The organism is Paenibacillus sp. J22TS3 (assembly GCF_018403205.1).
GTDB classification, from domain to species: domain Bacteria; phylum Bacillota; class Bacilli; order Paenibacillales; family Paenibacillaceae; genus Fontibacillus; species Fontibacillus tuaregi.
In genome coordinates this window covers 517390-575060 of sequence record NZ_BOSF01000003.1, presented here as the reverse complement: position 1 = coordinate 575060, position 57671 = coordinate 517390, and the positions used below count along the sequence as shown (strand labels likewise).

Genomic DNA, 57671 nt, shown 5'->3' with positions numbered 1-57671 from the left:
TGCAGGGATATCGAGGAGCTTGCGCCAGATGCCTGGCTGCTGAATTTTACGAATCCAGCGGGTATGGTGACTGAGGCTGTTCACAAGTATTCCTCGGTCAAAAGCATAGGCCTGTGCAACTCGCCGATCGGTTTTCAAAAGTGGCTCTCTGAGTTCTTCGGGCTTCCTACCGAGAAGATCTATTCGGAGTTTGTCGGCATTAACCATCTACACTGGGTATCCGATGTCGTGATTGACGGAGAGAGCAAGCTGCAGGAGCTTATTGACTACCCTCAGAGCTACAAGGCGAGCAATGTGCCGTTTGATTCCTGGGACCACCGGTTCCTGAATGGATTGAAATCGATCCCCTCCTATTACCTGAGCTATTACTATATGACGGACGCTATGCTGGAGGAACAGAAGGAAGCGGCGGCAACGACCGGCTCGCGTGCGGAAGTGGTGAAGCAGGTGGAGGAAGAGCTGTTCGAGCTGTACCGGGACGTGGAGCTGAAGGAGAAACCGAAGCAGCTGGAGCAGCGCGGCGGGGCGTATTACTCGGAGGCGGCGGTACTGCTGATGAGGTCCCTTTATAATGATTCCCGCGATATCCAGACGCTGAATGTACGCAACAACGGAATTATTGGCTTCCTGCCGGACGATGCTTCCATTGAGGTGAACTGTATAGTGACCAAGCAGGGCCCGCTGCCAATTCCGCTGCGGAAAATTCCAGAGTCCATTAAAGGTCTGCTTGCGGCGGTCAAGGTATACGAGAGCCTGACCATCGAGGCAGCCGTACACGGGGACCGGGACATTGCCCTGCAGGCATTGGTTCATCACCCGCTGGTGCCTTCGGTCACTGTAGCTGAACAGCTGCTGGATGAAATGCTGGAGAAAAACAAACCGTATCTGCCTATGTTTCACTAGAAGGCGCCAGAGGAGGAAACGTGGATGAAGGCGGCCGTTAAACCAAGTGTATGGAAGAAATTTACGAATCAGTTGGATTTACAGTCCATGGTCTGGCCGGGAATTATTTTTATCGCAATATTCAGTTACATTCCGATGTATGGCGTGGTTATGGCGTTTCAGCAGTACAACATTTTTAAAGGCGTGCTGGGAAGTGCTTGGGTTGGATGGATGAATTTCAAAATGTTCTTTGAGGCGCCTGAGTTCTGGACTGTAATGAGGAATACCCTTGTGATTAGTCTGCTGAAACTGATCATTGCCTTTCCTGCCCCGATTCTGCTTGCGCTGATGCTTAATGAAATCGGGAATATGGCCTTTAAACGATTTATCCAGACGGTCAGCTACCTGCCGTATTTCCTGTCCTGGGTCATTGTATCCGGCCTTGTATTCTCGGTGCTGTCGGTGGATAACGGAACAGTGAACTACTTGCTGGAGCAGCTGAACCTGACCCATGAGCCGATCAACTTTCTGGCGATACCGGAATACTTCTGGTCGATTCTTGTGAGCGTGAATGTGTGGAAGGAGATCGGGTTTGGCAGCATTGTCTATCTGGCTGCGATCGCGGGCGTTGATCCTTCTATGTATGAGGCCGCTTCTATAGACGGCGCAAGCCGGTTTAAGCAAATTTACACCATTACACTCCCCAGTATTTCCCCTGTAATTATTATCTTTATGATTCTTGCTATCGGCAATCTGCTCAGTGCGGGTTTTGAAGACATTTTGCTGCTGGCAACCAATCCAATTCTGCAGCCTTACTCCGATGTTATCGACACCTATGTGTATCGTGTTGGGATATTGAATGCCAGATTCTCTTATGCGACAGCGGTAGGGCTGTTCAAAGCGGTAATCAGTGTAATTCTGCTGGTGACCGCCAACAAAATTGCCCGCCGGGCAGATGTCAGTCTCTGGTAGACCTACAGCTTATAGGAGGGGTGAACAATGAGACTAAGCCTGGGCGATAAAATGATGCAGCGGACGATCTATCTCCTCTTGACACTGATGGCCGTAATCATGCTCTACCCGTTTTGGAACGCGCTTGTTATTTCCTTCAATCAAGGGAGTGATACGGCGCTCGGCGGTGTAACCCTATGGCCTAGAGTGTATACATTGGAGAACTATTACATTGTGTTTCAGGATCACCGCTTGTTGAACTCTTTCTTGATCACCGTTCTTAGAACTGTGATCGGTACGGTATTATCTGTCTTCTTCACGGCATTGTTAGCCTACGGAATGTCCAAGAAGACATTGCTGTTTCGCAAGCAGTATATGGTGTTCTTCATGATCACGATGTTCTTTAGCGGAGGGCTGATTCCCACTTATTTGCTGATCCGCTCGCTGGGTATGCTGGACACCTTCTGGGTTCTGATTATTCCTAGCATCATTAGCGTCTACAACATGATTGTCATCCGCACCTTCTTCTCCGCTCTGCCCGACGGGCTGGAGGAATCGGCCAAAATTGACGGCTGCAGCAACTACGGCATTTTCTTCCGGATCGTTATTCCCGTCTCAGGCCCAGTGCTTGCTACGATTGCTTTATTTACAGCCGTGGGTTACTGGAACGACTGGTTCACGGGAGCGATCTATATTACGAAGGACCACCTGCTTCCGATACAGACGCTGCTGCGGCAAATTATGAACTCTAATATTATGACTGAACTCGGCTCATCGAATGCCATCGCACTGGATCATATGAACCGGAATCGGACGGTTACAACGAAGTCATTGACCATGGCTACGATGATGATCGCCACCATTCCAATTATTCTGACGTACCCTTTCCTGCAAAAGTATTTTGTTAAAGGGGTATTGATCGGTTCATTGAAAGAATAGCGTCACTAGCAATCTCCATATCGTGTAGAAAGAAGGGGAAAGAATGCGTATGCGGTTGAAATGGGTATCGCTTCTGCTGGTCTGCCTGCTGCTTCTAGTCACGGCTTGCAGCGGAGGCGGGAAGCAGGAAGAAGGTCAGGGCAAAGGGAATACCGGGGCAGATGGCGGTACTACCTTCAGCTTCTTTGGAAATTACGACTGGCTTACAACAGCGCCTTGGGGGGAGAATGCGGCAACGAAATGGATTCAGGAGAACCGGAAGGTTACTGTGAAACCAGTGCAATCTGGAGGGGCGGCCGCGGAGAAGCTGAATACGATGATCGTCAGCGATGATCTGCCCGATGTGATCTTCACCGACCGGGGATCTACGGTGGAACGGCTGGTGCAGGCAGGGAAACTCGTGGCGCTGGATCAATACTATGAGAAATATCCAAACTTCAAGAAATATGTAAAGGAATCCACCCTGAACCTGCTCCGCTCTGAGGACGGGAAGATCTATCAAATCCCAAATTGGTACACCTCAGGGCAGTTCGGAAATGGGGGTTGGATGGTCAATAAAGAGATTTATAACGCGCTTGGCAGACCGAAGCTGGAAACCTTCGATGATCTGTACCAATATTTGCTCCAGGTGCGGGACAAATACCCGGATGTAGTGCCTCTTGAGGTTGGGGAGAAAGGGGCGGGCCTTGAAATTATGTATGGGGGATTCAAGGAGAATTCCACCAGTAAGTTCATTTCTCTCATGGGATATCCGGAAGGCAACAAGCTGCTCCCCATCTATGACGATCCTGCTTACAAGGAAATGATGCTGTATATCAATAAGCTGTTCCGTGAACGCCTGATTACTCAAGATGCCCTGCAGCAAGTTCAGGATGCGGTCAAGGAGAAGGTGAATACCGGGCGCGTAGCGGTCATGGTAGAGTCCAACATCACTACGTATGGAGCCGAGGGACACCGGGCATTGACTGCAAGCAAACCGGACAGCGGATATGAGATTATTTGGCCGATCCATAAAGCTGGACTAGACAAGAACAAGGTGTTTGTAAGCGGCTTTGAGACGCTGGGCTGGAACGTCAGTGTCATTACGACGAGTGCCAAGGATCCGGAGGCCATCTTCGCTTATTATGACTGGATCACAGGTCCGGAGGGACAGAAGGTTCTGTTCTTCGGTCCGAAAGGTTTATATTGGGATGAAGAGAATGCCGATGGCGCTCCGATTCCGAATAAGAAATACAAGACGACACCTGCTAATGAGCGTACGGAAACCATGCGGAAATTCGAAGATTTCAACTGGGCGGGAAATACGACCTTTATCGATAAGGCGAAAATGAGCCTCGAGGCCTCGCTTTCCGCGAACCAGAAATCGTGGGAGACGGTGGCACAGTCCACGGTGACCTGGAAAACCGCTCTGGACATTACACAATTTGTGAATACCGACCCGGTTCCCGATACAGAGATCGGCATCATCGCCCAAAATATTCAGAATATTCATACCCTTGCTTTCGCTCAGATGGTGCAAGCGAAGTCGGATGGAGAGGTGCTGTCGGCTCTGGAGACGGCTAAGAAGAACGCCCAAAATGCTGGGCTGGATAAGCTGCTTGAGTTCAAAACCCAAAGATGGCAGGAGAATCTCCGGAAAATTAACGCGGCGAAGTAATTCTTGTTAATAACATAAATTCAACTATTTTATGGAGGCGAGAATATGACATTTGCACGGAAAGCAAGGTCTATTGCAGTGTTAAGCTTGGCGTTGGTTGTCTCTTTATTGGGTTCCTCGTTTCCCGCTATGGCTCAGGAGGGGAGTAATCCCCCTTTTGAAACAGAGGTTATTGTACGAACAGTTAACCAGTTTAAGAACAAGGCGGATGTTCAGAACTTTATTACGCTGTCCAAACGCTACGGCGTTGATGTCATCAGTATGAACGTGAAGCAGGATGAAGATGACGAGGTCCCGTCCGGACGGGTGTTCTATCAGAGCGATATCGCTCCGATTGCACAAGGCTACGAGAATTTCGATGCTCTTCAGGAGGTCATTACAGCAGCCCACGCCGCAGGAATGAAAGTGCATGCCTGGATCCCGCAATTCCATGATCAGGAGGCCTTCCGGAAGCACAAGGAATGGCAGATGCAGGCGCTGGTGGGTGGGGTTCAGACTCCGTTTAAAGGTTCTAACGGCAACGAATACTTCGTCAATCCGATTCATCATGAAGTGCAGCAGTATGAACGCTCCATCATTCAGGAAGTAGTCGAGAATTATGCGGTTGACGGCGTTGTGCTGGACTGGATCCGTTTCGATAATTACAACATGGATGTAAGCGATTATACCGTGGCCAAATATAAGGCGCAATTCGGATACTCACCGCTCAGTATTAATTTCGATGTGGATTCCACTCAGCGGAAGCAGTGGAATGAATGGAGATCAGATCAAATCGGAAAGTATGTAGGCGATATCCGTCAGGATATTTCCCAGTCCTCAAACCCGGATGTGCAGCTTGGTGTCTACATTTTGCCGCCGGAATTTACAGAGGTGGGGCAGAATGTGGCCAAATTTAAAAATTCTATCGACTTTGTCGCCCCTATGGCGTACTTTGATGACTGGGAATTCAACAGTGACTGGGTGTACAGCAAGGCCTACGGTATCCTGAAGGATACGAACGACCGGATCAGTGGCAGCCAAGTAGAAATTGTAGCAACGCTGGATAATGACTGGACTGATGATGAATACCAGGAGATTTACAAGGGAATCCGCGAGAATTATCCTGGTGTGAAACGCCTGTCGTTCTTCTCCTATGGGGCCTGGCCTGAAGCTCAGCTGGCCAAGATCGATGAACGCACGACATGGCCGACACCGGACTGGACACCGCCGGGTGAACATGACTATCCGGCTCAGCTGCCTGCAGGCTGGAAGGCAAGAAATATCGGCTCCAAGCCCGGGAATGTTGTATATAATTCCTCCAATAAGCAATTTACCATGAGCAGTACATCCACGGATATTTGGGGAAGAGCGGATCAGCTGAACTTTGTATATCAGCCTGTGAAAGGGGATTCGGAGATCTTGGTTCAGCTGCGTTCAACAGAACGCATGAACGGCTGGGCCAAGGCTGGCATTATGATTCGGGAGTCGCTGGGGCATGATGCGAAGCACGCGGACATGATGATTACCCCTGAGAATGGGGCAACCTTCCAGTATCGTAAAGAGACCACGGGCAGTACGGTCGACCAGACAGCGGATGCCTCTGCTCCAAGCTGGCTTAAGCTGAGCCGAAAGGGAAATACCTTCACAGGCGCGGTCTCGTCTGACGGGAAACGCTGGAAGACGGTTGGAACCGTTCAGATCCCGATGAGCCGCCAGGTGTATATCGGCATGGCGCTCAGCAATCCGGGAGATGACGCGGGGAATAAGGCCGTATTTGGCAATGTGAAGATCACAAATTAACCTTAATGCGCATGAGGCCAACCCAAATGGATGGCCTCATGTTTGCATGTGCGGTACCAAACGCGTTTAGATAAGAAAACGATGTTGAACAAAGCGATAGGGCCGTTCCTCAAAAGGACGGTCCTTAAAGCTTGTAGTTAAATAGGCATTCTTTTCTCAGAACTCTCAGGGCTAAAATAGTGTTCCAGCTTTCGATATACAAGCGCAAGTATCATTGCTGGAATCGTACATCCAATCATACCAATAAAGGCGTATCTTGGCTCAATCTCGTATAAATAGCCTCCAAAAATGGTAAACACCGCAGTGCTCCAGCTAAGAGCTAGTGCTGAATAGACGCCTTGGGCCTTCGGAATCTGCGCAGGTGGAATGTTTCTTATTAAGTACTTCATGAAGGCATAATGCCCCATAGCAAATGAGCATGCATGCAGGGTTTGAGCAATACTGAACACAACGACATTAGGAAAGGCAAATACTAATATCCAACGTAAGGAAGAACCTAATGCTGCTATGGTGAGCAAGGTGCCTGTCGAGTACTTACCAAGCTTCCGATCTGCAATGGAGAACAGGATGATTTCTGCCACCACGGCAATGTTAATAATGGCGCCTATTAAATATTGGGGGACATGGATTTCCTGCAGATAGAGATAACCATAATTGTAATAAGAAGCATGCGCTGCTTGCAGTAAGATTACGATAATCAGTACCAAACCAAAGTGTTTGATACGGAATAATTTTAATACGCCCCCTTGCTGTACCTGATCTACAGGTGGCTTTGCAGCTAGAATATCAGGCGCACGCATGAAGCCAAGGCATACGAATACCACTATACCAATTAAGAACGCCCATAAAATCACTTGATCTCCAAACATCCCTGTAAAAATAGATAGAATCATGCCTGCCAAGATGAATCCAATCGATCCCCACTGCCGGCTTTTCCCGTAATGTCTTAATTGGTTGCTTTGGACGAGCAGGCCAGCAGCGCTATCCAAGGTAGGCATTAATACCGGGTAGAAGAAGTGAAATACTAATGTAACTACAAGCAAACTGGTAAAGGAGCTTGACGGAATATAAAACAGAATAGCAATCAGCGTGCCGATTCCAGCTCCACATAATAAAGCTTTGCTGCTAAACTTCCCCGATAGAGAGGGGAATGCAACTAATGTGGAAAGGCCTCTTGCAACCAGACCACAGCTCATAATCAGACTGGCCTCAGGAACCGAAATCCCTTTGGTATGAACCATCCATCCCGTCCAATAGGGCAGAAAAATCCCCCATGTGATAAAAAAGCAGAAAAATTGTATACTCATCCAGCGATGTGTGTTCATTTGACTTCCCTCCATGCTTTGCATGCTATCATGGAGATACGAGTATAAAATAGGAGATATCTCAGGTTTTGAGGTGGGAAGATGGAAATCTACAAGGGTGAGAAAAAACGATTGTTGATGGAGAAGAACTCCATTTCACATTTATTTTCTATTCCAGTTGAAGAGTGGGTGGAAGTGCATGAGTACCAACGTGATGAGTGGATTATCCGGGAAGGCACAAGGCCCAATTTTCTGTTCTACGTGATTGAAGGAAAAGCGAAAATCTATGTAACCCATCAAAATGGGAAGGTTTCCTTAATTAATTTTATCAACGCACATGATTACATCGGGGAAATGGAATTATTAAATGAGGTGTACTATACCAAAGGGATTCAAGCCTTAACCAAGACGCTTTGCTTCGCTCTTCCCACTCATCGCTGCCGGACACTATTGATGGAGGATACCAAATTCCTGCGTGAACTAACCAAGTTTTTAAGTATAAAAGCGACATTTATGGCTACAAAGTATTCACAGAGTCTTGCTTTTCCGCTTGAAAACCGGCTTGCAGATTTTATTCTGCAAACCGCGGATGAAGGGATTTATAAGGAGAAACACGTAACGGTGTGTGATTATTTAGGCGTGTCCTACCGTCACTTATTGTATGTGCTAACCCAATTTTGTGATAAAGGGTACTTACAGAAGGAGGGAAGGTATTATCAAATTAAACAATATCACTCCTTATATGAACTTGCAGAGGTGTTAGGAGTAAGTCATTAAGGCGAAGTATCCGGCATGTGGATACGATCTTGACAATCCAGCAGTATCCAAGTAATGTGAGATTAAATTAAAGGCCATGTAACCGAAAGGTTCAACCTCGCTGCAGTGGGGTTGGACCTTTTTTTATTGATTGAATGGAGGAGATCAGGGATGGCAAGGAAGGAACAGCTTCTTAGAAGACTTGATGAAATCGGAGGGTCGCTGGAGCAAAGAGGTGAGGCGCTGCTGTTATTAGGAGTTGGATCGGTCGGGGTAGAAATGGAGCGGATTGATGACTATTCGGATTTAGACTTTTTTGTGATTGTGAAGCCAGGGTATAAACAACAGTATATTGAGCGGCTGGATTGGCTGGAGGAGGTGTGCCCGCTAGCGTATACCTTCCGAAATACGGTGGACGGATACAAGATTCTGTTCGAGGACGGGATCTATGGGGAGTTTGCCGTGTTCGAGGAGGAGGAGATGGAACATATCGCATACTCGGAGGGAAGGATTGTGTGGATAGACCCGCATCTCGCAAATTCGAGGCTTGCAGAGATCGCTAAGGGTGGAAGGAGAACGGAGACACAGCGAAGGGAGGAGCTTGATTTTCCGCTGAACGAGGCTTTGACCAACTTGTACGTGGGACTATGCCGTTATGCTCGGGGAGAGAAGCTCTCCGCGGCCAGGTTCGTGCAGAGTTATGCCGTGGATAACATCCTGTCCGTTCTGCATTTGCTGGAGAAGGAGGAGGCGTACTTCCCGGATGTGTTTGGTGAAGAACGGCGGATGGAAAGAAGATACCCTTCCTTTGCAGCTCAGGTGGGCGATATGATCCTGGGATACGAGCGGACGCCAGAGTCGGCGCTGCATATTCTTCGTTATCTGGAAGAAGCGTATCCCGTTAATACCAGAATGAGCGTGGAAATAAGAAGATTGGCAGACCAGTTAAATCATTCACGCTAGAGGCAGCTTCTAAAGGGATCTTGCTGCTTGGCTTGGTGGAGGTTTTTGACGTAAAACGTCGAATGTATATAGGTGTTTGTTCATTATACAGGGGATTTAGCCTATAAGATGACCGGGGTAGCGCCAAGCTACGCCGGTTATTCCCTATCCTGAACTTCTGTACTTGCTCACTCCATTAAGACAAAAGGGGCAACCAACTATGGCGAGAATTTTGATTATAGAGGATGAAGAATCTATTAGAGAAGAGCTGGAAATTCTGCTGCGAAATGCGGGATACGATGTGATATGTACCGAAAATTTCTCGACTGTGGAATGGGATGTAAGGAACAACCCTGATTTGATATTGCTTGACATCAACCTTCAGGAATACAATGGATTCTCTATATGCACGGCTATCCGCAAGTCTTCGAAAGTTCCTATTATTTTTATAACGGGGAGAAGCAGTTCAATTGACGAGCTGCAGGCATTTACATCAGGGGGCGATGACTACATAACGAAGCCCTATCACCCTACTGTTCTTTTGGCTAGAATCTCTGCTGTATTGAAACGTACAAAAGGTGAGGATCGAGGCGGGGAGCAGACTCTTGTGCATAAGGGGCTTACGCTGGATCAACGCTCCTACAAGTTGGTGTACCGGGGCAATTCGCAGGAATTGTCCAAAAATGAGTTCAAGCTGCTGCATTACCTGTTCCAGCGGAAGGGCGAGGTCGTTCCAAGACTGGATATTATCGAATATCTGTGGGATAACGATGTGTTCATTGATGACAATACGCTCAGTGTGAATGTGACCAGGATCAGAAGCAAGCTGGAGCAGTTAGGGGTAACGGACTTTATCGGGACCAAAAGAGGGGTGGGTTATATAATATGACCTTGGGTGGATATCTGAAAGATAAAATCATCTTGATTCTCCTAAATGGAATAGGCGTATTACTTCTCTCCCTCTATCTGCTGGCAGTTCGGAACAACAGGACAACGGTGCTGCTCATTGCTATCACATGGTCCCTTGTCTATTTGATATGGGCCACGGCCGATTATTGGAGACGCAAGCTTTATTTTGGAAAGATCGATGCATTAATGAAAGAGCTTGATCAGCCCTATCTTGTTCATGAATGTATAGAAAATTCATGGCGTTTAGAAGACCAGCTTTACCGGGAAATCCTCAGGAAATCCAACAAAGCGGTTGTCGAGAGGATCTATCAGCTGGAACATGAGCAGAAGGAGTACCGTGAATTTATCGAAGGCTGGATTCACGAGGTTAAACTTCCTATCACCCAAATACGTCTGGCCTGTCATAATCAAGAGCATAATTACAGCAGGCGCATAGAGAGATATCTGACCGAACTGGATAACGATGTGGAGCAGGCGTTATTCTATGCCCGGTCCGATGAGGTCTATAAAGATTACATAATAAAAGAAACGAAGTTACAGGAAGTTGTATCCAACGTTCTTAAGAAAAATAAGTATCTAATGATACAGAATCAAATGAGTGTCGAAGTGGAGTGTAAGGATACAACCGTATTCTCTGATAGCAAATGGCTGGAGTTTATTCTTGGACAAATTCTGCTCAATGCCATGAAATATAAGAGGGAAGGCGGCGGATTGATTTCTATCTGCAGTATCACAATGAACAGCGGAATCAAACTGACGGTGAGGGATGATGGAATTGGGATACCCGAGGGGGAGAAGAACCGTATTTTTGATAAAGGATTCACTGGCTCCAACGGCCGCAGCAGAGGCAAGTCTACGGGGATTGGCCTATATCTTTGCAGGAAGCTTTGCCTTAAGCTAGGGCTTCAAATCAGCGCACAATCCAGATTGGGGGAATTTACAGAAATCACCTTACTCTTTCCCAAGAACTCGTTTCTTTCAAAACTGAAAGATGGATGAAAGATAACTACATACAATATAGGAATGCTAACAACTATATTTGTGTTATCCGTTGCGAAAGGAATGAGACCTATTGAGTGGATTCATAAGAATTTGTGATGTGGAGAAATATTACGGAACCAAAGCTAACATGACTAAGGTGCTGAATCGAGTTAGCTTCGAAATAAATTCCGGTGAATTTATGGGAATCATGGGCCCATCAGGTTCCGGAAAGACAACTCTGCTGAATATGCTGTCTACAATTGACACGGTGACCTCAGGTCATATTTATTTTGAGAATCAGGATATTACCACTTTGAACGAGGAGAAGCTTGCGCTATTTCGTAAGCATAATCTTGGTTTTGTGTTTCAGGACTTTAATCTTCTGGACACCCTGACGATCGAAGAAAACATCATTCTCGCAATGTCCCTGCAAGGTAAAGAGAAAAAGGAGATTAATGCAAGATCCAGGCAAACGATGGACCAGCTGGGTATTTATCCAATCAAAGATAAATTCCCTTACGAAGTGTCAGGAGGGCAGAAACAGCGCTGCGCCTGTGCCAGGGCGCTGGTAAATGAGCCGAAGCTGATTCTGGCCGATGAACCGACAGGTGCGCTTGATTCCAAATCAGCTACGACGCTGTTGGATACATTTACATCTATGAATGAAAATATGGGTGCAACAATTCTAATGGTTACACATGATGCATTCTCGGCTAGCTATTGCAAGCGTATTTTGTTCCTCAAGGATGGTGAAATATTTCACGAGTTAGTTAGAGGAAACGATACAAGGCGCGTATTTTTAAATAAGATCCTGGATGTTCTTTCCCTCACAGGGGGTGACGTTCCAGATGCTGAGTAGACTCACTCTTCGCAATGTGAAGCGATCCTCGAGAGATTATATCCTATACATCATGACCATGGCGGTGGTGTCTTCACTTATGTTTGCCTTCAATGGCATGATGTTCTCCACAGATATGAAGAATCTCTATCGGGAATTTACCATGTTCATTGCCTTTGTTGCCTTGGCATCATGTTTCATAATATGCATAGTCATTTGGCTCGTTCATTACATGGTTAATTTCATGATGGAGAAACGCAGCAAGGAGTTTGGGACCTATTTGCTACTGGGTATGAAGAAGAAACAAATTGCTTCCAGTTTCCGTAAGGAGAATATGATTCTTGGGTTTATTTCGTTGCTTGCGGGAATAATTCCGGGCATGTTTTTTCAGATTGCGTTTACCAACATCTTTTATTCCATTGTCGATGCAGAGTACTCTATTTCACCTGACTTCAGTCTATGGAATTTGCTGTTGACCTTCGGTTTGTTTCTATTCGCCTATATATTGGCCTTGTTTAGGGTAAAGCGTAAGTTCAAGAAGATGACCATTAACAGCTTGATCTACATGGATAAACAGAACGAGTTCATCAATAACGAGAAAAAAACGTGGAAACGAATATATCTGTTCATCTCTGTAACCTATATTATTATATTTAACGTGGTTGTACTAACCTCCAAATTGAGCAATGGATCGGTGTGGTTTTATATTGCCGGTTTGATTGTGGCCATTTATCTTTTATATATAGGGCTCTCTTCGTTCTTTATCAGCTATATTCAAAAACGGCACAAGGGGATATACAGGGAAGCCAATATTTTTGTTTTTCGGCAGTTGTCTTCAAAAATTAAGACCATGCGCTTCACGATGGGAACCCTGACGATTCTATTTACAACGGCGCTGCTTGCATGGATGGTTGTCATGATGGCCGCGGATTATCAGAATAAAGAATTGGATCGAAGCCTGCCATTTGATGTGCTGGTCTTCAGTGAAGATACAACATATAACTTTAATCATGAGCTAAGCATCATATCTGAGGGTGCCAAGATAGAAGATCAGCACACTTACCGTATCTATGAGAACGGTACAAATACCATTAATCAGGATCTATATGAACATGTAGATGGGGCATGGCAGGGGGCCAACGGCAGCTCCTATTATGGCTACGACACCTATATTGGCCTAAGCGACTATAATTATATCCGGTCCATGCTTGGCTATAAAACAGTAGAGATTGGCAATAACGGTTACTTGATTCAATGTATAGATAGAGTAAAGCCCTTCTTGGAACAGTTAGCCGCAAGCGGTTCTCTAACGGGTAACAACGCTCTGATGTACAAAGGGACGTATACCGACCCCCTTGGTCAAGGTGGAATGAACGGAGCGGATTATCTCATTGTGGTTCCTGATCAATATTTGAAATCCATGCACCCGTATTATTCCTTGTTGGCCGTAAGCTTAGAAGGAAAGGCACCCTCTGATTTGAGCGACCGTCTCCGATCCATTCAACCATTTTCTGATGATTTTGAACAACATAACTCGAAGATCCAACATGGATATGGGAGCAGCAAGCTGCTCAGGCATTCCGGAGTCGTCCAGGTTAGGGATACTGACATTGGGGAAGTAAAATTATCCTTAGTAACCATAGCATTTGTTCTGGCTTATATCGGTATTGTGTTTCTTTGTGCTGCGTTAACGATTCTTGCGGTCCAGCAGCTCAGTGACTCTTCTAAATATCGATTCCGTTATGCTATTCTCAAGCAGCTGGGACTGAGCAGGAAAGAAACGGATCGTGTTGTTCTAAAACAGCTGGCTGTATATTATCTATGTCCGTTCGTGATTTCGATTGTTCTCAGTATGTTCATCGGCATGTTCGCCAGCGAACGGTTTGTTTATTACACAGGCATTCAGGCAGGGATTGTCTCATATTATCTTCTGGCAGTACTGGTGTTTGCGGTGATCTATCTTGTTTATTTCATTGTGACTTATGTGGGTTTCTTGAGAAATATATATGGGGTCAAGGGGTCCGCTTGAAATCTGATGGTACTAAGGGTTCTTGGTGATATAGGAGGGACCAGATGAGATATAAGATGATTTTCAGCGATATCGACGGTACGTTATTAAATTCAAACCATAAAATAACTCCGGGAACCAAGGAGGCCGTTCATAGAAGGAGATGATCCATTGGACAAAATTAGCGAGGGTCGCACAGCCGAAGTATTTGCTCAAGGCCAGGATAAAATATTAAAGCTCTATAGGAACGGATTTCCCATGGAGGCGGTGAAATATGAGTATGAAGTCAATAGGATTGTGGCTTTGCTTGGAATTCCCGCTCCAAGAGCGTACGACTTAATGGACTTTGACCATAAGAAAGGAATTGTGTTTGAACGAATTGAGGGCTCAACCCTGCTTCGTAGGTGTGTTCAATCTCCTAACGAACTCCATCACTTGACCCGGGAGTTTGCCGATTTACATGATCGGATACATAAATATGAACTAGACCTGGAGCATATTGAAGGCTCTCCTGTCTTTCATCAAAAAGTGGTATTGGCCCAGAACATTCAGAACGCTCCCCATCTATCCGAAGAAGTGAAGGAAGCGATCATTGATTATTTGAAAAGCCTGCCGGATGGAAATCGGTTATGCCATGGTGATTTTCACCCGGAGAATGTTCTGATCGGTGAGCGCAACTGGGTAATAGATTGGATGACGGGGATGATTGGCAATCCCGCTGGCGATGTCGCCCGCACTTTGTTATTATTCCGTTTTGGTATGATGCCTGATGAAGCTCCGCATCGCGTTAAAGAGGCATTTGAACAGATGAGGGAAACAATAAGCGAGGTATACTTGGAACAATATCTTTCATCTTCCGGTCTGCAGCGTAATGACATTGATGAGTGGATGCTGCCGATAGCGGCTGCCAGACTGTCGGAATGGATTCCTGACGAAGAGAAGGATCATCTGTTAAACTTTATGGAGAAACGAATGAAGTGACGTTATACAACAGTTAGTTGAGCGAGTATATATGCAAGGGCCATCCACCAAAGGATGGCCTTGAAATTTGCCATTTTGACAGCGCAGATCAAATAGAAGCGGTTGACAGTCCAATATCATTGTGTATAATTAAATTGTGCACAATCATAAATGGAGGTTGACCTCACATGCTGCAACTAAACGAACACCTTTGCTTTTCATTATATGCTTGCTCCCGAGCCATTTCCCGGTTGTATCGACCGCTATTAGAGCAAATGGGAATTACCTATCCCCAGTATCTTGTGCTGTTATCCCTCTGGGAAGGTGATGAGCGAACGGTTAAGGAATTAGGGGAACAGTTAGACCTCGATTCAGGCACCTTGACGCCGCTGCTGAAGCGGATGGAAGCAAACGAACTGATTCGGAGAGTGCGATCGGCGGAAGATGAGAGGGTCGTCTTGGTCCTGCTCACAGAGAAAGGGTTGGCCCTTAAAGGAGAAGCCGATTGTATCCCATCCGCGCTCCTGTCAGCCAGTGGAATGTCTACCCAGGAAGTCTCGGAATTAAACAAAACCATCAAAGCGTTGGCGGACAAAGTCGTTCAGCTCAGCGGCAAATAATCCATTGGAGGTGTGACCATGCAGACAACGACTTTAACTTCAGCGTTAGAGAAGGTCACTTCAGCGAACCCGTTTGAAGTGCAGGCTATACACCAACGTGTCATCCAGCAGCTTCAAGAGGAAGGTAACGCGACAGGACTGTCGGTCGGGACGAAGGCCAAGGACTTTGAACTGCCAGATTCACTTGGAAACCCAATTAATTTAGCTGATGAATTGGCGAAAGGTCCCGTTGTCCTTACCTTTTACAGAGGAGGCTGGTGCCCTTACTGCAATCGGCAATTAAGAGCTTACCAGGAGATTCTCCCCGATATTCAGGCGCTAGGCGCTCAGCTTATCGCAATCAGTCCGCAATTGCCGGATTATACGCTGTCTGATCAAGAAAAAGATGAGCTGTCCTTTAAGGTTCTCAGCGATCCTAAGGGAATCGTTGCCGCTAAATATAAACTATTATATGAAGTGCCCGGCTATCTGAAAAGCTTATACTTAAGCCATAATATTGATCTTCACGAGTACAATGGGACGGATCATTGGCTGCTTCCGGTGACGGGAACTTTTATGATTGACGAACACTCCGTTATCCGTTCCGCATACGTGAATCCCGACTTTACCAAGAGGATGGAGCCGGAGGATATTCTCTGGGAGCTGCGCAAGTTGTAATCCTTTTTTTTGTCCATATTGGTTTTGCACAACTTAATTTTATACAATTAATCACATTAGAGGAGAATGAAAACCATGACCAAAAAAATTATTCTTGAACCCGCTGCACAACAATTCGTTGAGGCTACTGCGAATCCGCCCTACTTATTCCATCTTGGACCTGAGAAGGGAAGAGTTACGGTAGACGAAGTTCAATCGGGAGATGTCGAGAAACAGGATGTAGACATAGAAGAGCTCAGCATCCCAGGCGGACCAAGCGGTCAAGTGTCCGTTCGGATCCTGCGTCCGAAGAACACGGCGGGACAATTGCTCAAGACTGTTTTGTACATACACGGCGCAGGATGGGTGTTCGGCAATGCCCATACCCATGACCGGCTGATCCGCGAGCTGGCGGTTAGAAGCGGGTCCGCTATCGTATTTCCCAACTACAGCTTGTCTCCCGAAGCCAAGTATCCGACGGCCCTTGAAGAAATCTATGCTGTACTGCAATGGATCGCTTCCTCTGGCAGGGATCATGGCCTGAATTCAGACCATATCTCCATCGGGGGCGATAGCGTCGGCGGCAATATGACAGCGGCTATCACGTTGATGGCTAAGGAAAGAAAAGGCCCCGAGATCAAACGTCAGCTGCTGTTCTATCCGGTTACGGACGCCGGAATGGATACGGACTCGTACCATGAATTCGCCGAAGGATACTTCCTTCGCCGTGATGGGATGGCTTGGTTCTGGGAACAGTATATCAACAAACCGGAAGAGATGAATGAAATCTATACCTCTCCTCTGAGAGCTTCCGTCGACCAGCTTCGCGATCTCCCTCCGGCTCTCGTCATTACGGCTGAAGCCGACGTGCTTCGAGATGAAGGCGAGGCCTACGGGAATAAGCTGCGGGAGGCTGGTGTGGAAGTCACGACGGTGCGCTATCAAGGAATCATTCATGATTTCGTCATGCTGAATGCTTTGGCGGATACATTAGCCGCCCGCGGTGCGACGGCATTAGCTGGCGCTTGGCTGAAAGACGGATTTCAATAATACTCAAAAACCGGGATGCCTTAACTGGCGAATCCCGTTTTCGATTCAAACCCAATGGTTGGGGTTTCTTCCCTGAAATGATAAAATCAGATTATCAGCTAACGTTAACTTGTTTAATGTGGCAAAAGGTGATTGTATCAATGGAGAGGAGATCTTCAATGCGATCGATTGAACACGAGTACTAAGTCCTATCTCCTTATGCACGTGGCCCACCGGATTGGATCTGTAAATGAAGTAATATTCAGTTTGCAGATCACATTATTGGAGGGACTTATAGATGAGAAGAGAAGATAAACAATTTGAATATTTGATCGGGCAGGCGAGCCATCCGTTCTCAGGATGGGATTTTTCTTATATTGTGGAAACGGGGCGAATGAATAGCGACTGCTTGGCATGGTCTTACGGAAGTATGGCGATCCCGCTCATGCAGGAAGCCGGGTCCATGCTCGATATGGGAACCGGCGGTGGTGAGCTGTTATCGAGGTTGAGACCGTGGCCGAAATCCGTTTGCGCAACCGAGGGCTATCTGCCGAATTTGTCCGTTGCCAGGGAACGACTGGAGCCGCTGGGTGTGAATGTCCATCCTGTCCAGGATGACGAGCAGCTTCCTTTTGAGACCGGCCAGTTCGATCTGGTGCTGAACAAGCACGAATCATATTCGCCGCGGGAGGTTCGGCGGGTGCTCGCAGGTGGCGGCTACTTCCTTACTCAACAGTCGGGAGGCACGGATTGTCACGAGATCAACGAACGATTCGGCGTACCGTTAAACCGTGAATTTGCGGAGTGGAAGCTCGAGGCTGCCGTGAAGGGAGTGCGGGAGAATCAATTTGAAGTGGTGAAACAGTCTGAGCAGTTTGTTAGTCAACGATTCTATGATGTCGGCGCTTTGGTTTATTATTTGAATGCCATTCCGTGGCAGGTCCCGGAATTCGAAGTCGATAAATACAGAGATGAGCTGTACAGCATACATCAGCTTATTAAGCAGCAGGGTTATTTTGAAGTGACCCAGCACCGGTTCATCTTTCTGGCCAGAGCGTTGTGTTAGCGTATGGACTGAGTCGAGTCTCATTGTTGCAGATGCTCCTTCAGGGATCTTTTGTGTGCTGGAAAAACATAAAACTGCAAAAAGGCAATTGACAACGAGGCACAGGTGTTATAGCATGGCTTTAATATCCTAATACGTTGATAAGGAATAGTACGCTTTTCTAAGCGCTCAGAGAGCTGTTGGTTGGTGCGAAACAGCCGCGAGGAGAAACCGAACTCACCTTGGAGTTGCCCGCTGAACCCGAGAAGTAGGCGGAGCCGGAGTCCTGACCGTTATCTTCAGGAGGATATGAGGTTATCCGCAAGCCCGGGAACCCGTATCTGTAGAGTGCATGCCTATGGCATGAATTCGGAGTGGTACCGCGTAAGATGTCACAGTCTTTCGTCTCTGTTCATGGAGACGGAAGGCTTTTTTTGCGTTAAGCCTGCCTTGTAATGACCAATGTCAAAAATGATGGAAGGATGGATACCTATGAAAAACGTTGAGAAATACGCCAGAGGATATTTTATGCCACCGGAGGCAAGCTTGAACTGGACCCGCAAGGAATATATCACCGAAGCCCCGACCTGGTGCAGCGTCGACCTGCGTGATGGCAATCAGGCGTTGATCGTTCCGATGAATCTGGAGGAGAAGCTGGAATACTTCAAAATGCTGGTGGAAATCGGGTTCAAGGAGATTGAAGTCGGCTTCCCCGCCGCGTCGGAAACGGAATTCACCTTCCTGCGGACATTGATCGAGCAGAATTTGATCCCGGATGATGTGACGATTCAGGTGCTGACCCAATCGAGGGAGCATATTATCCGCAAAACCTTTGAATCGCTGAAGGGTGCGAAAAAAGCAGTTGTGCATTTGTACAACTCAACTTCTGTAGCCCAGCGGGATCAAGTATTCCGCAAATCGAAAGAGGAGATTATCGACATTGCGGTGAGCGGTGCCAAGCTGCTCAAGGAGTGCGCATCGGACACCGAAGGGAATTTCCAGTTCCAGTACTCGCCGGAGAGCTTTACAGGTACGGAGATTGATTTTGCGTTGGAGATTTGCAACCAGGTGCTCGGCATATGGCAGCCGACGGCGGAGAATCCGGTGATCATCAACCTGCCTGCAACGGTGTCCATGTCGATGCCTCACGTCTATGCCAGCCAGATTGAGTATATGAGTGAACACTTGAATTACCGGGAGCATGTTATTCTATCCCTGCATCCGCATAATGACCGGGGAACGGGCGTGGCGGACGCCGAGCTGGGGATGCTGGCCGGAGCCCAGCGGGTAGAAGGCACCTTGTTCGGAAACGGGGAACGGACGGGGAACGTGGACATTGTCACACTGGCCCTGAACATGTACTCGCATGGGGTAGACCCGAAGCTGAACTTCGAGAACATCCCGGCGATCCTCTCCGTGTATGAACGGCTGACCAAAATGAAAGTGAGCGAAAGACACCCTTATGGTGGCGAGCTTGTATTTACAGCTTTCTCCGGTTCGCACCAGGATGCGATTGCCAAGGGCATGAAGTGGCGCGAAGAGAAGGAGCCGCAGCATTGGTCGGTTCCATATCTGCTGATCGATCCGCTGGATATCGGCAGACAATACGAAGGCGATATTATCCGCATCAACAGCCAGTCAGGCAAGGGTGGAATCGGTTATATCCTGCAGCAAAAGTATGGTCTCGATCTTCCTCAGAAGATGCGCGAGCACTTCGGGTATTGTGTTAAAAACGTATCCGATCACCAGCAGAAAGAGCTGCTTCCGAATGAAATATACGACATTTTCATCAAGGAATATGTAAATATTAATTCGCCTATCGAGTTGGTTAGATACCGGATTAATGACGGAGACAACTTTGAGACGAATGTGGTACTGAAGACGGACGGCGGAGTTCAGGAGATTACAGGCACCGGAGACGGAAGACTGGATTCAGTCAGCAATGCGCTTCAAGCTTATCTCGGACTGCAGTATGGCGATCTGGTCTATACGGAGCACGCTTTGGAGATTGGTTCTAAGTCGCAAGCCGTCTCTTATATCGGAATTACGGCCTCAGACAGCAGTGTATACTGGGGCTGCGGCATTGACGTTGATATCATGACTTCGTCTTTAAAAGCTTTGTTCAGCGCGGTGAATCAAATGAGCCGGAATTCGAACAAGAACAATTAATTACACCTACGTTGTAACCTTTCATCCATCGAAATCGGTGAGGTCATCCCAAAAGGGATGGCCTTTCTATTTCGCGTTCGGGTTAATCCTCCTCCCCTTGTACCGTTCGATTTTCATTAAGCCGCTCTTTGTAAGATTCCCCCCATGCTTTCATGGAGGTTATGACCGGTTCCAAGGTCCTTCCGAAATCAGTAAGGGAGTATTCCACTCTTGGCGGAACCTCTTTAAATACTTCACGATGGATGATGCCATCACGCTCTAGCTCTCTTAATTGCAATGTTAGCATAAACTGCGTAATTCCCGGATTAAGGCGCCGGAATTCATTGAATCTTTTGGTTCCTTCCAAGAGCTGATAGAGAAGGATCCCCTTCCACTTACCCCCAATAACATCCAGCGTTGTTTCGACCGGACATGCTTGCATATCCGGATTTACTCCATATTTGTTTCTTCGGTCGCCCATCAGCTGATCCCCCCAATGGTTTGATTTTTCATACTATACCATAAAAATCTGCGTACTTACTTAAAGTAATTGAATTGATTAAAATGCAACTGTACAACAATACCTGTGTGAGAGGAAGATTACCTATGAATACACACCAAAAGATGAAAGCAGTCGGCGCTTACCGATACCTCCCAATATCCAATCCAGAAAGCCTTATTGATCTTCATCTGGATAAGCCAAACCCTACTGGCCGCGATTTGCTTGTCCGTGTAAAAGCAATCTCTGTCAACCCTGCAGACGTAGGCGTTCGCGAAAAACATAACTACGAAGCCGAATCACCGAAAATTCTTGGTTGGGATGCCGCTGGAATTGTAGAACAAGTTGGTCCAGACTGCCAATTGTTTAAACCTGGGGACAAGATCTTTTATGCGGGGAGTGTATCTCGGCCAGGCAGTAACAGTGAATTTCACTTGGTTGATGAACGAATTGCAGGAAATATGCCAAGCAGCTTGGATTTCGCTGCCGCCGCCGCATTACCTCTTACCTCGATTACTGCATGGGAGGGCCTATTTGATCGTTTAGGAATTAGCTTACACGCTAATGAAAACAAAAACATACTGATTATCGGTGCAGCTGGAGGAGTAGGATCGATCGCTATTCAACTTGCCAAATTAGCAGGATTGACTGTCATTGGTACGGCTTCTCGTTCAGAGTCCATTCAATGGGTCAAAAGCTTAGGTGCTGATTTTATCATAAATCACAATGAGCCTTTTCAACCCCAGCTCAAAGAGGTTGGTATGGATACTGTAGATTATATCTTTTGCTTGAATGATACAGTTCAACATCTTGAAAATATGGCAGAGGTTATTGTTCCACAAGGGAAAATTTGCTCTATCGTACCTACAAACAAGGAGACCTGGGCGGGGAGCTTGAAAATGGACTTGTTGTTTTCTAAAAGTGTAACGTTTGTATGGGAGTTCATGTTTACACGGTCCTTGTATCATACCAAAGATATGATCAAACAACACGAATTGCTGAATGAACTGGCAAACCTCATCGATGATGGAAAAATAAAAACTACACTAACTGAACGACTAGAACCCATCAATGCAGCAAACCTGCGTTTGGCGCATGAGAAGTTGGAAACGGGACAGACCATTGGAAAAATTGTTTTAGAAAACTTTTGATATTATGAAGATGAAGTAGGCGTGTTTGGTTCCCAAAAGGACTGCCTGGCTTCACAGCGAGGCCATCCGAAATGGATGGCCTTTTCTTTGATTAATTTTCTATAATTGAATGTCACATCGATCGAGAATATTCTCTGCTTTTGGAGGGATTTCATATAGACTAGATTATAACGATATCCTAAGGAGTGATAGAAATGGCGCGTGTTTTATTTATTAATGCAGGGTCAGAGGGACATATCAATCCAACGATTGGGGTAGTTCAGGAGCTGATTGCGCGTGGGGAAGAGGTTGTGTACTTCTGCATCGAAGCTTATCGGGAGAAGATTGAGAAGACAGGGGCCACGGTTCGGACGTTTGACGATCAGAAATTTATCAAGGCCTTTATCTCAGGCGGAAGAACATATTTACTCGAAAGAGTTAACGGTCTTCTCCTTACGGCTGATATCGTCATACCTAGCTTGCTTGAACAGATCAAGGACGAGCATTTTGATTACATTATCCATGACTCCATGTTTGGTTGTGGACGTTTGATTGCGGGGATTCTTAAGCTGCCGGCAGTTAATTCGTGCACTTCTTTTGCCCAGACCCAAGTGTCATTCGAGCAAATTGTGGAGCAGTCTTTTACAGGGGCTCCTTCAGAAGCAGTTGAATCCATACAAGATAAATATCAGAATCTTACCGCTATGGTGAAGGAGAACTATGGCATAGAGATTTATTCTCCTTACGAAGTGTTCTGTAATCCAGCCCCACTTAACCTCGTATATACAATAAAGGATTTCCAGCCAGACGGAGCAGCCTTCGACCAGAGTTATAAATTCGTAGGCCCGTCCATCTCCTCACGGTTAACTCAAGACAGCTTCGACTTTTCAGTAATCAAGGGGACCAGCCTCATTTACATCTCACTGGGTACGGTTTTTAATCAAGCCGTGGATTTCTATAAGCTTTGTTTTGAAGCACTTGGGAACACGGAACATACGGTTGTCATGTCGATTGGGAATCATGTCCAAATTTCAGATTTGGGGGAAGTCCCTAACAACTTTATTGTGAAAAACTACGTTCCGCAAACAGGTGTCCTGCAGCATGCTAAATTGTTTGTTACCCATGGCGGGATGAACAGTACCCATGAGGGTCTCTACAACGGGGTACCGCTCATTGTCCTTCCGCAGAGTGCGGACCAGCCGATGATTGCCGGGCAAGTGGCTCGCATTGGAGCGGGCATGACCTTACAAATGCACAGCTTAACTGCAAATGAGCTGCGCGATGCGGTGGATCATGTGTTAAGTCACCCATCTTTCAAGCAGGCCGCCGCAAACATGAGGGAATCTCTGCAGCAATCAGGCGGTTATAAGCAGGCTGTTGATGAGATTTTCGCGTTCAAAAGCCAATATCATATCTAGTTTCATTCCGCAGCTATTGGCCATAGACGTATTTACCTGCAGGCGCTACACTAGGGTAAGCAAGTAGAAATAGGCCTAATAGGAGCATGTACAACGTGACCATAACAGATCATATTCCATCTTGGAAAAAACTTAGTCTTTTTGCCGTTACCTGGCCAATCTTCATCGACTCCGTGCTTCGGATGATGCTGGGTACGGTGGACGTATTTATGTTAAGCCGCATATCCGACAAGACGACGGGGGCGGTAGGGCTGGCCAACGAAATTATTTTCTTCTGCATTCTGATGTTCGGATTTGTCGGAATCGGCACCAGCGTTGCGGTGTCCCAGTATATCGGTGCGGGGCGGGAGAAGGAAGCGAGCCGCATTTCGGCGCTGGCTATTACGATTAACTTGATCTTCGGGATTATTGTCAGCATTGTACTCGTCAGCTTTGGAGAGCCTCTTCTCAGGCTGATGAACCTAAGTCCTGAACAAATCGGAATCGCAAGTCATTATTTAAAAATTATTGGTGGGTTTATCTGGATCGAAGCGCTGTCCTACGCGGTTTCGTCTGTGATCCGGTCAAGTGGGCATACCAAAAGTGTCATGTTTGTGACTCTAGGTGTGAATGTGATCCACATGACAGGGAACTATCTGCTCATCTTCGGGAATTTGGGCTTTCCACAATGGGGCGTTACGGGGGCGGCCATATCAACGGTCGTAAGCCGGTTGCTTGGCATTGTCGTTCTGTTCGTGATCCTGTACCGCCGGATTCCTGCGCCGATTCGCCGTAAGGATTACGTGACCTGGAACGGTTCCTATGTGAAGCAGATTATGAGCGTTGGCCTGCCGGCTGCGGGCGAGCATCTCTCTTGGCAGTCGCAGTACCTCATGATTATGAGCTTTGTTAATATGATTGGCCTCACGGCGCTGAACACCCATGTCTACGTCATGAATGTATCGAACTATTTCATGGCGCTTGCGATGGCGATCGGTGCGGGTACGGAGATCATTGTTGGCCAAATGGTTGGTGCCGGGGAGATGAAGGCGGCATACCAGAGACTGATGAAGAGCGTCAGGATCAGCTTTGTGCTGACGCTGGTCATTGTCGGCACGGCTGCGATATTCCGGCATGAAATGATTGGCATGTTCACGAAGGACCCTGATATTATTGCCGCCGGGGCGGGGATTTTTCTGCTATCTATCGTGCTTGAGCCTGGCCGGACCTTCAACATTGTCATTATCAACTCACTGCGCGCCGCCGGGGATGCGCGTTTTCCTGTCTTGATGGGTGTGCTCTCGATGTGGGGTGTCTCCGTGCCGCTGGCTTATTTCCTGGGCGTTCATTTGGAGATCGGGCTGCTTGGCGTATGGATCGCTTTTGCAGTGGACGAATGGCTGCGCGGGGTCATTATGCTGCTTCGCTGGAGAAGCCGGGCCTGGGAGAAGAAGGCGCTCGTAAAACCGGTGTCTACTGTAGAAACCGCCATTGGGGCATAGGGTTAAAGGTTACACTTCGTAAAAGTTGATTTAAAGAGCACCCTTTCCTGTAAATCAGGCAGGGGTGCTCTTTTAATATTTTATCAGGGCCTTGAATTAATCTATCTCGGATGTTATATTGTGCATATACGATATACACAATTATGAGGAGGCCCTTTATGCTGGCACTAAACATTAAGAATTTAAATAAGAGCTACCCTACTTTTCAGTTGAAGGATGTATCGTTTCAATTGGAACAGGGTTATATTATGGGATTTATCGGTGCCAATGGCGCAGGGAAAACAACCACAATCAAGTCGATGCTGAATATGATTCAACCGGATAGCGGTGAGGTGCATATTTTGGGCAGGAACATTGCCGAGTACGAAACCGAATTGAAGCAGGAAATCGGATACGCACTTGGTGGCTTTGATTTCTACAGCCGAAGCAAGATAAAGAAGCTGACCAGTGTGGTTAAGGGGTTCTATACCAACTGGGATGATGAAACCTATTACAGCTATTTGAGAAGATTCAAACTGGATGAGAATAAGAAAATTACGGAGCTGTCAACGGGAATGAAAGTGAAGTATAACCTGGCTCTTGCCTTGTCTCATGGTTCGAAGCTAATCATCCTGGATGAACCGACAAGCGGGCTGGATCCGATTGCAAGGGATGAATTACTGGATATTTTCCAGAACCTCGTAGTCGATGGCGAGATCAGCATCCTGTTCTCTACGCATATTACGTCTGACTTGGAGAAGTGCGCGGATTTTATTACCTTTATCGATAACGGACAAATTATCAACAGCTGTGAGAAAGAGGAATTTGTTGAGTCATACCGGTTACTAAATGGTGCAGAAAGTCAGTTGAATCAGGTCAAGGAACAGTTGATTTCCTACAAAATAAATTCATTTGGCTTTACAGGGCTAATCCACTCTCAAGACTTTGATCCATCTTCAGATATTAAAGCGGCCACACCGAGCCTTGAGGAAATCATGATTTATTTTGCGAAAAAGGAGAATATCTAATGTATAATTTAGTGCTGAAGGATTTAAAATTAGGGGTAAGTCCTCTATTTTTTTTCATGCCTCTGCTGGGCGCGTTAATGCTTGTGCCTGGGTGGTTATATTTTATTGTCATTCTGTATTTTTGTTGGATAACCGTACCGAATATGTTTGGAGGCTTCAAAGCCCAGAACGATTTGCTCTTTACGGCCATGATGCCTGTAACCAAAAGGGATATTGTAAAAGCACGAGTGACCGTTGTTGTTATTCTGGAATTATTGCACATGGTGGTTGCCATGATTTTTGGCATGATAAGCCTGCGCTTGTATCCGGGTTTTAAATACATCTTTTTCGCGCCACATTTGGGATTCTGGGGACTTTGCTTTGTTATGCTGGGAATCTTTAATCTGATCTTTATACCGATGTATTACAAGACAGCGTATAAATTTGGCGGGGCGATGCTAGCATCTGTTACGGCTGCTATGCTTTTTGCCGGTATTGCGCAGTGGCTGGGGATCCAGAATTCTTACGTATACGACTTGTTTAATGGCGCGGGCGCTGAGAACATGGGACTTCAAGCATCCATCTTGATCGCAGGAGTCGTTATATTTACAATATTTACGATGATAGCTAACCATATTGCGCTTAAACGATTTCTTAAAGTGGAGATATAATGAACATAGCGATTTCGAGCACATCTGAAAAACCGATCTATCAGCAGCTCTTCGAGCAAATTAGTGCTCAGATTCTGAAAGGTGAGTTGGAAAGCGGTTATTGCCTGCCGCCAATCCGGCAAGCAGCCTTGGAGCTGCGTGTGAGCATCATCACCGTGAAGAAGGCCTGGGAGGAACTCGAACGCTGCGGTTTGATTCATACGATAACGGGAAAAGGGTGTTTTGTGGCCGAATTCTCATCAGAGGAGAAGCTGCGCCTGCGCAACGAAATGATTCTGAAGCAAATGGTTAACGACACTTCATACTACAAATCGTTTGGACTTACCTTGGATGAAGTTATTGAGCTGTTAAAAAAGATATATTGAGCCCAGCTGACGGCACCGGATATCTGGGACTCCAAACAAGCCAGCTAACGGGGGGCGGCGCTCCCCTCATATTCCCAAGCAACAACCGTTTTCGGTCTTTGAGCCGGTGGCGGTTGTTTTTTTATGTATAGGAAGCGCCCAGATTGCTTGGCATATGGGTTATTTAGGAATTTACGTTACTATGGCTTCGTTATGTTATTATGAAAGCTAGCAAATACATAAAAGAACCCAAGGGAGAGCATCTATACATGTCCAGTTTGCCAAATTGTCCAAAGTGTAATTCCGTTTATACCTATGAAGATGGAAATCAATTGATCTGTCCCGAATGTGCCCATGAGTGGAGACCGGACTTAGAAGAAGCTGAATATAGGGAGGAGAAACAGATTGTTAAAGATGCAAATGGAAATATTCTAAACGACGGTGATTCTGTAACCGTGGTAAAAGATCTCAAAGTTAAAGGAAGTTCCTCCGTCTTGAAAATCGGAACAAAAGTAAAAAATATAAGATTGGTTGAGGGAGATCATAACATTGATTGTAAAATTGATGGCTTTGGAGCCATGCAATTGAAATCGGAATATGTTAAGAAGGCATAAAGCTGGGGGCTTGATAAGTCTGAATTAAGGACTTTTTGAGCCCTTTTTTTATTTAAGAGTCTGGCGAACGGAATAGCAAAGAGCCGGTTCTCCAAACGGCGCACTTCATAAAACATCTGGCTAATTAAAAAATCTACTTGTACCTTACGTAACGTCATCTTTTATACTAAAGCTACCGGTAAACAGTTAGCGCTAACGAAGGAGTTCCTTATGAAACAACACTGGAAGGTGGGTGACCTTTCCAAATTGACAGGGCTCACCGTGCGGACTTTGCGATTCTACGATCAGATCGGCCTGTTCTCCCCATCCGGGCAGACGGAGGGCGGTCACAGGCTGTACAATGAATCCGATTTGTCGCGCCTGCAGCAGATATTATCGCTGAAGGAGCTGGGCTTAACCCTTGATGAGATTAAGTCTGTTCTGAATGGCGATCAGATCAGCCCGCTTGAGATCGTCAACCTGCAGATCGCCCGAATTAAGGAACAAATCCATCAGCAGCAAAAGCTCCTGGAACAACTTCAGTATGTATCCAAGTCGATGCAGGGACAAGATCAACTCACCGCTCAAGACTTCACTGAGCTCCTACAGGCGATGAGGAGGAGTCATGACAAGCTGGTTCTTGAGCGCCAGATGAGCTGGGAACGTCATCTGGGCGCACTGGGAGAATTTCTGATCAAGGCACAGGAAGAGTTGGAATTTAAGGAGGACGAAACGTGACTGAACGATTTGTTAAACACGCCACATTTGTAGTGGAGCGCACCTACGAGGCATCGCCTGCAGCAGTATACCAAGCCTGGGCCGATCCGGCTGCCAAAGCCAAGTGGTTCTCCAAGCCCGATATTCTTGACTTCCGGGTTGGAGGACGCGAATACAGCCGCGGGGGTCCACCTGAGGGACCGGTCTTTACCTTTGACGCTTGCTACCAGGAGATTGTGCCGGAGCAGCGCATCGTCTATAGCTATACCTTGGATTCGGATGAGACGCGAATCTCCGCTTCCCTTACAACCATTGAGCTAATCCCGGTCCAGAGCGGCACGAAGCTGGTTTTCACCGAGCAGGGGGCGTTCTTCGACGGGCACGATACGCCGGAAATACGCGAGCAGGGCACGAACGAGATGCTTGATGCATTAGGCAAAACACTCTAAGGGAGGTATCTTTAAATGGCGGCTATCATAGGTAACAATGAGCTCATCTCTACACGCGAGTTTGATTATCCACGTGAGCGGGTCTTTGAAGCCTGGACGGACCCTGACCAGCTGGCTCGTTGGTGGGGGCCGAACGGCTTCAGCAATACATTTCACGAGTTCGACTTGAGGCCGGGCGGCACGTGGCGACTTACGATGCACGGGCCTGATGGGACAGACTATGCGAACCATAATAGGTTTGAGGAGATCGTGCCGTCCGAGCGTATCGTGATCCGGCATTTACCCGGTCATGAATTTCAGCTGACGGCCATCTTCGAGGAGCTGGACAATGGCCGGACAAGAATGACGTTCCGTCAGCTATTTATGGACGCTGCCGATTTCGAGCAATCGAAGAAGATGTGCGCCGAAGCCAATGAGCAGAACCTTGACCGGCTGAACGCCGTGCTGGTGAATGAAGGATAACTCCATAGCACATAAATGAAAAGTAGAAACCCGGCACATGTGCCGGGTTTAGCTATAAGGCGGGGCGGGCAGTAGATCGGTATGTTAACCGCGTTGCTGCTGTCTTTTTGCGACAGGAAAGATAAAAATATTATACTTTTACCATTTACAAACCGATGGTCGGTATTTATAATGAAGCCATAGAATTTAATTCCAGCGAGCGAGGGGTGAAGAGGTTGAAACAAGAGGAGCGCAGGCAGCAGACGATTAGACGGCTGATGGATACAACCAAGGATTTAATAAAGGAAATGGGCTGCCATTCTATCCGGATGCAGGACATCGTGGACAGGTCCGGGCTGTCCAAGGGGGCAATTTTTCACTATGTTAAGAGTAAAAATGAGATTTTCGTTTGGGTGCTGCAGGAGCGCCTTGAAGAAACCAACGATAGCTTTATGAATGAGATTGATCAAGGACGCCGGACTTTCGACGCTCCGATGCAGAAGATTAAAGAGAGCATCATGGCTTACGAGAATCCGGATGACGTAACGAATCAAGTTCTGCTGTACCTGCTTGGCAAAGAAGAAGATCCTATGGTTGCGGAAGCACTCAAGCAGTATTATGAGCGGTCTGTATATTTGTCCAGGATGTGGATTGAATCGGGGCAGAAGCATGGAGTAATCCCTGAAACAGTCCAAGCGGAGAGAACGGCGGATATGTTCACGCTGATGACCCTTGGATTAAGAATCCGCTCAAGCATTCCGCAGGCCCGGGCCATTTTTAAAGCTCAGGATTTATCGGAGTTTATAAGCGGTATCCTGAATCAAGGCAGTGCAGGGAGAGGTGAAGGAATATGAATGTGTGGCTAACCTTGCACCTGATTGGGGTGTTATTGATGGCTGGAAATATCATTACCGCGGCATTCTGGAAAACCCGCGCTGATCTGACGGGGGAACCGCTGGTTATCCACTATGCGGCCAAGAATGTCATGATGGCTGATTATGCTTTTACCATTCCGGGTCTCGTGCTGATCATTGCCTCTGGCAGTGTAATGGCGGGTGAATCAGGTGTCTCTCTCATCGGAATCAACTGGCTTACCGTGTCCTTGATTTTACTCGCGGTGACCGGATTCATCTGGCTGGCCATTCTCATCCCGCTGCAGCGTAAAATGATCCGAATTAGTGCTGATTGTGTAGAGAAGGGCACGATTTCTCCAGTATACCGCCGTGCTTCCCGAAGCTGGGCTATTTACGGCACCGCCGCTACTTTACTGCCCATCGTGATCCTTTATTTGATGGTGATGAAGGGTTTCTAGATGGTGCATGCTCTCTAAAATCAAATCATAACGGAGGAGGTAACAAGACGAATGGAACCGTTAATTGTTCTTATCGGGATTACAGCAGCCCTTCTCATTGCGGGTGCTGCGGGGGTAAAACGTCTGAGGCCTTGGCCTGTGGCGCTTCGGGGCGGTGTAGCTGCCATGTTCATGTTGACGGGCACGGTTCATTTTGTGTGGATGCGCGAAGAGCTCATCAGCATGGTGCCGCCTTACCTGCCCTATCCCGGATTCCTTGTGACGCTTACCGGAGTGCTGGAGCTGGCGGGGGCTTTAGGTGTGCTGTGGCGGCCGACGGTGCCTTGGGCAGCCGGAGGACTCTCACTTCTGCTGATCATCATGTTCCCTGCAAATGTTCACTACGCCCTCTCCGGCCTCGCGGTGAAACCAGAAAGTGCTCTATTTCCCCGCACCCTGATGCAGATCGTCTTCTTGTCCGCGAGCCTAGCCATCCTAATCTACTACCTTCGTCATCGGCCTATGCGCCGGAATTCCAATGGGGTAGACACAAATACAGTGCGCCCGTAACCAGGGCTATCCCAATAATTTTCCCACCAGCCAAGGTTTGATCAAGGGGAGAACCGCTTCGGGCTGCATGGCCTTCGTGTGGTCCATTTCTCCCTTTAGAATTCTAATATCCCAGCCAAAGTGCTTTAATGCTTCCTTGTGCTTGTTCAATAACCCTGCGATGTCTACGGTGACCTTCCCGAAGTTCTCTCCATACACAATCGTATCCTTCTCCCCAGCGAACGCAAGCTTAGGGAAGACCAGCTTGTCCTGGACGAGGGTATCATCGAAGTCCATTAAGCTCTGATACAGGGTCAGGAATTGCTTAGTCTGATTGGGGTCCATTTGTACCTGCACGTTATTCCAATCCACTTCTTCGGTGTTAATACCAGTTACTTCTGGCTGGGACCCATTATAGATCTGACTTAATGCTTGCTTATGAGATTTGGTGGTTACGGTCAGCATTTCCTGATACGGTCCACGGTAGGGAGGGAACCCTCCCATAATTAGACTGTCCAGCCGGTTCGTACGGATAGCGAGCTGCAGGCCTGCTAGCGCCAACCAGGAGTAGCCGTAATAGCTGAATGTGTTAACGTTCATCGCATCTGCGATGTGTAAGAAATCCGATGCAACGTTCCCGGCGGTAAGCTGATCCGGCTTAGGGTGTTCGAACAGGTACCCCTCATAATCAAAAAACAAAACCTGAAATGTACTGGATAGTCCTTCGACAAAGTGTTTTCCCAGCTCAGGATCTACCCCCCACAATTTCAAATTCTCCGCTTCTTGGCCGAAAACAGACTTTTTGGCTATGGGCAGCATGATGACCTTGCCACCCGAATTTCCGGTTAAGCCAACCTCCAGGCTGGACCCGTCATTCAAAGTTACATTCTTCGTCACAGTCACTATTTATCACTCCTAAATTGTTATATTTCAAGCGTACAACATTCATGCAATATTCCGGTTTTTCGCAGGGGGAGCATCGGTGATACGATAGATTTGAGGTTTTTATATTAACGCAGCACTTTAAGGTTTCACTTTAATCATGGGATGTGGGAATATTGCCAGATACATACACACCTGCGCAAATTGCGAGACAATTGAACGTAAGCACTACCACGTTAAGACGATATGAGGAGCAGGGATTACTCCCTGATGTGACAAGATCGGAAGGCAACCATAGGCTTTATACTCCGGTGCATCTACAGGCTTTTATCACCATCCGGTCGTTATTAATGGGATACGAGATACCTGTGGTTTATGAGGTCATGAGGCGAATCAAGGAGGCGGATGTTTCCGGTGCACTCTGGCTCGTAAACCACCAGCTGTATCTGATCCAGAAAGAGAAAGAGCGGGTTGAGGAAATATTGAGCATGGTCAGAAATGCCGATTTCGGCCAATACCGCAATATAAAATTATCTAATTCGATGACTATCGGGAGGGTCGCTGAAATTGCCGGAGTGAACACATCTGCCATCCGGCATTGGGAGAGGGAGGGGCTTATTCATTCGGTACGGGACAAGCAGAATGGATACAGGACGTTTACGGTAACCGAGCTGCGGAAGGTTCTGGTGATTAGCAGTCTGCGGAAATCAATTTATTACATTGAAAGTTTGAAAGACCTTCTGCACGACTTGGAAACCCAGTCTTTTTCGAAAATAGACCAGTCCTTTCAGTATGCCATCCAGAGACTAAACGGCAGATTAGAGGAACAATTCAAGGGCATCGCGGAGCTGATGAAATATATTGAATTGCATCGAGAGGCGTACGTGGAATGAAACGACCCTTGTATATAGCGGGTATCTATATACGCTTGTAACAAAATGTATATTAATTGTATAGATGAAGTTGTTAGACTGATAAGATTAGTGCTGAGGGTTGTACTCATGCGCCATTTGATTTAATAGTGGAGGTCGAAAAGCTCAATTATGAACATGCAACCAGTTACGGACGAATTGGTCGTCAAAGCGATGGAGCGGAATCTGGCAATGATCCGTTTTGGCATTGACCGGAAGGTAGCCTATGTTAACGAGGTATTTGCCCGGACGATGGGATATTCCCCAGAGGATTTACTGAACATGAATCATCGGGATTTATGTTTTGATTCTTTTGTCAGCTCACCTGAGTATGAGCAGTTCTGGGAAGCCCTGTTGTCGGGACACAGCTTTCAGGATAAGGTTGAACGGAGAAATTCCCGTGGTGGGCGGGTGTGGCTTGAAGCCACTTACATGCCGGTATATGATGAGCAGGAATCCGAGGTTATCGGAGTTTCCAAAATTGCGGTTGATATTACCGGACGACATTTCAGTCTGACTGAAGTGGTAAAAGAACTGGAGACAACTTCCCGGTCCTTAACCCAGCGGGCAGAGCTGGGAATTAACCGGAGTCAGGAGCTGCTGACAAGTGTGGATCGGATTGCAGAGATTTCGGAGAGTAATACACTCACCCTTAAGGATCTGCAGGCCCAGACGAAGTCGATTCAGGGAATTGTACAGACCATCCGCGATATTGCATCACAGACCCAACTGCTCGCCTTGAATGCTGCCATTGAGGCAGCCCATGCGGGTCCGCATGGTGAAGGGTTTAACATAGTAGCTGCTGAGGTGCGCAAGCTGTCTAATGAAGTATCGGAATCAATCGGCAAAGTTCAGGGGACTATTAGCGGCATTACGAAGGAAATATCCGAGATTTCAGACGGTATTGTCCGTATTCAAGATTCCATCATGGAAGGCCAGCAGCAAATTCGTATAACTATGGAAGACTTCAGCAGCATCGGTCAATTTGCTCAGAAGCTGGATGATCAGGCACAAACCGTTACTGAAACGATTTAATTTTGCGCCCCGGATTAGGGGCTTTTTTTAGCTTCAAAGCCACCCTGGAGGTGGCCTTAAATTTGCTGTTTTGAACTGTATGATAGGAGATCGGGGGAGTGATTCTAGATTACAAATAGATCCTCTGGGCCTTCTCGTCGAAGAATTCAATGATATCTGGATACCCGGTAATATCGATATGGTTCTGTCTCAGGATCTTCTGAATGAAGATGGTATCCGCAAAAATTTTATTGAGGATGATTCTGCACCGGGATGGGGTGCTTTTGAAGTAATCAACCAAATCGTGAATCTCATCAAACTTAAAATAAAGAATATAGGTAACATAATTCTGCAGCAGGGTACTAAAGATGTGATCACGGTAAGGGTTAGAGTGAGGACTAGCGAGGAACTCTCCCATAATGCCGAATAATGCGGTTTTCTTCTCCGAATACATTTGGATCAAATCATCGACGTTATTAATCAGCCGCAGCATATCTTCTAGACCTTCTTCTGGAGGCATTACCAGTCTTACTGACTTGCCTTCGATTGTCCTTAACAGATCCATCGTGAGATTGCCGCAGTTCTGTATCTCATGTGGGGCTATACATAATTCACTTCTATATTTGTCATGATTCTGGCTGTAGTAATTGTGAAATGTAGTAAAGTAATGTTCGATATTTATGCCGGTTTTGGTATGAACCAATTCCTGCCCGCGAAATGAAAAAGAGTAGAGGGTCTCTTCATTAACCGGGTGGGCGTACAGATAGAAAAAGAAGAAAAAGTCTCTGAGCTGATGTTTCTGTTCCTCGCCCAGTCTGGTGGTGTCCGTCAATTGGGCTAACTGAAAGAAACAATAATGTTTCATAAAGTCATTCATGGCATTGTACGCATTGATCTTAACAACCGACGTTGTCGAGTTGATGGTAAATAACAGATAATATAATATCAGCTCATCGTATACATCCAGATGTTCAAAAACCTCCGACAGCACTGGCTTCCAGTCCGGATTTGGAGTGTAATTGGGATCCCTCGGCTGCAATTCATCTGCCCACTCTACGAACCATTCATTCTCATGCCCCACCAATAATAACTCTGCACCGCCTTCCTCTAGAGGGGCGTATTCGAAGCTGTCCGTTTGCATGGATGGCAGTCCTCTGTTGAATTTTTGATTCAGATATTCATTAAAAAGGAATTGAAAGTTCATCGGTTATATACCCTCTCGGATCGTTTATAATTCAAATCGACTGACGCACTGCTGGAAGAACTCTAATTTCCATCTAAAAAGTCTTCGACATAAGGTGAAGCATTCCTTCTAGTTCATGGGTAGGGAATGGCCCACTGATATTTAGTTCAAGCATTTCGGAGACAACAGCGGTTGTAAGAACACTCGGCATCGCAGCGTCCGAATATGCCAGCGAAGTCAATAGTCGTAATACTTCCACCCTGTTCGCACGGCCCCGAGGTATGTGATGATGGACACATCAGAAGTTCAAGTCACCCGACTTCGAACGTTCTAACCAACCTTCAGGCTATTGCGGTCCTTCCTTCTATTTCAATTTGGTGAATTAGGGCCGCGGCTTTCCTGAAGGATGTCTACAAGAGAGGAGGCATCCAGGCTATAATATTCCTTCCTTCTACACTCACTTCCAATGAAATTAGGGATATTGCTTTCCTGGAGTCTTTTATGATAATCAATACCATCTATTTGCGAAGAGCGAACAAAATTATTGTGAACCGGGAACAAGGTGCAGAGCGAATCCCGAAGACTTATTTGGCTGCAGCCTTGAAAAATATCGAACACCTGGGATATACGTTCTCCATGCCATTGCTAAGCGCAGTGCGAACCTTGCCCAGAGAGCAGTTCAAAGCGTTGTATCATCAGCTGGTTGCCGATCTTAAGGTGCTTGTAGGCGCCCATGTGGAATACAGACCGATGTATCAGGACTTCCCGCTGCAGGTGATGCAGGAAGACGATGCGGATCTGTATCTGAACGCAATTTATCACTATCTTACCCTGGAGCTGCCGGAGTCGAAGATGGCGGACAGACCTCCGCTGCTGGACACGGCAAGCCTTAAGGTGATCGATCTTGGAAATAAAGCGGAATTCAATATGATGATCCGCCAGCTCATTGAGGCCAAGGGTTCCATTTCCGAGACAGACAAACAAAATATCGATACTGCCATTGAGCTTGCGGATTTAGAAGAACTGGATGAGATTCTCCCTTCCGAAATTCCGTTCAAGGAGAATGTGGGATTCGTTGCAGGTTCTCTGTTGAAGCACGACAAGGCAAATGTGAAGCTGATCGGCCGGTACATCAAGACGGCAACCGATGTTCTCCGGCTGGCTGTGGCTTGGTCGCAGGGCGATGTGAGCCTGGCCGAGGCCACACGTTTCCGCAAGTTCAAACGCTCCGAGAGACGGCTGCTGCTTGGATTACTGGAGCAGTGCGGACAGATTACGGAGGATATGCTCCGCTATAAAGAGCGCTGGATTCGCCTAGGTGAAATTCTGCATCCTTCGGAATACAGGCACCGGTATAAGCGGACTGAGGAAGCCTTTGATATTTTACGGAACAACAAGCCCTTTACCACGTTTAACGGAAGCGTTGAACTGGCCTTTCAGTATCATAATGTCTGGGTTCTGATGGATTTATTGATGCAGCGCCCAGGTGAATTCGCAAGAAGATTGGATCATCTGCTGCGGGTTGCCGAAGACCCCGAGTATGTGGTGCTGGCTTTTGGTGAAGTCGCAGATCAAGTATCCACACCTGTCCTATTGCAGGTGAAGAACCATTTTGCCCGTCGTAATGTGCCTCAGGAGCTTAGAGTTTTTTTCCAAAAAGGGAATGTGGCCAAGGCATTTGCGATCCCAAATACGCTTCCGGCGATCAGCCAGGCGGCGTGCCAAGACATCATAGAACTATGCGAAAAGACGCTTATACAGCGGTTCTCCGCATTGCCCCCGCTGGGGAAGACCTATATTGACGGACGCTTGAAGTCCTACCATGTTCCGTTCTCTCAAAGATCGGCCAGCAAAGCTTTGCATACCATTGTCCGGGGAAGCCGCGTGTCTATGATGGAGGGGGACACTCTCCGTTTCTTCAGCTGGTGGAAAGAGGGGACGGTGGACGGTAAGCCGACGGGCCGCGTGGACATTGACCTGTCCGCTGTTATGTATGATCGCAACTGGCAGTATGTGGAGCATATTTCTTATACCAATCTGCGCTCTTCCAAGTACCGGGCCGTGCACAGCGGAGATATTGTGTCAGCGCCTCAGGGGGCGTGCGAATTCATTGATCTGCACATTCCTTCCATCGTTGATTATGGCGGACGTTATATTGTGGCAACCCTTCACTCGTTCACAACCCAGCCTTACTGCGATTTGCCGGAGTGCTTTGTGGGCTGGATGATGCGGAAGAAACCGGCTTCGGGGGAAATCTTCGAGCCTAGGACGGTTGCCAATAAAATCGATGTCACTGCCGATACACAGATCGCCATCCCAGTGATCCTGGATCTTGTAGAGCGCACCGTGATTTGGACCGATCTATCTCTGACAAGACATCCTTACTACTATAACAATGTGGAAGGGAACCAGAAAGGGATGGTCCTGATGGGCAAAGCGATGACAGCCCTTCGGAAGCCGGACCTGTACGATCTATTCATGCTCCATGCGCAGGCAAGAGGAGAGTTGGTAGATGCCAGGGACCAGGCAGGATCGGTATTCTCGGTGGATAAGGGGGTTACTCCATTTGATATCGAGCTAATTATGAGCGAATATCTTGTATAAGTGCTAGAAAAGTGGCCAGTCGCCGGAGCAATTCCGGAGGACTGGCTGTTTAACTTTATATATTGCCTTTGATAGTAACTATATGTTATTATCAATTCATAAATAGGAAAAGACTGGAAGTTTCGACAGTCTATAAGCTGGTGAAAGCTGAGGGGATGCAGGATGAAGAAATTTACGGGCAGATGGAATGCATTCGAATTAGCATGGCTGCTTTTATTTACCCTGGTCGCAGTCGGGTTCACGATAGCCTCCAAGGATTCTATATTCGGGTTTACCGTCTTTATTACAGGGGTGCTGTGCGTGGTACTTGCGGCTAAGGGAAGCCTGATGAGTTATGTATTCGGCATGTACAATACCGTAGGTTACGCTTATTTGGCTTATACGAATGGTTTGTTTGGAGAGGTCATGCTGAACGTATTTTTCTTCGTACCTATGAACGTCATCGGCTTCTACATGTGGAAAAATAACCGGCAGGACGGCAAGCTGTCCATGCGTCAGATGAAGCTTAAGGGACTGCTGCTTGTCTCGGCCGTCTGTGTGTTAAGCAGCCTGCTGCTCGGGCTGGGGCTATCGTTCATTCGCGGACAGAACTCGCCCTATATCGATGCCATTACAACAGTGCTGTCGATTGTGGCTACCTTTCTGATGGTCAGAAGATTCAAGGAACAATGGCTGGTCTATATTGTGCTCAATATGTTCACGGTAGTGCTCTGGGTAATTCGGATGCTGGAGGGCAGTGCAGACGGCCTGCTGATGATTGTGATGTGGAGCGCTTATTTGATCAACGCCGGTTATGGCTACTACAATTGGAATAAAGGAGCTAAAGGGGTGGCGGTATGAAGACACTCGGACTCACGCTCGGGAAGTTCGCCCCGCTGCATAAAGGCCACCAGTTCATGATTGAGACGGCGCTGCAGGAGGTCGATGAGCTGATTGTGGTGATCTACGAGACAACCGTCACCACGATTCCGCTTCATATCCGGGCGGGCTGGATTCGCAAGCTCTATCCGGCAGTCCGGGTGATTGAGGCCTGGGATGGGCCGGATGGCTACTCTAATGACCGGGAGCATGAGATCCGGGAGGAGCAGTATATCCTCGGTCTGCTGAAGGGTGAACAGGTGACCCATTTCTACTCCAGCGAGTTCTACGGCGAGCATATGAGCATTGCTTTGGGTGCGGTGGACCGGCGGGTTGATGAAGCCCGTAAACGGGTTCCGGTCTCGGCGACGATGGTGCGGTCCGAACCTTATAAACACCGGGAATTCGTGAGCGATTTCGTGTACCGCGATTTAATCACCAAGGTGGTGTTTGTGGGAGCGATGTCAACGGGCAAATCTACGATCACCGAAGCGTTGGCGCAGCGGTATGGGACTACATTTGCCAGCGAGTATGGGCGCGATTATTGGACCGAGCACCAGGTGGACCGCAGAATCAGCTTCGAGGCGTTCGACGAGATTGCAGCCGGGCATCTGGAGCGGGAGGAGAAGGCCCTGCTGGAAGCGAACCGTTACCTGTTCGTGGATACGAATGCGATTACCACGTACATGTTCGCCATGGATTATCATGGGCGGGCGCCGGAACGGTTAACGCGGATCGCGCTGGAGAACGCCCAGCGGTATGATTTGTTCTTCCTTTGCGACGATGATATTCCTTACGATGATACGTGGGACCGCAGCGGGGATCAGAAGCGGCATATATTTCACAAGCAGATTATTGCGGATTTGAAGCAGCGGCGGATTCCGTTTATTACGCTGCGGGGCAGCCTTGAGGAACGGATGCGCAAGGTAGACGAAGTCTTGGCGGAGTTCCGGCCTTACGATAATTATTTTGGCGGGCTGATCTGAGTAATTAAGATAAATAACCAAGGGGGTAAAGCTGGTGGACATAGTTGATCGCGATGGACTTACAGAACGGGAGTTTTTGGAACGATACCAGGTTGGGGATTACGAGCGGCCGTCGGTGGCAGCGGACATGGTGATTTTCACCGTAACCGATACGGAAGAAGATAACTATCGCAAGCTTCCGGACAAGGAGCTGCGCATTCTTCTCATTCGCCGGGGAGGGCACCCATTTCTGGGCAAATGGGCGCTGCCGGGAGGCTTCGTCCGGCCGGATGAGACGACGGAGCAGGCTGCGGCAAGGGAGCTGCGCGAGGAGACCGGCGTGGATAATGTTTATTTGGAGCAGCTGTATACGTTCAGCGATATTGGGCGTGACCCTCGCACCTGGGTGATGAGCTGCAGCTACATGGCGCTTATCAACAGCGACCAATTGAAGCTGAAGGCGGGAGACGATGCGGCTGAGGCCGCCTGGTTTAAAGTGACCTACCGGCTGCTTAGGGAGCGGAAGGACATGACCGAGGGAGGGCACATCAAGACATGGGAATATGAACTCAAGCTGAGTGCCGGAGAAGATGAGCTCACGGCGGTCGTGGAGCGAAAGGTGACAGTGAAGCGATCTTCAACGGAAACGGCTTATGCGATCGTGACCAATGAGGGGCTTGCTTTTGACCATGCCAAAATCATTGCCTACGCTATCGAACGTCTGCGCGGAAAGGTGAATTATACGGACCTCGCACTGCATCTGATGCCGGAGCTGTTCACCTTGACGGAGCTGCAGATGGTGTATGAGGTGATCCTGGATAAAGAGCTGCTGAAGGCTGCATTCCGCCGCAAGGTGACGGATCTGGTGGCCGAAACAGACCATTACACAGAGAATGCGGGGCACCGGCCATCCCGCTTGTATCGAAGAAATTGGGAGGAGACCTGATGATCTACAATATTGAGGAGTTAAGAAGGGCTTATAATGCGGGCGAAAAGTTCAAGTACGTGTTCTTCTGGGGGCATACTCCGCCAAAGGACGGAGGCGTAGACAAGAGCTGCTTCAGTCAGTGGTGGATGAGTCCGTTTGAGGTTGACGGCACGCTGTACTCCTGTGCCGAGCAGTTCATGATGGCGGAGAAAGCCCGGCTGTTCGGGGATGAGGAGATGCTGGAAGCGATTCTGAAGGCCAAACATCCCAAAGAGATGAAGGCTTATGGGCGTGCGGTCCGGAATTTTGACAAGGATATCTGGGATAAAGAATGCTACGGTATTGTCCTTAGAGGCAGTCTGGCCAAATTTTCACAGAATGAGGAGCTTGGGCGCTACCTAAGGTCAACGAAGAACCGCATTCTGGTTGAAGCCAGCCCACGGGACCGGATTTGGGGAATTGGGATGGGCCAGTCCAATCCGGACGCGGAGAATCCCGTGAAGTGGCGGGGGAGAAATCTGCTGGGCTTCGCGCTGAGCGAGGCCCGGGACGAGTTGATGAGGAAAGAAGGGACTGGAAATGAAGCGTAAAGGAATTGCCCAGGACACTCTGCGAATCCAGCAGATGGGCTTCTATGAATATGAGGGACGACGAGTTGAATTCGCCGCGGCGCAGAAGCATTCGGAGGAGAATAGCGAGCTGATCACTCCTGCACAGGGAGCGGAGCTCGTACGGAGCAGCGCTGAGCTGCCCCGGCTGCCGCAGACGGCCAGTTATTCCGTCGCCAATGAGGCAACGGTGAAGGCGGTCTTGGACTTTGCGACGGCAGGCAAGCCGCACGTTGGCGTGCTGAACTTCGCCAGTGCGAAGAACCCTGGAGGCGGGTTCCTGAACGGAGCCATGGCCCAGGAGGAGAGTATTGCCGCTTCCAGCGGGCTGTATGCAACTCAGCTGCGTAACGAGGGCTACTATAAAGCCAACCGGGCCTGCAAATCGATGATGTACACCGATCATGCCATCTATTCGCCGGACGTGGTATTTTTCCGTAATCCACGGTTTGACCTTATCGAGCAGCCTGTGACTGCCTCGGTCCTGACCCTGCCGGCTGTGAACTATGGGCAGGTTCTACTCAAAGGCGAGGACCCACAAGAGGCGGAATGTGTGATGAAGGACCGGATGCGGCTCGCCCTGGCGATATTTGCACATAAGGGCGATAAGAGTCTCATCCTGGGGGCTTATGGCTGCGGTGTATTCCGCAACGATCCGGTCAAGGTCGCCGGGTGGTGGCGCGAGCTGCTTGAGGATGAGGGCTTTGGGCTGCTGTTCTCCGAAATCCGGTTCGCGGTATTGGATAATTCCAGGGATGGTAAGACCATTCAGGCGTTTAAGGGGGCGTTTAATGACTGAGCATATTGGCAAAGGTCCAGGCAGATGCCATGTATAGAGAAGGAGAAATCGTGATGATTTCTCTTTTTTTTTCATATCGGGTAATTTATATAAAATGAACTTTAGAATATACCGATCTCAGCGGAGAGGACGAGTGATTCTGAAGAAGCGAAGCGTCCGCCTTTGTCTCCGAAATGCCCCTACTTGGATATTTATTTCAAGCATTTCGGAGACAACAGCGGCCTTAAAGAACACTCGGCATCGCAGCACCCGAGAAGTGTAACTTTCATAAGTTCATTTTATATGTCTTGCTTCAGGTTATTCATTCGCCATGCAGTATGATATGATAGCTTATATTCAAATCTTCAAATATTAGGGGAGAATACAATGATTCAGGAAGTCCCACAATTCAAATCTGAATTTTTCAAGGCCTTAGCACACCCATTAAGGATTCGAATACTTGAAATATTGTCGGAAAGCGACAAGACCGTGAATGAGATCCAGGCCATTCTGGGCAGTGAAGGTTCGGCGGTGTCGCAGCAGCTGGCCGTTCTCAGGAATAAGAACGTTGTTGTAGGGACCAAGTACGGAACATCGGTCATTTATTCATTAAGGGACCCCTTAATTAAGGACTTGTTAAAAGTAGCAAAGCAGATTTTTGATAATCATCTTATTGATACTATCACGTTGTTGGAGAACATCAAAAATGAATAACAAACCAGCTGTAATAAAGGGTTAATGGAGAGGTATTCGCCATGAAGCCCTTTTTTTCTTATACTCTGGGCGTTTATTAGGCAAAAGTGAAATTGACACCGTGTTACTTTGGATATATGATTCTACATATATTCAAATAATCAAATATTTATGAAGCGGTGAAGAAGAGCATGAGATTTAGCGGGAGATATGAAGGGTATAATGTAAAATCGTTGCAGAAGGACCTGATCTCAGGTTTGATTGTGGGAATTGTCGCCATTCCATTAGGAATGGCGTTTGCCATTGCATCTGGAGTCAAGCCGGAATATGGCTTATTTACGGTAATTGTAGCAGGTATATTAATTTCGCTGTTTGGCGGTTCCAAATTCCAAATTGGCGGACCGACCGGTGCGTTCATTCCGATTTTGTTCGGGATAGTAATGCAGTACGGTTATGATAACCTGCTTATTGCAGGATTCATGGCAGGAGTACTTATTTTCTTTATGGGAGTCTTTAAGCTTGGCGGAGTCATTAAATTTATTCCACGACCTGTTACGATTGGGTTCACAACCGGTATTGCGGTTACAATCTTCGCAGGGCAAATTGGGAATTTTCTTGGATTAACCGGCTTAAGCAAGCACGAGTCCTTTCTGGCTAATATGAAAGAGCTGGGCACTCATTTATATAGAACGAATATGTACAGTGTGTTAACCGCGGCCATCTGTTTAACAGCCCTTCTGCTTACACCGAGACTGCTTCCTAAGGTGCCTGGTTCACTTATGGGTTTACTTCTCTCCACCGTGGTGGCTTCCGTGTTCTTTCCCGATCAGGTGGCAACTATCGGTTCTACTTATGGGGCTATACCGAGGAGCCTGCCCAGTATCCACTTTCCCGCTATTACCCTTGAGAATATTCAGCATTTAATCAAACCTGCTTTTGTTATTGCCATGTTAGGTGGGATTGAATCCTTGCTGTCGGCTGTAGTCGCAGATGGAATGTCTGGAACGCGGCATAACAGCAACCGGGAGCTTATCGGTCAAGGGATAGCCAATATGATTACCCCGCTGTTTGGGGGAATTCCAGCCACAGGGGCTATTGCCAGAACCGCCACCAATATTAAGAGTGGTGCGGTATCACCCTTTTCCGGGATCATCCACGGTATTGTGGTGTTGATGGTGTTGTTCCTCTTTGCTCCATATGCCTCCCGTATCCCGCTTGCCAGTATGGCGCCTATCTTAATGATGGTAGCCTGGAATATGAGTGAACGCAAAGAGTTTGCCCACGTGCTAAGAACCAAGAGCGCTGAGTCGGCTGTTTTGGTTATCACCTTTGTTCTTACCGTCTTTACAGATTTAACTACGGCGGTTGAAGCCGGGTTGATCTTATCCGGGATCATCTTCGTAAAGCATATGAGTGAGCTTCTGACCACGGCCAAGGTTCTGCCTGATCCAAATAGCAGGAACGAAGAAGTGGCTGCCCATATGGTTCAGGAGCAGCATAATTGCCCCCAGATCAGTATATACACGGTTGAGGGGGCGTTGTTCTTCGGGGTGGCCAACATGTTTGAGAAGAGTATTATGGACGAGATTCATTACAAGCCTAAAGTGCTGATCCTCAAAATGAACAATGTGCCCTATATGGACAATACGGGTGAATCCAATTTGGCAAGCCTGGTGAAGCACTTTAAGAAGCACGGCGGCACATTGTTCATCTCCGAAATCCAGAATCAGCCGCGTCTGGTGCTAAGTAAGACAGGACTGGACGAATTGATCGGGCAGGAGCACTTTTTTGACAAAACAGGTGAGGCGATCAGCGCTGCCCTTACAAAAATTAACCACGGTCAATGCAGGGGGTGCAGGCATTTTGCATTCCATGAATGCCAGCAACTTGCCTCTTTAGATCCTAAGGAAAAGGCCAGATTAAATGGCTGGGCCCAGTTGAACAAATAGACCACTCCGGGGTTGGAGTGGTCTTCTCCTTTTTTTGGCAGTATTATATTTACTATATAAGATGAACTTTAGAACTTACCGATCACAGCGGAGAGGACGAGTGATTCTGAAGAAGCGGAGCGTCCGCCTTTGTCTCCGAAATGTCCCTACTTTGATATCTAATTCAAGGATTTCGGAGACAACAGCGGTCGTAAGAACACTCGGCATCGCAGCGCCCCAAAAGGGTAACCTTCATAAGTTCATTTTGTAAGGCCATTCTCAATCAAAGTGGTGATTATATTGAAACCTACATATCAGGAAATCGATGATGTACTGGAGAAGATGCAAGTAGCTTTGAAAATAGCAAGGGAGCAGGAGCCTGACTTCTACGCCAAGTATCCTATGGAGCTGCGAACTGAAGCTGAAGATGAGGATATACGTGTGGCCACCCGCGAGTGGAGCCTGCCGGAGGAATATTTGTACTTCTTGAAGCACTACGCCCCGAAATCGGTATCCTGGAGCACGGACGAATATATCAACCTGGACATTTACGGCGCCAAGGATCTGATCGGGGGACAGTCGGGCTACAATTATAATCATGTTACGGATGAACCTATCACAGATTGGCCGAAGGATTATCTCGTCATCGCCTCGGATGAAGGCGATCCGTATTGTATCGATCTCTCCCGGGGGGATACGGTTATTTATACGGCGGAGCATGGAGCGGGGACTTGGGATTTCTCCGTTGCTTATGATAATCTCACCGAGTTTCTTCATAGTGTCCTGCGGCCTCGTAGCATCGAGGACGAGGAGTGGGAAATGGACAAAGATGAGCAGTACAATTATTATAAAGTGTTTATCACGGGTCCAGGCACTGACAAGATCAAGACCCTGGTGTTCATCAAAAAAGTATTTTCCTGCGATTATGCCCAGGCCAAGGCTCATTTGGAGACAGTGCCTTTGCTCGTGTATAAGGGCATTGACCGGGGGGCTGCTAACATCGAAGTCCAGCTTAAAGGCATCGGGGCAGATTATGAATCCCGCCAAATTAGTTGGGATGAGTTTATAGGGGGATAGACAGAACCAGAAACTAGAGACTTATCTGCAAAAAAGAAGCGCCCTCGTTCACACGAGGGCGTTTTTCTGCAAATAGGCCTCTAAAGCCCAGGTTATTCCCACTCGAAAGTAGACCTTAATCCACTTAACATTAAGTTTAGTGTAGATGCTTATGTTTATTATAGAACCTCCACTGACTCCTGAATTTGTCTAGAAACCCCCGATGTTTCCTGTCCTGGTCTACCAGCCGCAAATATCTCATAAGCAGGCGGTACCTTTGTTCATCATCGTGGCTAAGCTTATGCATTTCGTTAAGAATATCGTCGGTCCGCAAGTCTTTCCACCTCCTTGAAGCCTTTTTATTCTAAACTACAAAACTCGACAAAATCTGAAAAAGCTGAACAAACATAGAAGAAACGCCCTTGTTCATACGAAGGGCGTTTCTTCAAGTATTAAATCTCTAGATATTCGGCTTAATGAGCCTCCATCTCTCTATTCTCCCAGAGACATTGACTTTGGATACTTCACTTCCGGGTATTCCTGATTCGGACCAGCAAGGAGCGTACTCTTCATTCCGCGTAAATGCTGGTTGAAGAATTCAAGCACATAGCGGTTTACGAGCGCCGCTCCCCTGGTGCCACTGATGCTTCCCGTCATGCCGATTTTACTAATAAGCGGCGAGTACAGCTGAAGATCGGTGAAGTTGTAATGTCCCGTTCCCTCGACATAAACGACTTTGCCGCCGCCCTGCTGGGTTGCCCGGTCGATCAGTTTGAGCTCCAGTTCCCGGTTCTTTAAGACTGTGTCGAACTGCTGACGCGTAAATTTGAGCGCCTTCAGCTCCTCATCTGTGATCGGGGTCTTGCGGAATTTCGCTTGCTCCGCGTTCACTTTAGCAAAATCCCCCGATTCCATGAACATAAACGGCTTTTTCATGTCGTCCCGGCCTTTTGTCTCGAATATCGTGCCATCCATATTGATGCCTGCTTTGATACGCGGGTTCGAATACACGGCTTCGAACGCGGTCGCCCCGCCGAAGGAATGACCCATCATGCCGATGTTATTCATATCCAGCCTCCCTTTGAATATGCTGGCAATGGCGCCCGTATTGAGCTTCTCCAATTGGTCCACGATGAATGAGATGTCCTTATTCCACACCTGAAGGATGGCGTGGCTGTCCTCATAAAACCTCTCTGAAGACTGATTCGTCAGAAAACCGGTTACCCGGCCGTCCGGGAAGGCAGTCGCAACTGTGCTGTAGGTATGGTCGACAGCGAATACAATATAGCCATGGCTGGCCAGGTTCTCGGCCTGGGACGTATGCAGAATCCTGCCAACCCCCATGCCATGAGACAGCAGCACTACCGGGTACGGCGTGCCCGCAGGACGTATCCCCGCACCCGTGTAGGCATTGGCCTTGAAGTATTTCCAGTAGTCAAAAGCAGCTGCGGGAAGCTTCATATAGCCGGAGTAACCCTGCGTATAAGCCTGGAACACCTTCGGGTCCTCCGGGAACACCGGGCGCGGTCCCGACCCACCGGATTCTGCAGCAGGGTACCATACTTGGACCATAAGCTCCCGCTTGTCCCCCTTCTGCTTAGTGAAGATCTCTTCCCGGCTGTTATCGACAAAGCGAAGAGTCTCCGTTCCTACCCTGAACTCACCGGTTGGCTTTGGCAGCTGAAAGACCGGCAGCAGCAGCGACAAGGCAACCGAGCCGCCGAGCAGCAATACGAATAGGGATGATACAGTGTAGCGAACCGTCTTGCCAGCCTTCCTTCGTTTGAATAAGGCGGCGATAACAAGCACAACGGCAACGGCATAAGCCGGAATCATCTGCCACCGGTAACCCTCAAACAACAGCTGAGCGGCCAACAATGCACCACAGGTGATACCGGTTATTATCCCGGCCATCCGGTTCGCTTCCTTGCGAAGCAGCAGCACGATCATTACTGCGGCGCAGGCTGTAACTAATAACATTTCAAATACTCGCATTCGTCACGCTCCCTTTACTCTCTGAATGTTACTTATCGTAACAATCCTGGGTTAAAATGAAGGAGGGATCTTGATTAAAATTGGTTTAATATGGGTGGGGGGTTCACATGCAGATTAGGAAATTCCAGGACTACGATATTGATCAAATTGTTACTCTATTCTATGAGACGGTACATACGGTGAATAAGAAAGATTACTCCCAGGAGCAGCTTGATGCTTGGGCTTCCAAGGCAGAGGAGCCGCAGCGGCGGGAGAGCTGGCGGAAGTCCTTGGGCAGCCATATTTCTTATGTGGCTGAGCGGGACGGGCGAATCGTGGGATTTACGGACATGACCACGGAGGGTTACCTCGACCGGCTGTTCGTACATAAAGACTACCAAGGGCAAGGCATTGCCGCGGCTCTGGTGGATACACTGGAGAGCGAGGCCGTGACATTGGGGCTAGCCGAAGTTGAGACAGAGGCAAGCGTTACTGCAAAGCCTTTTTTCGAAGCAAAAGGATACAAAGTGATGCAGCCCCAGATCGTGGAACGTAAGGGGATTTCTTTGCGGAATTACCGGATGAAGAAGCTTCTGAACACGCCCGACTAAGAGAGGGGTACGGAAGTCTGATAGAGGCTGGCCGCACGTAACGGATGTATTTGGGTTTGAATTCCAAAATCAGGTGTGTTACCATGGTGTTAATTTTAAGACAGGAGCTGAAGAGCATGTAATTATTCTTGCGAATCCCAATAAAACAGTCATAGCGGTGTTATCGCCCATGTTTTATTTGTGATGCAAGAAGATTACTCTCTCTAAGGCTCTGTCAATATATCCTTATCTAACCCTGTAGGGTTGGATTTGCTGTATTTATTTTGAGCTGCGGGAAGGTAACTTCTTGCGGCTTTTATTTTTTTATGTACAGGAGGATATAGACCATGGCCTTGATTCAAGTAAGCAACCTGACATTTGCCTATGAGGGCAGTTACGATAATATTTTTGAGGATGTCAGCTTTCAACTTGATACCGATTGGAAGCTGGGTTTCACCGGAAGGAACGGCAGAGGGAAGACCACTTTTATGAATCTGCTGTTGGGTAAATATGATTACAGCGGACATATCTCATCGAGTGTCAGCTTTGAGTATTTCCCATTCCATGTTGAGAATAAGGAAGAGAACACACTGGATGTAATCAGCGGTATTATTCCAGACTTTGCGCACTGGGAGCTTCTGCGCGAGCTGAGCTGGCTGAAGGTATCCGAGGATGTGCTGTACCGTCCATTTCAGACCTTGTCGAATGGCGAACAGACCAAGGTGCTGCTGGCTGCCCTGTTTCTGAAAGAGAATAGCTTCCTGCTTATTGATGAGCCCACCAACCATCTGGATATGCATTCCCGTAAGCTGGTCAGCGACTATCTGAATACGAAGAACGGCTTTATTCTGGTATCCCATGACCGTGCGTTTCTGGACAATTGTGTAGACCACATTCTGTCGATTAACAAGACCCATATCGATATCCAGAAAGGCAACTTCACCGATTGGTGGGAGAACAAGATGAGGCAGGATCAGTATGAGCTTGCCGAGAATGAGAAGCTGAAGAAGGATATCCATCGTCTGTCGGAAGCAGCGAAAAGAACGGGCGGCTGGTCTCACGAGGTGGAGAAAACCAAGAATGGAACGAGAAATTCCGGTTCCAAGGTAGATAAGGGATATGTTGGACATAAGGCTGCGAAGATGATGAAGCGCTCTAAGTCTATGGAGAACAGGCAGCAGTCGGCTATAGAGGAGAAGTCCAAGCTGCTGAAAAATATCGAAAGCTCCGAGAGCTTGAAGATCTCCCAGCTGGTCTATCCCAAGAAGCAGCTGGCCGAGCTTAAGCAGGTTGCCGTTTATTATGGGGATCGGCAGGCGAGCCCGGAGATCAGCTTTGCGATTGAGCAGGGGGACCGGATTGCCCTGTCAGGCCGGAACGGCACCGGGAAGTCCAGCATTCTGAAGCTGATCTGCGGCGAGCCTATTAGCTATACCGGGCAGCTCAGCGTTGGGAGCCAGCTCAAGATTTCCTATGTGTCTCAGGATACCTCGCATTTGCAGGGCAATCTGACCGATTATGCAAGAGAGCACGGAATTGAGGAGAGCCTGTTTAAGGCGATCCTTAGAAAGCTGGATTTCTCAAGATTGCAGTTTGAGAAGGACATGTCGTCCTTCAGCGGCGGGCAGAAGAAGAAGGTGCTGATCGCCAAGAGTCTGTGCGAGCAGGCCCATCTGCACATCTGGGATGAGCCGCTGAATTTCATTGATGTCATCTCCCGGATGCAGATTGAGGAGCTGCTGTTGGAGCACGCGCCAACCCTGCTCTTTGTGGAGCATGACCGTGAGTTCTGTACGAATATCGCCACCAAGGTGATTGAACTCTAGCTTGATCTGAACTAAATAGTGAACTAAGGGGGGCTTGAGATTCAGGAGAAGCCCCTTTAGTTTTTTTCTCGGTTCAAAGAGAAATGGGGGCAGCGGTATAAAGAATTGCCGAATCGCGCGGCTTACAGCAAGGACCTGAGCTCGCGTTGATATTTGCTGAATTGCGCTGAGGTGACGATAAGCGGCTTGGCAGAACGAATCCCGCCGATTCGGATATTTCGGACCACATGATAAGGAGCGCATAAAAGCGCATACAAGAGGCGGGCATCTGAAGCGCTTAATTGGCGGTGTCTCTGATAATAGTCAATCGAGCGAAGCATCCTGACCCCGTTCCAGCCGCAATTTCGGTGAAGCAGATGGGACAAGTCTTTCATTCTTGTATGAAGAGAAGTATTATCGAAGTCAATTAAATGCAGCTTCCCCCTAGGGCTTTTAATTAAATTCGGATAATTGTAATCACCATGGATAAAGGCGGAGGTTTCTTGTTCCGCCCGGATGGCTTCCAGAGACTGAGGCTGCTGTAAGAAATCCGCCACTTCCTCACAACGGCTTGCTAAATGCCGGGTCTCTTTGTATTGGCTGAGCAGTTGCTGATAATCCGAAATTTCGCTGCCCAGTCCCCAGTACCGGATTCTTGACTCGGGAGCTTCCGTAATGGGAAACCCGTTAGCCATGGAATGGAATTTGGCCAGGGTTCGAAGCCCGTTCCTGAAGTCCCTTCTTTTTGTGAAAATCGGCCTTTGTCCAACAACCCAATTCGTTAAGGTGTACAGGTTTCCCTCATAAGTCATGTAGAGGGACTGTTCTACCGTAGGGTATACTTTTTGCCCGCGTGTAAATCCCTTCTCTGCCATGAAAGTGAACATCCGGGTAATGAATCGGACTTCTTCCTCGGGGAAGGCGTATCCTTTTAAACAATAGACCTTATCCGAAGTCCGAAGCTTATACACGTCTTTGACTTGCTGGATATCCTTAATTTTTAGCCCATATTGTTGTTCTACCCGTAACTTGAGGGACATCCTTTAGTTCACTTCCCTTTATTAATTTGACCAATCTGCAAGCAGCTTCATGGCATCCAACCGGAGAGGCCAAGTTTGTTCCAGGATGCGCAGCATTTCCTGACTTCGCTTGCCTTTGGAGGATCGGATAGCCTGCCAAGCCTCCCGGGGCAATCCATATAAGCAATAAATCAATTTGCGCTGAGCCCGCTCTAAGGGGTTAACCTCTTCATACCCTTTCAACAGCGCCAGAATGAAATCGGGATTGAACTGGGTCGTGTTCATAAGAGCTTTGGCGATATCCACATAAGGTGAACCTACCTTGATATGGTCCCAATCGATGATAAAAAGCTGATTTTCCCCCGAAATAATGACGTTAGGGGAGGTAATATCGTTGTGGATCAGTGCCGGACGGCTCCGCTCTCTTTTCAGAAGACCAACAAGCTCTGGACTTTTTAAAATAGCCCATGCCCGATCCGAGAGACGCGTACAGGTCTTTCCGTATTTCTTGAGCCATCGGCGGTTCCGGCCACCCGGCTGTAATGCTTGGGCCATTCGTTTTCGGAAGAGTTGGTCCTTCACCTGCCATAACCGAATCTGCTCAAGTGTGGGAGAACCTTTCGTGCGGAGGCCAAGGCCGGGAGTCAGATGGAGCGTCGCAAGGGCCCGGCCTAATTGCTCGAAATCCTCAGGTTTCTCCATACCTCTGCCCGAAATCCATGTGGTCATATAGAAGGGTCTGCCATGGCTTAAAGTCCACAGTTTCCCGGAACGGGTGGTGAGCCATTTAGGCATGTGGCTGAAGCCGCTGTCTGCCAGAAGCTTTACATATTTGGCGGTTGTTCCTATTTGGTGAACCGCACTTGAGCCGAGGGACGGCTGGCGGAGAAAGGGCTTAACTGCATAGGTTCCACTTTGCGTGTGTATCTTGAACACTGCGTTCCTCCGGTATAAGGAAGAGACCGGCTCCGAGCGGAGTGGGATCAGGCCGTAGCGGCCGGTAATTTCGCGGATTTGGCGTTTAGTGTAGGAATCCTTCATAGGCAACCTCGATTCATTGAAGAAGTTTAAGGATGAACAATCACGAGAGCGGGGGCTTTTGGTTAGGTTATTCACTTAGGGCCATACATGTATGGTCTAACGTCATATGAGGGATTTATTTTGACAGTTCGTAAACGCAAAAAGGCTTCGCAGATGGAATCCCTCTGCAAAGCCATTTTTTCTGGAAGGGGAGGCTCTATGTCACTTGCCCGGTCGGTTAATAGGCCTTAGGAGGATTGAAGCTGCCTATTCCTTTTAATTTATAGTCAAAAAACTTCAAGATCAGCGCATTCTCCGTTTCAATGCAGAAATACTTATCGATCTTTGCGCTTCCACGTTGAAGTTGATTGGCAAGGAATGGTGAGAACAAAGGCAAGTCCGTAAGACTTAAATGCTTGGCCCCTTGAAAATGAACGGTATACATCTCTGCGGTGTTCTGATCCGCGGCTTGGTTGGCCGCATAGATGGTGTTTCTGCCCAGCTGCTTCCACACATCGTCGGAATAGATATTGAGAAGTGGTGTGGTGTAACGTCTGCCGCTTGCCGCGAAGTCATCCGCTGCTTTATTGTAGACAAGCTCACTGAACATCGGCGCATCAATATTGACCACTGCGCTGATATCTGAACGCTCTCTCCCAAGCCACATACTCGCCGTGCCGCCCATGGAGTGGCCAAACACCCCGATTTTACTTGTATTGATCAGCTTATAGAGGCTGTCCGTGTCACTGCTGGTTTTTTCAAGTATAGTATCGATTACAAAATCCATATCATCCGCACGCAGCTTCATCCATTTTTGGAATAATCCATAAACCTCTTTGTTTGTATAAACTCCATCGGTATTGGCATTTTGGAATTCCTGCAAGAATCCCTTATCCGCAAGCGTCACCTTCCCATCGTCGGATACGGTATAGAAGGAATGATAAGGATGGTCGATAGAGACTACAACATAACCGTGGCTGGCCAGCTCGGTATATGTTGAGCTGTTGCTGGACTTAATCCCGAACGCTCCGTGTGAGAATACTAGAAGTGGATAGGTTCCGTTAGCGTTCTTAGGGTACCAGAACTCCACGTTGACGAACCGGTTCCCCGCGTGGGTGAAGGGGTCCACCCGCTTTTTGTCCGTATAAGTGTAGGATGCGGTTGCAACTTCGTACGGTCCTGTGACTTTAGGTGATTTATATTGTGGGAAGATAAGTACGGGTGCAAAAGCGAGTGTCAGCACCAAAATCATCAGGACGGTTTTAACCACAGTTCGGGAGGCTTGGTATGTCCGTTCAAGAGCCGATTTGCGAAGGAGCGAGACCACAGCGGGTATGGCAAGTACCAGCAGCAGAACCGCGGGCAGAACCCAGCGGAAGCTCCAGACAATGATTGCAGATAGGATAAGCAGACCAAAGATTAAAAATTCGGCGACTCTGAGCCAGCCTTTAAACCTTTTATGATTTTGTTTTGTGATGATACACCATGCGGCAAGAGCAATCTCAATGATTAGCGCAGCAAAAAATAATAACGTTCCCATGATGGCGACTCCCTTTCTTCTCATATGGTTCTTAGTGATGAAGTCATCATATAAAACATGGAGAAAGGAAGTATATAGAATAACGATAAGCTGTAGCTACAGGCCAGTAAGTTGCAAAAATCGGATTATTCAGGGAGATTTTTCTTGAAACTTTCCAGTTTCTCGTTGATCGATTTGGCGGTTTGTTTGTCATTTTCCCAGGAGAGGATATGCACCACGCCATAAACAAAAGCAATCTCCAGCGCAAGAATGATCAAGCTTTGTAGATTGTCTACAATCCCCATAATGCTTGCAAGGGTAATTAATATCGTCTCCAGCGCGCAGAAATGAACGGCTATTCTAATCCGTATGCTCCTCTCGCTGATATTCCGCGGAGTATACATAATAAGTCCGATTAAAGCGCCGGCGAGCGCAAATGCCATAATGATATATATGGACTTCAAATCAAAGGCCAGGCTGGGGTAATATATTTGCCGAAGTACCGTAATGATGATGATGATTGATGCGAAGATCACCAGGAAATCACGAACCAGTTTTTTGATGAAATTAGATAATGCCATCTTTGCTTCCCCCTCTCACAGTCCAAGCTTATTCTTAAGCACTGGGACATACTGTCTGGATATGACGACCCGTTCCCCATTATCCAGCACCGCCTCGAACCGGCCGCTTAGAGAAGGATGAACATATGAAATTTTAGCTATGTTCAGAATCGTGGATTTGGATGCACGGAAAAAGTTCATCCGGTGGGACAGCTCCTCCAGCTCGTAAAGCCGCTGTTTGACCTCAAAGACCCTGTCCTTGCAGTAAATAAATACCTTTCCATCTACCGCCTCAAAGTAATAGATCTCGCTAAGCTTAATCCGGTGGACATGTTCGCCAAGGTACCCGAGCATAATCGGATTGTCCATCTTCAGCTTATTCACGATTTCTTGCACTTCCTCATTTACCTCATAGCACCTGATAAGGATTTCTTCATCCTCGTCCCGGCTTATCTCTACGATAGAAACTTTCATAGCCTTACCTGCCTTATCAAGTGATTGATGCTTACGCTGCAAACTTCAGTTCTCTATACCAAATGAACTTATGAAGGTTCGCTGAGATCGGTTAATTCTAAAGTTCATTTTATATAGTCTATTATGCTAGAGAACCCTGGATGGAGAAAAGGTGCAAAATCAAAGAAGGAGAACAGTGAACTCTGTTCTCCTTCTTTGTCATGGCGCGGAGGTTATCTCCGGCTCGAAGATGATCCATGTTTATCTTTTTGGCCCGACTGGTTATCATTGTCGCCCATGCCTTCACCAGCTTTGTTGCCAAGTGCAGCTCCGGCAACTCCACCCACTATTGTACCTACTGGGCCTAGAATTGAACCTACGGCAGCGCCTGCTGCGGCACCGCCCACGGTTCCTACAGCTTCACTGGTATCGAAATCATTTTTGCCACCACGATCACGTTGCTGTTTATTGTTATTCTCGGACATGTTGTTTCCCTCCTTGTACGTGGTATGGAATCGCAGCTGTTTGGATCAGCGCGGGTCCCGAACCTAGTTTGCCCGCCCTTGGGAAAACCCATCCATGGATCTCGCGAGCCAGTTCAGAACAAATATCAGGTATTTTTAACCATTTAAAAAAAGGGATTGATATTTTTGTAAGGTGTAGTTATAATACAAAACATAACAAATAAAAAAACGCTTTCATCAAGGGGAGGTGAAGCATTAAACCTGGCTGGAATGAACAATACGTGAAAGCCGGAGGATTATTTTACGAAACTGTCTGAGCTGTGTCATTTCCATTTGATTGATGGAGACGGCTCGTCTGATGCGCATCTTGCTTTAGATGACGGGGGACTGAATTGGAGAGAATATAACGACCCTTCAAAGCCACGGTTATAACGGAGCTTGCACCTTAGAGATTATGGGATCTGGTTAATGCCAGAGTCTGCATGAAGCACTTAAGAAATCAGTCAGGAAAATATGGGATATGAAAGTCTTATCATCTTGATTTGGAGGAACTCGCTATGAGTAATGGGACACTTACACGAAAACTGGGTTTCTGGTCGGCCCTGGCTATCGCAGTTGGAACTACGATAGGCTCCGGAATATTTGTCTCATCTGGGGATGTGGCAAAAGCGGCGGGTCTTCCCTCGATTTCCATACTGGCTTGGATTATTGGTGGGATCATCGCAATTCCGCAAGTTATGGTGCTGGCCGAATTGTCAACGGCTTACCCGCAAAATGGAAGCGGTTACGTATACTTGAATAAAGCGGGCTGGAGGCCCTTGGCCTTCCTGTACGGGTGGGCGACATTCTGGGCGCTCGATCCACCGTCCATCTCAATTATGGCCTTGGCCATCGTGGCCTACTTGGCCAGCTTCTTCCCGTTCTTCGCCGGGTTCGCCGGCAAGCTGCTCGGGGTGGCAATCATTCTGATCATTACGTCCATCCATTACCGGAGCGTTAAGGGTGGCGGAAGCTTTCAGGTCATTATTACCGCTATCAAAATCATTCCCTTCCTGATTGTTATTGTGCTCGGTCTGATGTACATGAATTTTGACAACTTTGCTTACACCCCGGCGCCTGGAGCCGGAAGCTCAAGTCTGATCGGGGGCGTATCCGCTACGACCTGGGCGTACACAGGAATGGCAGCCATTTGTTTTATGGCTGGAGAGTTCAAAAATCCAGGGAAAGTTCTCCCTAAGGCATTAATCAGCTCGGTAATGATTGTACTGGGTCTGTATACCCTGCTAGCGGTATGTGTCACCGGCTTGATGCCGTTTGACAAACTGATGGGTTCCAGTGCTGCTGTATCCGATGCCGTGAAATACATTCCGGGATTATCCGGGATCGCCTCATCCTTTGTGGCTGTTACGGCAATCATTGTTATTCTGGGTTCCTTAAGCTCGTGTATTATGTTTCAGCCGCGCCTGGAGTATGCCATGGCGAAGGACGGATTGTTCTTCCAGCGCTTTGGGAAAGTCCATCCGAAATTCGAAACACCCAGCTTCTCGATTATCGCTCAGGTTACATTTGCCTGTATTCTTGTGTTCTTCAGCAATCTAACCGAATTGCTGGGTTACTTCACACTCATTCAGCTGGTTATTAACATCCTGGACTTTGCCGCTGTCTACAAATGCCGGAAGAGAGAAGATTACAACCCGATTTACCGGATGCCAATGTGGAGAGTGACCACGATTCTGGCGATCGCCGGGGCGGCGTGGCTGGCTTGGGGAACCTTTACTTGGGCTCCGATTCAAGGTATGATTGCCGCCGCAATTGTTATCGCCACAGGCCTGCCCGTGTACTACTATTGGGAGAAGAAATATGGGTCCAAAAGGTCCGGAGACAGCCAAATCGTTGCCTAGTCAAAAGCATTGTTTAAATTGTAATGTTAAATTATAATACAAAACACAATAAATAAAATTGGATCATATTGGAATTTGGCTCCAATATGGGGAGGGAACGAACATGTTGAACTTTGATGAACAGTTATTCCTTAAGCTAGTGGAACAAGAGGGCCTTGCTTTTAGAGGACAGATTGAAAAGATTGTGGACGGGATTTGCAAGAAAGGGTACAGCAACATCTTTATGATTGGTGCAGGCGGCACAATCGCGATGATGTATCCTTATGAATATATTTTGAAGTCGAATTCAACCATTGACGTTCATGCGGAGATCGCCGCTGAGTTCATGGTGATGAACAACCGCCATTTCAGCAAAGATTCCGTATGTATCTTCACTTCGGTATCCGGAACCACTCAAGAGACTGTGGCTGCAGCTGAGTTCTGTAAGGAACGCGGCGCAACAACAATTGCTCTCGTAGCTGAACCGGACACACCGCTGACGAAGATTGTGGATCATTGCATCACCACTGGATCGGAGAAGCATTCCTTTGATACATTCTTCATGCTGCTGCACATGGTCGTATTCCGCTTTATGTATAACAACAACGAGTTCCCTGAGTATGATCAGTTCGTTAAGGAAGTAGCCCTGCTGCCGCGTGCGATTCTGGATGCGGTTAAGACCTTCGATCCGAAAGCGGAAGCCTTCGCGAAGGAGCATAAGGATACGGATTACCACATGATGGTGGGTTCCGGGAACTTGTGGGGGAACACGTATTCCTACGCGATGTGTATTCTGGAAGAGATGCAGTGGATTCATGCGAAATCGATCCATGCAGCAGAATTCTTCCACGGCACACTTGAGCTTGTGGTTGAGGATACCAGCGTAATTCTGCTAAAAGGTGAAGACGAAACCCGTCCACTCATGGACCGTGTAGAGCGTTTTGCCGAGAAAATCACGAAGAAGCTGACCGTTATTGATACCAAAGCATTCAAAATGGAAGGCATCAGCGAAGAGTTCAGAAAGCA

57 protein-coding genes and 1 other annotated feature (2 of these 58 only partly in view) are annotated in these 57671 nt (G+C 47.6%); of the genes, 46 read left to right on the top strand and 11 right to left on the bottom strand.

What is annotated here, in order from left to right; genetic code table 11:
• The 5 genes in view from KJS63_RS12330 to KJS63_RS12310 are tightly spaced (at most 49 nt apart) and all read left to right on the top strand, a layout consistent with a single transcriptional unit that may run on beyond the window.
• Window positions 1–903 carry the 3' portion of a 6-phospho-beta-glucosidase gene (locus KJS63_RS12330; protein WP_213619399.1) on the top strand. Its footprint begins 396 nt before the window's first position, so 903 of the gene's 1299 nt are visible here — the last part of the coding sequence; its start codon lies off the left edge, out of view; its stop codon occupies window positions 901–903.
• Window positions 904–927: 24 nt separating this feature from the next.
• Window positions 928–1854 (top strand): ABC transporter permease, encoded by a 927-nt coding sequence (locus tag KJS63_RS12325; RefSeq protein ID WP_213619398.1) that lies wholly within the window; start codon window positions 928–930, stop codon window positions 1852–1854.
• A gap of 27 nt (window positions 1855–1881) precedes the next feature.
• A complete protein-coding gene (locus tag KJS63_RS12320) occupies window positions 1882–2772 on the top strand; it encodes a carbohydrate ABC transporter permease (protein ID WP_068621325.1) in 891 nt (296 codons plus the stop codon).
• 49 nt (window positions 2773–2821) lie between these two features.
• Window positions 2822–4429: an extracellular solute-binding protein gene (locus KJS63_RS12315; RefSeq protein WP_306432904.1), complete on the top strand. Its 1608-nt coding sequence runs from the start codon at window positions 2822–2824 to the stop codon at window positions 4427–4429.
• A 45-nt stretch (window positions 4430–4474) separates the two neighbouring features.
• Window positions 4475–6208: a family 10 glycosylhydrolase gene (locus KJS63_RS12310; RefSeq protein WP_213619396.1), complete on the top strand. Its 1734-nt coding sequence runs from the start codon at window positions 4475–4477 to the stop codon at window positions 6206–6208.
• Window positions 6209–6345: 137 nt separating this feature from the next.
• Here KJS63_RS12310 and KJS63_RS12305 read toward each other — a convergent pair whose 3' ends face one another.
• The gene (locus KJS63_RS12305) at window positions 6346–7533 is read right to left on the bottom strand and encodes an MFS transporter (protein WP_213619395.1); all 1188 of its coding nucleotides are present in this window, start codon (window positions 7531–7533) and stop codon (window positions 6346–6348) included.
• 81 nt (window positions 7534–7614) lie between these two features.
• On the opposite strand from KJS63_RS12305, the gene yeiL reads away from it, so the two are divergent.
• From yeiL to leuA, 13 genes are all read left to right on the top strand, one after another.
• The gene (yeiL, locus tag KJS63_RS12300) at window positions 7615–8289 is read left to right on the top strand and encodes a transcriptional regulator YeiL (RefSeq protein WP_213619394.1); all 675 of its coding nucleotides are present in this window, start codon (window positions 7615–7617) and stop codon (window positions 8287–8289) included.
• Between the two features lie 150 nt (window positions 8290–8439).
• Entirely contained in the window at window positions 8440–9231 is a 792-nt protein-coding gene (locus KJS63_RS12295) for a hypothetical protein (protein WP_213619393.1), read from the top strand.
• 199 nt (window positions 9232–9430) lie between these two features.
• A complete protein-coding gene (locus KJS63_RS12290; protein WP_068621311.1) occupies window positions 9431–10099 on the top strand; it encodes a response regulator transcription factor in 669 nt (222 codons plus the stop codon).
• Window positions 10096–11118: a sensor histidine kinase gene (locus KJS63_RS12285; protein ID WP_244862583.1), complete on the top strand. Its 1023-nt coding sequence runs from the start codon at window positions 10096–10098 to the stop codon at window positions 11116–11118. The genes KJS63_RS12290 and KJS63_RS12285 overlap by 4 nt, the downstream gene beginning before the upstream one ends.
• 73 nt (window positions 11119–11191) lie before the next feature.
• Window positions 11192–11959, top strand: a complete 768-nt coding sequence (locus KJS63_RS12280; protein WP_374706280.1) for an ABC transporter ATP-binding protein — start codon at window positions 11192–11194, stop codon at window positions 11957–11959.
• Window positions 11949–13967, top strand: a complete 2019-nt coding sequence (locus KJS63_RS12275) for an ABC transporter permease (protein WP_213619391.1) — start codon at window positions 11949–11951, stop codon at window positions 13965–13967. The genes KJS63_RS12280 and KJS63_RS12275 overlap by 11 nt, the downstream gene beginning before the upstream one ends.
• A 44-nt stretch (window positions 13968–14011) precedes the next feature.
• Entirely contained in the window at window positions 14012–14113 is a 102-nt protein-coding gene (locus KJS63_RS12270; RefSeq protein WP_213619390.1) for an HAD family hydrolase, read from the top strand.
• A 4-nt stretch (window positions 14114–14117) separates the two neighbouring features.
• On the top strand, window positions 14118–14927 hold the full coding sequence (locus KJS63_RS12265; RefSeq protein ID WP_213619389.1) for a phosphotransferase family protein: 810 nt from the start codon (window positions 14118–14120) through the stop codon (window positions 14925–14927).
• Between the two features lie 167 nt (window positions 14928–15094).
• Complete coding sequence (locus KJS63_RS12260) at window positions 15095–15526, top strand: MarR family winged helix-turn-helix transcriptional regulator (protein WP_213619388.1); 432 nt, start codon at window positions 15095–15097, stop codon at window positions 15524–15526.
• 18 nt (window positions 15527–15544) lie between these two features.
• Window positions 15545–16183, top strand: a complete 639-nt coding sequence (locus KJS63_RS12255) for a peroxiredoxin-like family protein (RefSeq protein ID WP_213619387.1) — start codon at window positions 15545–15547, stop codon at window positions 16181–16183.
• A gap of 75 nt (window positions 16184–16258) precedes the next feature.
• Window positions 16259–17212 carry an alpha/beta hydrolase gene (locus tag KJS63_RS12250; protein WP_213619386.1) on the top strand — a complete coding sequence of 318 codons (954 nt, stop codon included), beginning with the start codon at window positions 16259–16261 and terminating at the stop codon, window positions 17210–17212.
• Window positions 17213–17489: 277 nt separating this feature from the next.
• Window positions 17490–18257, top strand: coding sequence for a class I SAM-dependent methyltransferase (locus KJS63_RS12245; RefSeq protein ID WP_213619385.1), 768 nt, complete (start codon window positions 17490–17492; stop codon window positions 18255–18257).
• 128 nt (window positions 18258–18385) lie between these two features.
• Window positions 18386–18649, top strand: a binding site (T-box leader).
• 79 nt (window positions 18650–18728) lie between these two features.
• A complete protein-coding gene (gene leuA, locus KJS63_RS12240; protein WP_213619384.1) occupies window positions 18729–20405 on the top strand; it encodes a 2-isopropylmalate synthase in 1677 nt (558 codons plus the stop codon).
• Window positions 20406–20487: 82 nt separating this feature from the next.
• Here the strand turns inward: leuA and KJS63_RS12235 are convergent, their stop codons facing one another.
• Window positions 20488–20865, bottom strand: a complete 378-nt coding sequence (locus KJS63_RS12235) for a winged helix-turn-helix transcriptional regulator (RefSeq protein WP_213619383.1) — start codon at window positions 20863–20865, stop codon at window positions 20488–20490.
• 125 nt (window positions 20866–20990) lie between these two features.
• Here KJS63_RS12235 and KJS63_RS12230 point away from each other — a divergent pair, with 125 nt between their 5' ends.
• From KJS63_RS12230 to KJS63_RS12170, 13 genes are all read left to right on the top strand, one after another.
• Entirely contained in the window at window positions 20991–22034 is a 1044-nt protein-coding gene (locus tag KJS63_RS12230) for a zinc-binding alcohol dehydrogenase family protein (protein WP_213619382.1), read from the top strand.
• Window positions 22035–22228: 194 nt separating this feature from the next.
• Window positions 22229–23431, top strand: coding sequence for a macrolide family glycosyltransferase (locus KJS63_RS12225; protein WP_213619381.1), 1203 nt, complete (start codon window positions 22229–22231; stop codon window positions 23429–23431).
• Between the two features lie 95 nt (window positions 23432–23526).
• Window positions 23527–24912 carry an MATE family efflux transporter gene (locus KJS63_RS12220; protein ID WP_213619380.1) on the top strand — a complete coding sequence of 462 codons (1386 nt, stop codon included), beginning with the start codon at window positions 23527–23529 and terminating at the stop codon, window positions 24910–24912.
• A gap of 158 nt (window positions 24913–25070) precedes the next feature.
• A complete protein-coding gene (locus KJS63_RS12215) occupies window positions 25071–25919 on the top strand; it encodes an ABC transporter ATP-binding protein (protein WP_213619379.1) in 849 nt (282 codons plus the stop codon).
• Window positions 25919–26569: an ABC-2 transporter permease gene (locus KJS63_RS12210; protein WP_213619378.1), complete on the top strand. Its 651-nt coding sequence runs from the start codon at window positions 25919–25921 to the stop codon at window positions 26567–26569. The genes KJS63_RS12215 and KJS63_RS12210 overlap by 1 nt, the downstream gene beginning before the upstream one ends.
• Window positions 26569–26934: a GntR family transcriptional regulator gene (locus tag KJS63_RS12205; protein WP_213619377.1), complete on the top strand. Its 366-nt coding sequence runs from the start codon at window positions 26569–26571 to the stop codon at window positions 26932–26934. Before KJS63_RS12210 ends, KJS63_RS12205 begins: the two co-directional genes overlap by 1 nt.
• A 248-nt stretch (window positions 26935–27182) precedes the next feature.
• Window positions 27183–27527, top strand: a complete 345-nt coding sequence (locus KJS63_RS12200) for a zinc ribbon domain-containing protein YjdM (protein WP_213619376.1) — start codon at window positions 27183–27185, stop codon at window positions 27525–27527.
• 210 nt (window positions 27528–27737) lie between these two features.
• Window positions 27738–28244, top strand: coding sequence for a MerR family transcriptional regulator (locus KJS63_RS12195; RefSeq protein ID WP_213619375.1), 507 nt, complete (start codon window positions 27738–27740; stop codon window positions 28242–28244).
• Window positions 28241–28672, top strand: coding sequence for an SRPBCC family protein (locus KJS63_RS12190; protein WP_213619374.1), 432 nt, complete (start codon window positions 28241–28243; stop codon window positions 28670–28672). Before KJS63_RS12195 ends, KJS63_RS12190 begins: the two co-directional genes overlap by 4 nt.
• Window positions 28673–28687: 15 nt before the next feature.
• Window positions 28688–29134: an SRPBCC family protein gene (locus KJS63_RS12185; RefSeq protein WP_213619373.1), complete on the top strand. Its 447-nt coding sequence runs from the start codon at window positions 28688–28690 to the stop codon at window positions 29132–29134.
• 215 nt (window positions 29135–29349) lie between these two features.
• Window positions 29350–29967 carry a TetR/AcrR family transcriptional regulator gene (locus KJS63_RS12180; RefSeq protein WP_213619372.1) on the top strand — a complete coding sequence of 206 codons (618 nt, stop codon included), beginning with the start codon at window positions 29350–29352 and terminating at the stop codon, window positions 29965–29967.
• Window positions 29964–30425 carry a DUF2269 family protein gene (locus KJS63_RS12175; protein WP_213619371.1) on the top strand — a complete coding sequence of 154 codons (462 nt, stop codon included), beginning with the start codon at window positions 29964–29966 and terminating at the stop codon, window positions 30423–30425. The genes KJS63_RS12180 and KJS63_RS12175 overlap by 4 nt, the downstream gene beginning before the upstream one ends.
• Window positions 30426–30476: 51 nt before the next feature.
• The gene (locus KJS63_RS12170) at window positions 30477–30974 is read left to right on the top strand and encodes a DoxX family protein (RefSeq protein WP_213619370.1); all 498 of its coding nucleotides are present in this window, start codon (window positions 30477–30479) and stop codon (window positions 30972–30974) included.
• A gap of 6 nt (window positions 30975–30980) precedes the next feature.
• Here KJS63_RS12170 and KJS63_RS12165 read toward each other — a convergent pair whose 3' ends face one another.
• The gene (locus KJS63_RS12165; RefSeq protein ID WP_213619591.1) at window positions 30981–31850 is read right to left on the bottom strand and encodes an alpha/beta fold hydrolase; all 870 of its coding nucleotides are present in this window, start codon (window positions 31848–31850) and stop codon (window positions 30981–30983) included.
• A 161-nt stretch (window positions 31851–32011) separates the two neighbouring features.
• Here KJS63_RS12165 and KJS63_RS12160 point away from each other — a divergent pair, with 161 nt between their 5' ends.
• Together KJS63_RS12160 and KJS63_RS12155 are read left to right on the top strand one after the other, a co-directional pair.
• On the top strand, window positions 32012–32728 hold the full coding sequence (locus KJS63_RS12160; protein WP_213619369.1) for a MerR family DNA-binding transcriptional regulator: 717 nt from the start codon (window positions 32012–32014) through the stop codon (window positions 32726–32728).
• A gap of 150 nt (window positions 32729–32878) precedes the next feature.
• Window positions 32879–33781, top strand: coding sequence for a methyl-accepting chemotaxis protein (locus tag KJS63_RS12155; protein WP_213619368.1), 903 nt, complete (start codon window positions 32879–32881; stop codon window positions 33779–33781).
• Window positions 33782–33890: 109 nt separating this feature from the next.
• Here the strand turns inward: KJS63_RS12155 and KJS63_RS12150 are convergent, their stop codons facing one another.
• A complete protein-coding gene (locus KJS63_RS12150; RefSeq protein ID WP_213619367.1) occupies window positions 33891–34964 on the bottom strand; it encodes a hypothetical protein in 1074 nt (357 codons plus the stop codon).
• Window positions 34965–35444: 480 nt separating this feature from the next.
• Between KJS63_RS12150 and KJS63_RS12145 the strand changes: the two genes are divergently transcribed.
• From KJS63_RS12145 to KJS63_RS12105, 9 genes are all read left to right on the top strand, one after another.
• Complete coding sequence (locus KJS63_RS12145; RefSeq protein ID WP_213619366.1) at window positions 35445–37547, top strand: TerD family protein; 2103 nt, start codon at window positions 35445–35447, stop codon at window positions 37545–37547.
• A 162-nt stretch (window positions 37548–37709) separates the two neighbouring features.
• Window positions 37710–38387, top strand: coding sequence for a nicotinamide riboside transporter PnuC (gene pnuC / locus KJS63_RS12140; RefSeq protein ID WP_213619365.1), 678 nt, complete (start codon window positions 37710–37712; stop codon window positions 38385–38387).
• Window positions 38384–39391 (top strand): AAA family ATPase, encoded by a 1008-nt coding sequence (locus KJS63_RS12135; protein ID WP_213619364.1) that lies wholly within the window; start codon window positions 38384–38386, stop codon window positions 39389–39391. Before pnuC ends, KJS63_RS12135 begins: the two co-directional genes overlap by 4 nt.
• Window positions 39392–39425: 34 nt before the next feature.
• The gene (locus KJS63_RS12130) at window positions 39426–40316 is read left to right on the top strand and encodes an NUDIX hydrolase (protein ID WP_213619363.1); all 891 of its coding nucleotides are present in this window, start codon (window positions 39426–39428) and stop codon (window positions 40314–40316) included.
• Entirely contained in the window at window positions 40316–40888 is a 573-nt protein-coding gene (locus KJS63_RS12125) for a riboflavin biosynthesis intermediates N-glycosidase (protein WP_213619362.1), read from the top strand. The genes KJS63_RS12130 and KJS63_RS12125 overlap by 1 nt, the downstream gene beginning before the upstream one ends.
• Window positions 40878–41705: a TIGR02452 family protein gene (locus KJS63_RS12120; RefSeq protein ID WP_213619361.1), complete on the top strand. Its 828-nt coding sequence runs from the start codon at window positions 40878–40880 to the stop codon at window positions 41703–41705. The genes KJS63_RS12125 and KJS63_RS12120 overlap by 11 nt, the downstream gene beginning before the upstream one ends.
• Before the next feature lie 366 nt (window positions 41706–42071).
• Window positions 42072–42398, top strand: a complete 327-nt coding sequence (locus tag KJS63_RS12115) for an ArsR/SmtB family transcription factor (protein WP_213619360.1) — start codon at window positions 42072–42074, stop codon at window positions 42396–42398.
• Window positions 42399–42568: 170 nt separating this feature from the next.
• Window positions 42569–44326 (top strand): SulP family inorganic anion transporter, encoded by a 1758-nt coding sequence (locus KJS63_RS12110; protein ID WP_213619359.1) that lies wholly within the window; start codon window positions 42569–42571, stop codon window positions 44324–44326.
• A gap of 270 nt (window positions 44327–44596) precedes the next feature.
• Window positions 44597–45382 carry an SMI1/KNR4 family protein gene (locus KJS63_RS12105; RefSeq protein ID WP_244862599.1) on the top strand — a complete coding sequence of 262 codons (786 nt, stop codon included), beginning with the start codon at window positions 44597–44599 and terminating at the stop codon, window positions 45380–45382.
• A gap of 471 nt (window positions 45383–45853) precedes the next feature.
• Here the strand turns inward: KJS63_RS12105 and KJS63_RS12100 are convergent, their stop codons facing one another.
• Window positions 45854–47356 (bottom strand): alpha/beta hydrolase family protein, encoded by a 1503-nt coding sequence (locus KJS63_RS12100; RefSeq protein ID WP_213619358.1) that lies wholly within the window; start codon window positions 47354–47356, stop codon window positions 45854–45856.
• Between the two features lie 107 nt (window positions 47357–47463).
• Between KJS63_RS12100 and KJS63_RS12095 the strand changes: the two genes are divergently transcribed.
• Both KJS63_RS12095 and KJS63_RS12090 read left to right on the top strand, forming a co-directional pair.
• Window positions 47464–47946, top strand: coding sequence for a GNAT family N-acetyltransferase (locus KJS63_RS12095; protein ID WP_213619357.1), 483 nt, complete (start codon window positions 47464–47466; stop codon window positions 47944–47946).
• A gap of 326 nt (window positions 47947–48272) precedes the next feature.
• Entirely contained in the window at window positions 48273–49751 is a 1479-nt protein-coding gene (locus tag KJS63_RS12090; protein WP_213619356.1) for an Lsa family ABC-F type ribosomal protection protein, read from the top strand.
• A gap of 122 nt (window positions 49752–49873) precedes the next feature.
• Here KJS63_RS12090 and KJS63_RS12085 read toward each other — a convergent pair whose 3' ends face one another.
• The 6 genes from KJS63_RS12085 to KJS63_RS12060 form a co-directional block, all read right to left on the bottom strand.
• Window positions 49874–50770 (bottom strand): phosphotransferase, encoded by an 897-nt coding sequence (locus KJS63_RS12085; RefSeq protein WP_213619355.1) that lies wholly within the window; start codon window positions 50768–50770, stop codon window positions 49874–49876.
• A 21-nt stretch (window positions 50771–50791) separates the two neighbouring features.
• On the bottom strand, window positions 50792–51790 hold the full coding sequence (locus KJS63_RS12080; protein ID WP_213619354.1) for a phosphotransferase: 999 nt from the start codon (window positions 51788–51790) through the stop codon (window positions 50792–50794).
• A 217-nt stretch (window positions 51791–52007) separates the two neighbouring features.
• Window positions 52008–53309: an alpha/beta hydrolase family protein gene (locus KJS63_RS12075; protein WP_213619353.1), complete on the bottom strand. Its 1302-nt coding sequence runs from the start codon at window positions 53307–53309 to the stop codon at window positions 52008–52010.
• 125 nt (window positions 53310–53434) lie between these two features.
• Entirely contained in the window at window positions 53435–53869 is a 435-nt protein-coding gene (locus KJS63_RS12070) for a DUF3021 family protein (RefSeq protein WP_213619352.1), read from the bottom strand.
• A 15-nt stretch (window positions 53870–53884) separates the two neighbouring features.
• Window positions 53885–54322, bottom strand: a complete 438-nt coding sequence (locus KJS63_RS12065; RefSeq protein WP_213619351.1) for a LytTR family DNA-binding domain-containing protein — start codon at window positions 54320–54322, stop codon at window positions 53885–53887.
• Between the two features lie 212 nt (window positions 54323–54534).
• Window positions 54535–54786: a glycine zipper domain-containing protein gene (locus tag KJS63_RS12060; protein ID WP_068621236.1), complete on the bottom strand. Its 252-nt coding sequence runs from the start codon at window positions 54784–54786 to the stop codon at window positions 54535–54537.
• A gap of 536 nt (window positions 54787–55322) precedes the next feature.
• Here KJS63_RS12060 and KJS63_RS12055 point away from each other — a divergent pair.
• Window positions 55323–56666: an amino acid permease gene (locus KJS63_RS12055; RefSeq protein WP_213619350.1), complete on the top strand. Its 1344-nt coding sequence runs from the start codon at window positions 55323–55325 to the stop codon at window positions 56664–56666.
• A gap of 103 nt (window positions 56667–56769) precedes the next feature.
• Window positions 56770–57671, top strand: partial view of an SIS domain-containing protein gene (locus KJS63_RS12050; protein ID WP_213619349.1) — the 5' portion only. It continues 112 nt past the right edge of the window; 902 of the gene's 1014 nt are visible here — the first part of the coding sequence; its start codon is at window positions 56770–56772; its stop codon lies off the right edge, out of view.

What these genes read in the sequence shown, in the direction of transcription:
- KJS63_RS12175 (WP_213619371.1), top strand. Translation starts at nt 29,964, where the DNA reads ATGAATGTGTGGCTAACCTTGCACCTGATTGGGGTGTTATTGATGGCT.
- KJS63_RS12275 (WP_213619391.1), top strand. Translation starts at nt 11,949, where the DNA reads ATGCTGAGTAGACTCACTCTTCGCAATGTGAAGCGATCCTCGAGAGAT.
- KJS63_RS12320 (WP_068621325.1), top strand. Translation starts at nt 1,882, where the DNA reads ATGAGACTAAGCCTGGGCGATAAAATGATGCAGCGGACGATCTATCTC.
- KJS63_RS12120 (WP_213619361.1), top strand. Translation starts at nt 40,878, where the DNA reads ATGAAGCGTAAAGGAATTGCCCAGGACACTCTGCGAATCCAGCAGATG.
- KJS63_RS12205 (WP_213619377.1), top strand. Translation starts at nt 26,569, where the DNA reads ATGAACATAGCGATTTCGAGCACATCTGAAAAACCGATCTATCAGCAG.
- KJS63_RS12080 (WP_213619354.1), bottom strand. Translation starts at nt 51,790, where the DNA reads ATGAAGGATTCCTACACTAAACGCCAAATCCGCGAAATTACCGGCCGC.
- KJS63_RS12295 (WP_213619393.1), top strand. Translation starts at nt 8,440, where the DNA reads ATGGCAAGGAAGGAACAGCTTCTTAGAAGACTTGATGAAATCGGAGGG.
- KJS63_RS12145 (WP_213619366.1), top strand. Translation starts at nt 35,445, where the DNA reads ATGATAATCAATACCATCTATTTGCGAAGAGCGAACAAAATTATTGTG.
- KJS63_RS12150 (WP_213619367.1), bottom strand. Translation starts at nt 34,964, where the DNA reads ATGAACTTTCAATTCCTTTTTAATGAATATCTGAATCAAAAATTCAAC.
- KJS63_RS12195 (WP_213619375.1), top strand. Translation starts at nt 27,738, where the DNA reads ATGAAACAACACTGGAAGGTGGGTGACCTTTCCAAATTGACAGGGCTC.
- KJS63_RS12230 (WP_213619382.1), top strand. Translation starts at nt 20,991, where the DNA reads ATGAATACACACCAAAAGATGAAAGCAGTCGGCGCTTACCGATACCTC.
- KJS63_RS12070 (WP_213619352.1), bottom strand. Translation starts at nt 53,869, where the DNA reads ATGGCATTATCTAATTTCATCAAAAAACTGGTTCGTGATTTCCTGGTG.
- KJS63_RS12260 (WP_213619388.1), top strand. Translation starts at nt 15,095, where the DNA reads ATGCTGCAACTAAACGAACACCTTTGCTTTTCATTATATGCTTGCTCC.
- yeiL (WP_213619394.1), top strand. Translation starts at nt 7,615, where the DNA reads ATGGAAATCTACAAGGGTGAGAAAAAACGATTGTTGATGGAGAAGAAC.
- KJS63_RS12310 (WP_213619396.1), top strand. Translation starts at nt 4,475, where the DNA reads ATGACATTTGCACGGAAAGCAAGGTCTATTGCAGTGTTAAGCTTGGCG.
- KJS63_RS12255 (WP_213619387.1), top strand. Translation starts at nt 15,545, where the DNA reads ATGCAGACAACGACTTTAACTTCAGCGTTAGAGAAGGTCACTTCAGCG.
- KJS63_RS12065 (WP_213619351.1), bottom strand. Translation starts at nt 54,322, where the DNA reads ATGAAAGTTTCTATCGTAGAGATAAGCCGGGACGAGGATGAAGAAATC.
- KJS63_RS12135 (WP_213619364.1), top strand. Translation starts at nt 38,384, where the DNA reads ATGAAGACACTCGGACTCACGCTCGGGAAGTTCGCCCCGCTGCATAAA.
- KJS63_RS12055 (WP_213619350.1), top strand. Translation starts at nt 55,323, where the DNA reads ATGAGTAATGGGACACTTACACGAAAACTGGGTTTCTGGTCGGCCCTG.
- KJS63_RS12290 (WP_068621311.1), top strand. Translation starts at nt 9,431, where the DNA reads ATGGCGAGAATTTTGATTATAGAGGATGAAGAATCTATTAGAGAAGAG.
- KJS63_RS12225 (WP_213619381.1), top strand. Translation starts at nt 22,229, where the DNA reads ATGGCGCGTGTTTTATTTATTAATGCAGGGTCAGAGGGACATATCAAT.
- KJS63_RS12325 (WP_213619398.1), top strand. Translation starts at nt 928, where the DNA reads ATGAAGGCGGCCGTTAAACCAAGTGTATGGAAGAAATTTACGAATCAG.
- KJS63_RS12210 (WP_213619378.1), top strand. Translation starts at nt 25,919, where the DNA reads ATGTATAATTTAGTGCTGAAGGATTTAAAATTAGGGGTAAGTCCTCTA.
- KJS63_RS12215 (WP_213619379.1), top strand. Translation starts at nt 25,071, where the DNA reads ATGCTGGCACTAAACATTAAGAATTTAAATAAGAGCTACCCTACTTTT.
- KJS63_RS12155 (WP_213619368.1), top strand. Translation starts at nt 32,879, where the DNA reads ATGAACATGCAACCAGTTACGGACGAATTGGTCGTCAAAGCGATGGAG.
- KJS63_RS12245 (WP_213619385.1), top strand. Translation starts at nt 17,490, where the DNA reads ATGAGAAGAGAAGATAAACAATTTGAATATTTGATCGGGCAGGCGAGC.
- KJS63_RS12100 (WP_213619358.1), bottom strand. Translation starts at nt 47,356, where the DNA reads ATGCGAGTATTTGAAATGTTATTAGTTACAGCCTGCGCCGCAGTAATG.
- KJS63_RS12090 (WP_213619356.1), top strand. Translation starts at nt 48,273, where the DNA reads ATGGCCTTGATTCAAGTAAGCAACCTGACATTTGCCTATGAGGGCAGT.
- KJS63_RS12235 (WP_213619383.1), bottom strand. Translation starts at nt 20,865, where the DNA reads ATGGGCGACCGAAGAAACAAATATGGAGTAAATCCGGATATGCAAGCA.
- KJS63_RS12185 (WP_213619373.1), top strand. Translation starts at nt 28,688, where the DNA reads ATGGCGGCTATCATAGGTAACAATGAGCTCATCTCTACACGCGAGTTT.
- pnuC (WP_213619365.1), top strand. Translation starts at nt 37,710, where the DNA reads ATGAAGAAATTTACGGGCAGATGGAATGCATTCGAATTAGCATGGCTG.
- KJS63_RS12250 (WP_213619386.1), top strand. Translation starts at nt 16,259, where the DNA reads ATGACCAAAAAAATTATTCTTGAACCCGCTGCACAACAATTCGTTGAG.
- KJS63_RS12315 (WP_306432904.1), top strand. Translation starts at nt 2,822, where the DNA reads ATGCGGTTGAAATGGGTATCGCTTCTGCTGGTCTGCCTGCTGCTTCTA.
- KJS63_RS12085 (WP_213619355.1), bottom strand. Translation starts at nt 50,770, where the DNA reads ATGTCCCTCAAGTTACGGGTAGAACAACAATATGGGCTAAAAATTAAG.
- KJS63_RS12170 (WP_213619370.1), top strand. Translation starts at nt 30,477, where the DNA reads ATGGAACCGTTAATTGTTCTTATCGGGATTACAGCAGCCCTTCTCATT.
- KJS63_RS12305 (WP_213619395.1), bottom strand. Translation starts at nt 7,533, where the DNA reads ATGAACACACATCGCTGGATGAGTATACAATTTTTCTGCTTTTTTATC.
- KJS63_RS12270 (WP_213619390.1), top strand. Translation starts at nt 14,012, where the DNA reads ATGAGATATAAGATGATTTTCAGCGATATCGACGGTACGTTATTAAAT.
- KJS63_RS12285 (WP_244862583.1), top strand. Translation starts at nt 10,096, where the DNA reads ATGACCTTGGGTGGATATCTGAAAGATAAAATCATCTTGATTCTCCTA.
- KJS63_RS12110 (WP_213619359.1), top strand. Translation starts at nt 42,569, where the DNA reads ATGAGATTTAGCGGGAGATATGAAGGGTATAATGTAAAATCGTTGCAG.
- KJS63_RS12075 (WP_213619353.1), bottom strand. Translation starts at nt 53,309, where the DNA reads ATGGGAACGTTATTATTTTTTGCTGCGCTAATCATTGAGATTGCTCTT.
- KJS63_RS12115 (WP_213619360.1), top strand. Translation starts at nt 42,072, where the DNA reads ATGATTCAGGAAGTCCCACAATTCAAATCTGAATTTTTCAAGGCCTTA.
- KJS63_RS12060 (WP_068621236.1), bottom strand. Translation starts at nt 54,786, where the DNA reads ATGTCCGAGAATAACAATAAACAGCAACGTGATCGTGGTGGCAAAAAT.
- KJS63_RS12200 (WP_213619376.1), top strand. Translation starts at nt 27,183, where the DNA reads ATGTCCAGTTTGCCAAATTGTCCAAAGTGTAATTCCGTTTATACCTAT.
- KJS63_RS12095 (WP_213619357.1), top strand. Translation starts at nt 47,464, where the DNA reads ATGCAGATTAGGAAATTCCAGGACTACGATATTGATCAAATTGTTACT.
- KJS63_RS12125 (WP_213619362.1), top strand. Translation starts at nt 40,316, where the DNA reads ATGATCTACAATATTGAGGAGTTAAGAAGGGCTTATAATGCGGGCGAA.
- leuA (WP_213619384.1), top strand. Translation starts at nt 18,729, where the DNA reads ATGAAAAACGTTGAGAAATACGCCAGAGGATATTTTATGCCACCGGAG.